The organism is Mesocryomonas lacus (assembly GCF_055730135.2).
Window position 1 is genome coordinate 55,612 of sequence record NZ_JBUZWE020000012.1, and the last position, 57,671, is coordinate 113,282.

Annotated in this window: 47 protein-coding genes (2 of these 47 only partly in view); 23 read left to right on the forward strand and 24 right to left on the reverse strand. The window is 66.7% G+C overall.

Going from position 1 to position 57,671, the window contains the following annotated elements:
* The 4 genes from ACZLZY_RS18370 to ACZLZY_RS18385 all read left to right on the forward strand — a co-directional run.
* Positions 1–510, forward strand: partial view of an ABC transporter permease gene (locus ACZLZY_RS18370; RefSeq protein ID WP_472935012.1) — the final stretch only. The gene continues 678 nt to the left of window position 1, outside the view; the window shows 510 of its 1,188 coding nt (coding positions 679–1,188); its start codon lies off the left edge, out of view; the stop codon is at positions 508–510.
* Between the two features lie 115 nt (positions 511–625).
* Positions 626–1,408 (forward strand): ABC transporter ATP-binding protein, encoded by a 783-nt coding sequence (locus tag ACZLZY_RS18375; protein ID WP_472935178.1) that lies wholly within the window; start codon positions 626–628, stop codon positions 1,406–1,408.
* Positions 1,408–3,354 (forward strand): MlaD family protein, encoded by a 1,947-nt coding sequence (locus ACZLZY_RS18380; protein ID WP_472935013.1) that lies wholly within the window; start codon positions 1,408–1,410, stop codon positions 3,352–3,354. The genes ACZLZY_RS18375 and ACZLZY_RS18380 overlap by 1 nt, the downstream gene beginning before the upstream one ends.
* 134 nt (positions 3,355–3,488) lie before the next feature.
* On the forward strand, positions 3,489–4,103 hold the full coding sequence (locus tag ACZLZY_RS18385) for an ABC-type transport auxiliary lipoprotein family protein (protein WP_472935014.1): 615 nt from the start codon (positions 3,489–3,491) through the stop codon (positions 4,101–4,103).
* Between the two features lie 612 nt (positions 4,104–4,715).
* On the opposite strand, the gene ACZLZY_RS18390 is transcribed toward ACZLZY_RS18385, so the two are convergent.
* The gene (locus ACZLZY_RS18390) at positions 4,716–12,998 is read right to left on the reverse strand and encodes an apolipoprotein A-IV repeat region-like domain-containing protein (protein WP_472935015.1); all 8,283 of its coding nucleotides are present in this window, start codon (positions 12,996–12,998) and stop codon (positions 4,716–4,718) included.
* Positions 12,999–13,528: 530 nt separating this feature from the next.
* On the opposite strand from ACZLZY_RS18390, the gene ACZLZY_RS18395 reads away from it, so the two are divergent.
* Entirely contained in the window at positions 13,529–13,900 is a 372-nt protein-coding gene (locus tag ACZLZY_RS18395; RefSeq protein WP_472935016.1) for an Hpt domain-containing protein, read from the forward strand.
* A 113-nt stretch (positions 13,901–14,013) separates the two neighbouring features.
* Positions 14,014–14,334 carry a 2Fe-2S iron-sulfur cluster-binding protein gene (locus ACZLZY_RS18400; protein ID WP_472935017.1) on the forward strand — a complete coding sequence of 107 codons (321 nt, stop codon included), beginning with the start codon at positions 14,014–14,016 and terminating at the stop codon, positions 14,332–14,334.
* 82 nt (positions 14,335–14,416) lie between these two features.
* Here the strand turns inward: ACZLZY_RS18400 and ACZLZY_RS18405 are convergent, their stop codons facing one another.
* A complete protein-coding gene (locus tag ACZLZY_RS18405) occupies positions 14,417–15,019 on the reverse strand; it encodes a DUF922 domain-containing Zn-dependent protease (protein ID WP_472935018.1) in 603 nt (200 codons plus the stop codon).
* 123 nt (positions 15,020–15,142) lie between these two features.
* Between ACZLZY_RS18405 and folP the strand changes: the two genes are divergently transcribed.
* Positions 15,143–16,003 (forward strand): dihydropteroate synthase, encoded by an 861-nt coding sequence (gene folP / locus ACZLZY_RS18410; RefSeq protein WP_472935019.1) that lies wholly within the window; start codon positions 15,143–15,145, stop codon positions 16,001–16,003.
* A gap of 26 nt (positions 16,004–16,029) precedes the next feature.
* Entirely contained in the window at positions 16,030–16,581 is a 552-nt protein-coding gene (gene folK / locus ACZLZY_RS18415) for a 2-amino-4-hydroxy-6-hydroxymethyldihydropteridine diphosphokinase (RefSeq protein ID WP_472935020.1), read from the forward strand.
* 24 nt (positions 16,582–16,605) lie between these two features.
* Here folK and ACZLZY_RS18420 read toward each other — a convergent pair whose 3' ends face one another.
* The 4 genes from ACZLZY_RS18420 to ACZLZY_RS18435 all read right to left on the reverse strand — a co-directional run bounded on the left by ACZLZY_RS18420 (position 16,606) and on the right by ACZLZY_RS18435 (position 20,397).
* Positions 16,606–17,151, reverse strand: coding sequence for a hypothetical protein (locus ACZLZY_RS18420; protein WP_472935021.1), 546 nt, complete (start codon positions 17,149–17,151; stop codon positions 16,606–16,608).
* A gap of 88 nt (positions 17,152–17,239) precedes the next feature.
* Positions 17,240–18,325, reverse strand: coding sequence for a YcjF family protein (locus tag ACZLZY_RS18425; RefSeq protein WP_472935022.1), 1,086 nt, complete (start codon positions 18,323–18,325; stop codon positions 17,240–17,242).
* A complete protein-coding gene (locus tag ACZLZY_RS18430; protein WP_472935023.1) occupies positions 18,322–19,776 on the reverse strand; it encodes a YcjX family GTP-binding protein in 1,455 nt (484 codons plus the stop codon). Before ACZLZY_RS18430 ends, ACZLZY_RS18425 begins: the two co-directional genes overlap by 4 nt.
* A 93-nt stretch (positions 19,777–19,869) precedes the next feature.
* A complete protein-coding gene (locus ACZLZY_RS18435) occupies positions 19,870–20,397 on the reverse strand; it encodes a SixA phosphatase family protein (protein WP_472935024.1) in 528 nt (175 codons plus the stop codon).
* Positions 20,398–20,724: 327 nt separating this feature from the next.
* Between ACZLZY_RS18435 and dksA the strand changes: the two genes are divergently transcribed.
* Positions 20,725–21,141, forward strand: coding sequence for an RNA polymerase-binding protein DksA (dksA, locus tag ACZLZY_RS18440; RefSeq protein ID WP_472935025.1), 417 nt, complete (start codon positions 20,725–20,727; stop codon positions 21,139–21,141).
* Positions 21,142–21,275: 134 nt separating this feature from the next.
* On the opposite strand, the gene ACZLZY_RS18445 is transcribed toward dksA, so the two are convergent.
* Positions 21,276–23,564, reverse strand: a complete 2,289-nt coding sequence (locus tag ACZLZY_RS18445; RefSeq protein WP_472935026.1) for a hypothetical protein — start codon at positions 23,562–23,564, stop codon at positions 21,276–21,278.
* A 409-nt stretch (positions 23,565–23,973) separates the two neighbouring features.
* Between ACZLZY_RS18445 and cckA the strand changes: the two genes are divergently transcribed.
* The 4 genes from cckA to ACZLZY_RS18465 all read left to right on the forward strand — a co-directional run bounded on the left by cckA (position 23,974) and on the right by ACZLZY_RS18465 (position 34,079).
* Positions 23,974–26,475: a cell cycle histidine kinase CckA gene (gene cckA, locus ACZLZY_RS18450; protein ID WP_472935027.1), complete on the forward strand. Its 2,502-nt coding sequence runs from the start codon at positions 23,974–23,976 to the stop codon at positions 26,473–26,475.
* 320 nt (positions 26,476–26,795) lie between these two features.
* Positions 26,796–27,863, forward strand: coding sequence for a recombinase RecA (recA, locus tag ACZLZY_RS18455; protein ID WP_472935028.1), 1,068 nt, complete (start codon positions 26,796–26,798; stop codon positions 27,861–27,863).
* Between the two features lie 346 nt (positions 27,864–28,209).
* Entirely contained in the window at positions 28,210–30,876 is a 2,667-nt protein-coding gene (alaS, locus tag ACZLZY_RS18460; protein WP_472935029.1) for an alanine--tRNA ligase, read from the forward strand.
* Between the two features lie 341 nt (positions 30,877–31,217).
* Positions 31,218–34,079, forward strand: a complete 2,862-nt coding sequence (locus ACZLZY_RS18465) for a hypothetical protein (protein ID WP_472935030.1) — start codon at positions 31,218–31,220, stop codon at positions 34,077–34,079.
* Between the two features lie 163 nt (positions 34,080–34,242).
* Here the strand turns inward: ACZLZY_RS18465 and ACZLZY_RS18470 are convergent, their stop codons facing one another.
* Positions 34,243–35,454, reverse strand: coding sequence for an NADP-dependent isocitrate dehydrogenase (locus tag ACZLZY_RS18470; RefSeq protein ID WP_472935031.1), 1,212 nt, complete (start codon positions 35,452–35,454; stop codon positions 34,243–34,245).
* A gap of 203 nt (positions 35,455–35,657) precedes the next feature.
* Here ACZLZY_RS18470 and ACZLZY_RS18475 point away from each other — a divergent pair, with 203 nt between their 5' ends.
* The 7 genes from ACZLZY_RS18475 (at position 35,658) to ACZLZY_RS18505 (ending at position 41,916) form a co-directional block, all read left to right on the forward strand.
* Positions 35,658–37,130 carry a carboxylesterase/lipase family protein gene (locus ACZLZY_RS18475; protein ID WP_472935032.1) on the forward strand — a complete coding sequence of 491 codons (1,473 nt, stop codon included), beginning with the start codon at positions 35,658–35,660 and terminating at the stop codon, positions 37,128–37,130.
* 108 nt (positions 37,131–37,238) lie between these two features.
* A complete protein-coding gene (locus tag ACZLZY_RS18480) occupies positions 37,239–38,045 on the forward strand; it encodes an RNA methyltransferase (RefSeq protein ID WP_472935033.1) in 807 nt (268 codons plus the stop codon).
* Positions 38,042–38,863: a glutamate racemase gene (murI, locus tag ACZLZY_RS18485; RefSeq protein ID WP_472935034.1), complete on the forward strand. Its 822-nt coding sequence runs from the start codon at positions 38,042–38,044 to the stop codon at positions 38,861–38,863. Before ACZLZY_RS18480 ends, murI begins: the two co-directional genes overlap by 4 nt.
* 122 nt (positions 38,864–38,985) lie before the next feature.
* Positions 38,986–39,144: a YqaE/Pmp3 family membrane protein gene (locus ACZLZY_RS18490; RefSeq protein ID WP_472935035.1), complete on the forward strand. Its 159-nt coding sequence runs from the start codon at positions 38,986–38,988 to the stop codon at positions 39,142–39,144.
* Between the two features lie 212 nt (positions 39,145–39,356).
* Entirely contained in the window at positions 39,357–39,974 is a 618-nt protein-coding gene (gene rpsD / locus ACZLZY_RS18495) for a 30S ribosomal protein S4 (protein WP_472935036.1), read from the forward strand.
* A gap of 138 nt (positions 39,975–40,112) precedes the next feature.
* Positions 40,113–41,000: a tRNA 2-thiocytidine(32) synthetase TtcA gene (ttcA, locus tag ACZLZY_RS18500; RefSeq protein WP_472935037.1), complete on the forward strand. Its 888-nt coding sequence runs from the start codon at positions 40,113–40,115 to the stop codon at positions 40,998–41,000.
* Positions 41,001–41,082: 82 nt separating this feature from the next.
* Positions 41,083–41,916, forward strand: a complete 834-nt coding sequence (locus ACZLZY_RS18505) for an inositol monophosphatase family protein (protein ID WP_472935038.1) — start codon at positions 41,083–41,085, stop codon at positions 41,914–41,916.
* A 1-nt stretch (position 41,917) separates the two neighbouring features.
* Here the strand turns inward: ACZLZY_RS18505 and ACZLZY_RS18510 are convergent, their stop codons facing one another.
* The 11 genes from ACZLZY_RS18510 to purC all read right to left on the reverse strand — a co-directional run bounded on the left by ACZLZY_RS18510 (position 41,918) and on the right by purC (position 49,812).
* Complete coding sequence (locus ACZLZY_RS18510) at positions 41,918–43,198, reverse strand: multidrug effflux MFS transporter (RefSeq protein WP_472935039.1); 1,281 nt, start codon at positions 43,196–43,198, stop codon at positions 41,918–41,920.
* Positions 43,199–43,402: 204 nt separating this feature from the next.
* Positions 43,403–43,750, reverse strand: a complete 348-nt coding sequence (gene grxD, locus ACZLZY_RS18515; protein ID WP_472935040.1) for a Grx4 family monothiol glutaredoxin — start codon at positions 43,748–43,750, stop codon at positions 43,403–43,405.
* A 12-nt stretch (positions 43,751–43,762) separates the two neighbouring features.
* On the reverse strand, positions 43,763–44,077 hold the full coding sequence (locus ACZLZY_RS18520) for a hypothetical protein (protein ID WP_472935041.1): 315 nt from the start codon (positions 44,075–44,077) through the stop codon (positions 43,763–43,765).
* 12 nt (positions 44,078–44,089) lie between these two features.
* Positions 44,090–44,323 (reverse strand): BolA/IbaG family iron-sulfur metabolism protein, encoded by a 234-nt coding sequence (locus ACZLZY_RS18525; protein WP_056501737.1) that lies wholly within the window; start codon positions 44,321–44,323, stop codon positions 44,090–44,092.
* Positions 44,324–44,424: 101 nt separating this feature from the next.
* A complete protein-coding gene (gene purL / locus ACZLZY_RS18530) occupies positions 44,425–46,647 on the reverse strand; it encodes a phosphoribosylformylglycinamidine synthase subunit PurL (protein WP_472935042.1) in 2,223 nt (740 codons plus the stop codon).
* A gap of 82 nt (positions 46,648–46,729) precedes the next feature.
* Positions 46,730–47,149 carry a hypothetical protein gene (locus ACZLZY_RS18535; RefSeq protein ID WP_472935043.1) on the reverse strand — a complete coding sequence of 140 codons (420 nt, stop codon included), beginning with the start codon at positions 47,147–47,149 and terminating at the stop codon, positions 46,730–46,732.
* Positions 47,142–47,564 (reverse strand): hypothetical protein, encoded by a 423-nt coding sequence (locus tag ACZLZY_RS18540; protein WP_472935044.1) that lies wholly within the window; start codon positions 47,562–47,564, stop codon positions 47,142–47,144. Before ACZLZY_RS18540 ends, ACZLZY_RS18535 begins: the two co-directional genes overlap by 8 nt.
* A complete protein-coding gene (purQ, locus tag ACZLZY_RS18545; RefSeq protein ID WP_472935045.1) occupies positions 47,561–48,241 on the reverse strand; it encodes a phosphoribosylformylglycinamidine synthase subunit PurQ in 681 nt (226 codons plus the stop codon). Before purQ ends, ACZLZY_RS18540 begins: the two co-directional genes overlap by 4 nt.
* A gap of 145 nt (positions 48,242–48,386) precedes the next feature.
* Positions 48,387–48,644 (reverse strand): hypothetical protein, encoded by a 258-nt coding sequence (locus ACZLZY_RS18550; RefSeq protein ID WP_472935046.1) that lies wholly within the window; start codon positions 48,642–48,644, stop codon positions 48,387–48,389.
* A gap of 20 nt (positions 48,645–48,664) precedes the next feature.
* The gene (purS, locus tag ACZLZY_RS18555; RefSeq protein WP_472935047.1) at positions 48,665–48,907 is read right to left on the reverse strand and encodes a phosphoribosylformylglycinamidine synthase subunit PurS; all 243 of its coding nucleotides are present in this window, start codon (positions 48,905–48,907) and stop codon (positions 48,665–48,667) included.
* Positions 48,908–49,047: 140 nt separating this feature from the next.
* Positions 49,048–49,812 (reverse strand): phosphoribosylaminoimidazolesuccinocarboxamide synthase, encoded by a 765-nt coding sequence (gene purC, locus ACZLZY_RS18560; protein ID WP_472935048.1) that lies wholly within the window; start codon positions 49,810–49,812, stop codon positions 49,048–49,050.
* Positions 49,813–50,086: 274 nt separating this feature from the next.
* On the opposite strand from purC, the gene ACZLZY_RS18565 reads away from it, so the two are divergent.
* Together ACZLZY_RS18565 and ACZLZY_RS18570 are read left to right on the forward strand one after the other, a co-directional pair.
* A complete protein-coding gene (locus ACZLZY_RS18565) occupies positions 50,087–50,404 on the forward strand; it encodes a DUF1476 domain-containing protein (RefSeq protein WP_472935049.1) in 318 nt (105 codons plus the stop codon).
* 78 nt (positions 50,405–50,482) lie between these two features.
* Complete coding sequence (locus ACZLZY_RS18570; RefSeq protein ID WP_472935050.1) at positions 50,483–51,271, forward strand: HpcH/HpaI aldolase family protein; 789 nt, start codon at positions 50,483–50,485, stop codon at positions 51,269–51,271.
* A 4-nt stretch (positions 51,272–51,275) separates the two neighbouring features.
* On the opposite strand, the gene ACZLZY_RS18575 is transcribed toward ACZLZY_RS18570, so the two are convergent.
* Positions 51,276–51,866: an RBBP9/YdeN family alpha/beta hydrolase gene (locus ACZLZY_RS18575; protein WP_472935051.1), complete on the reverse strand. Its 591-nt coding sequence runs from the start codon at positions 51,864–51,866 to the stop codon at positions 51,276–51,278.
* Between the two features lie 57 nt (positions 51,867–51,923).
* The gene (gene cls / locus ACZLZY_RS18580) at positions 51,924–53,366 is read right to left on the reverse strand and encodes a cardiolipin synthase (protein ID WP_472935052.1); all 1,443 of its coding nucleotides are present in this window, start codon (positions 53,364–53,366) and stop codon (positions 51,924–51,926) included.
* A gap of 319 nt (positions 53,367–53,685) precedes the next feature.
* Between cls and ACZLZY_RS18585 the strand changes: the two genes are divergently transcribed.
* Complete coding sequence (locus ACZLZY_RS18585) at positions 53,686–54,462, forward strand: endonuclease/exonuclease/phosphatase family protein (protein ID WP_472935053.1); 777 nt, start codon at positions 53,686–53,688, stop codon at positions 54,460–54,462.
* Between the two features lie 170 nt (positions 54,463–54,632).
* On the opposite strand, the gene purB is transcribed toward ACZLZY_RS18585, so the two are convergent.
* From purB to ACZLZY_RS18600, 3 genes are all read right to left on the reverse strand, one after another.
* The gene (purB, locus tag ACZLZY_RS18590) at positions 54,633–55,937 is read right to left on the reverse strand and encodes an adenylosuccinate lyase (protein WP_472935054.1); all 1,305 of its coding nucleotides are present in this window, start codon (positions 55,935–55,937) and stop codon (positions 54,633–54,635) included.
* Between the two features lie 159 nt (positions 55,938–56,096).
* Positions 56,097–57,113 (reverse strand): P1 family peptidase, encoded by a 1,017-nt coding sequence (locus tag ACZLZY_RS18595; RefSeq protein WP_472935055.1) that lies wholly within the window; start codon positions 57,111–57,113, stop codon positions 56,097–56,099.
* Positions 57,114–57,117: 4 nt separating this feature from the next.
* A protein-coding gene (locus tag ACZLZY_RS18600; protein WP_472935056.1) for an ABC transporter substrate-binding protein crosses the window boundary here: on the reverse strand, positions 57,118–57,671 show its 3' portion. 508 nt of this gene lie beyond the right edge of the window; only the last 554 of its 1,062 coding nucleotides appear in the window; its start codon lies off the right edge, out of view — the gene reads right to left on this strand; it ends in the stop codon at positions 57,118–57,120.

Below are 57,671 nucleotides of genomic sequence, written 5' to 3' on the forward strand. Positions count from 1 at the left end.
ATTCTGCAGCTGCGCGAGATCGGCGTGCTGCTGACCGCCATCATGATCGCCGGCCGCTCCGGCAGCGCCATCACCGCCGAAATCGGTTCGATGAAGATGCGCGAGGAAGTCGACGCCCTTCAGGTGATCGGCCTCAACCCGATCGGCGTCCTCGTCTTCCCTCGCCTGGTGGCACTGACGCTGGTATTGCCGCTGCTGGCCTTCATCGCCGACCTGATGGGCCTTGCCGGCGCTATCGTCGTCACCTGGATCTATTCCGGCATTCCGCCGGCCGCCTTCGTCCAGCGGCTGCGCGAGGCGATCGACATTGGCACCATCCTCGCCGGCCTGATCAAGGCACCGTTCATGGCGATCATCATCGGCGTTGTCGCCTCGGCCGAGGGCATGAAGGTCGGCGGCAGCGCCGAGAGCCTCGGCCTCCACGTCACCACCTCCGTCGTCAAATCCATTTTCCTCGTCATCCTCGTGGATGCTTTCTTTGCGATCTTTTATGCATCCATCGGATTCTGACCCGTCTGGCCGCGGCCCGCCCGCCGCACAAGACGATGCCGCGGTGACGGCGACCGGCAACGGTGCGCCTTCTCCCGCACCGGCCCCCGAAAAAGGGGGAAACGACGACGACATCATCATCCGCGCCCGCGACGTCACCGTGACCTTTGGCACCAAGACCGTGCTGGATGGGCTGTCGCTCGACGTGCGTCGCGGCGAGATCCTCGGCTTCGTCGGCGGTTCCGGTCAGGGCAAGTCGGTTCTGCTGCGCACGATCCTCGGCCTGAACCAGAAACAGTCGGGCACGATCGAGGTTTTCGGCATTGACTACGACAAGGCTAATGACGACGAGCGGCTGGCGGTCGAGCAGCGCTGGGGCGTTCTCTTCCAGCAAGGCGCACTGTTCTCCTCGCTCTCGGTGCTGGAGAACATCCAGGTGCCGATGCGCGAATATCTCGACCTGTCGCCGGCGCTGATGGACGAGCTGGCGCGGTTGAAGATCGATCTTGTCGGTCTTGCTCCGGATGCGGCGGAGAAATTTCCGTCCGAGCTGTCCGGCGGCATGATCAAGCGCGCCGGTCTGGCGCGCGCGCTGGCGCTCGATCCCGACATCGTCTTCCTCGACGAGCCGACCTCCGGCCTCGACCCGATCGGCGCGGCGGATTTCGATGAATTGATCATGACGCTGCGCGATACGCTGGGTCTCACCGTGTACATGGTGACCCACGATCTCGACAGCCTGTACCAGGCCTGCGACCGCATCGCCGTTCTCGGCAACAAGAAGGTGATGGTCGAGGGGCCGCTCGAGACCATGCTCGCCTTCGATGACCCTTGGGTCAAATCCTATTTCCACGGCAAGCGTGCCCGCACCATCGTGCACCAGGACAAGTCCGCCGGCGCCAGCAAGGGAACGAAGTGATGGAAACCAGAGCCAATTATGTTTTGGTCGGCATCTTCTCGGTGGTCGTGCTGGTGCTCGGCTTCGGCTTCGTCTGGTGGTCTGCCAATGTCTCGGGCGACGATACCCAGACGCCACTGCTGGTACGGATCGAGGGTTCGGTCACCGGCCTCAGCGTCGGCAGCCAGGTGCTGTTCAACGGCCTGAAGGTCGGTGACGTCCGCAATCTGCGGATCGATCCGAACAATCCGCGCGTCGTCATCGCCACCACGCGGGTCGACGGGACCACGCCGATCACCACCTCGACCCGCGCGACCATCGGCTTTGCCGGCCTGACCGGCCAGGCCTTCATCGAGCTGAAGGGCGGCGACAACACCGAGCGCAACATCATCGCCTATGCCCGCGAGCAAGGCGCCGTGCCGGTCATCAAGGCCGATCCGTCCGATGTGACCGACATCCTCGCCACCGCCAAGGACATCGCCCAGCGCGCCGACAACATCCTCTCGCAGTTCGAGGGCATGGTGAAGGACGTCGGCCCGGCCGTGCGCACGACCGCGGGCAACATCACCGCGACATCCGAGAACGTGAAGGTCTTCACCGACAGCCTCGCGAAGAATTCCAACCAGATCGACGACTTCCTGCAGAGCGTCAGCCGCCTCGCGGGAACGGCGAACACTGTCGCCGAGGCGCTTCCCGACGCCATCCGTTCGGCGCAGAACGTTATCGAGGCCGTCAATCCGGACTCGGTGCGCACCACCGTCGACAACGTCGCGGCTATGTCGACGACCTTGCGCGCGCAGGCGGACAACATCGCCGGCGTCGTCGACTCCGTGAAGACAGCCGCCACCAGTGTCGGCCGCGTCGGCGACACCATCCAGAAGAACACGCCGGGGATCGACCGCTTCCTGTCCAATCTCGGCCCGATCTCCGATACTGCCACGAGCGTCGCAACCAAGCTGGACTCGGCGCTCGGATCTGCCGACCGGATCCTGGCGGCCGTCAATCCGACGGAAGTCACCTCCACCATCGACAACATCTCGGCCGCCGCCCGCAACGTCTCCGAGGTCTCGACCCTCATCGGCGCGCAGCGTGAGGCGATCGGCGAAGTCATCACCAACGTGTCGGGTGTCACCCGCAACCTGAAAACCGTCACCGACAGCGTCGCGGCAAACGGGCCGGCGATCAACGGCTTCCTCGCCAACCTCGGCCCGATCGGCGAAAACGCCAGTGCGGCGACAATCAAGCTGAACCGCACGCTCGACGACGCCAGTGCTCTGGTCTCGGGCATCGATCGCCGACGCATTTCAGAAGTGGTCGACAACGTCGCGGCGCTGGTTTCCGGCGTCCGGGCCAAGACGCCGCAGATCCAGTCCGTGATCGATGGCCTCGATACCGCACTGCGCACCGTCGATACGACGCTGACCGGCTTCAACGGCACCCGCAGCCGCGTCGACGCGATCCTGGCCGGCGTCGATCCGGACGTCGTCAATCGGACCATGACCGACGTCTCGTCGGCCACCCGCAACGTCGCCCGGGCTGCCGACTCGATCGCCGGGGTCGCCAACGACGTCGGCGCCCGCCGCAACGACATCAACCGGGTGATCGACAACGCCGTGGCGATCTCGAGCAAGGTCAACACCGCCTCGACACGCCTCGACACGGTGCTCGCCTCGCTCGACCGGCTGCTCAATGCCGACAGCACCGAGGGCCTTGCCAAGGAAGCGAGCCAGACGCTCGCCGCCATCCGCCAGACGGCCGCCAGCATCAATGCGCGCATTGGGCCGATCGCCGACAACATCCAGAACTTCTCCGGCAATGGCCTCAACGAGGTGCGGACGCTGGTGCGGGACGTGACCCGGTCGGTCAACCGCATCGAGGGCGCGGTCACCGACTTCCAGGCCAATCCGAGCCGCATCATCTTCGGCGGCGACGAGGTGAAGCAGTTCGACGGCCGCAAGCGGCGGTAAAGGCAACCAGCGGCCGCGCGGGGAAGACCACCGCGGCCGCGCTAAGGCATTGACACCGGCCGGCGCGTTTGAAGATCGTGCTCTGGCCGCGACAGAGTGGGCGGATGCTTCCGCCGGGCGTTGAGGAAAAGACCATGCATGCATCGATCCGGACGACCCTGGTCGCTTCCCTGGCGCTCGCCCTAGCCGGCTGCGCCTCGCTCAGCGGCACCACGCCGCCCGATACCTACGAGCTTGCCGCGCCGCGGACGGAAGCCCGGACGAGTGCCCGGACCAAGGTGCAGATCCTGATCCCCGAGCCGACGGCGACCAAGACGCTCGACGGCAACCAGATCGTCATCAAGCCGACGCCCTATACGGTCGAATATCTCGGCCAGAGCCAGTGGAGCGATCGCCTGCCGGCGCTGGTGCAGGCGCGCTTCGTCCAGGCCTTCGAGAACACCGGCCGGCTCGCGGCCGTCGGCGTGCCGGGGCAGGGCCTCGCCATCGACTACCAGGTCGTCGTCGCCATCCGGAAGTTCGAGGTCGACGTCGACAAGGGCAATACCGCGGTCGTCGAGTTCTCCGTCAAGGCGCTGAACGACCGCAACGGAACTGTCCGAGCAACGCGCGTCTTCACCGCGACCGCCGCCGTTGGCGGTGTCGACACCAGCACCACCGCCGGCAAGGCCGCCTATGTCGCGGCGCTCAACGCCGCTTTCGCCAAAGCCACCACCGACGTCGTCGCCTGGACGCTGTCGCTGGTCTGAGCGTCGGCGTTCTCGAGGGAAGGTGGGCTTCAGTCCATCACCCCGCGGCTGGCGGAAGCATCAAAGGGCCGGACTCCTCGAAAGGAGTCCGGCCCTTTTGCGTTCGTGCGTGGCGTGCCGTTGGGGAGCGGGAGTGCATGTTGCCAACGGGCCCAGCAGCAGCCGTCGCGAGACGTGCCAGTCGGCCTGGTTCATGTTCCGCTGAAGAGTCGCTTTGGCCGGCTAAGTCCATAAGAGAATTGAATAAGTTTTGATTCGCTCTCCGTCGTGAGAAGCGGCCAGCGCATGGGCGTCCGGCGGCCTTGGCTTTCGAAACTAACCGTCCACGGCCTCTGGCAGAGAGCCAACCGCTCTGCTTCGGCGCACCGGTTCGGAGTAGAGGGCCAAAATGACCGGACGGCGTTGCCTCGAATGACCCAGCAAAAACTCTGAGCCTTCCCCGACATGACGCTTCCGAGGGGTATCGCGCCCTCCGAGGAGTTGATGGCTGCCCGTCTGCGATGGGCCCGTAGCCCCGCGGCACCTGCGCTGTCCCTGGCCTCCATGAGAAAAGGGGCGGTCTCTTTCGAGACCGCCCCTTTGTCTAGGTCAGGTGCTGCTGTTGCCGTCCTGTCAGCCGTCGAAGCGGCCGGAGGCATGGGCCAGCATGGTGTAGACCTTGCCGGTGTCGGAGCTGAGATAAGTTCGCGTCAGCGTGTTGTCGGTGTCCTTGCGGGAGACGTCCGTCAAGAGGTTCTCGAAGTCGGCGATGTAGCGGTCGACAGCCGAGCGGAAATCCGTGTCGCGTTGATACTTGCGGCGGATCTCGTCGAAGGTCTGCTGGCCCTTCATGGTGTAGAGCCGGCGGGTGAACACGTTGCGTTCGCCCTTGCGGTAGCGGTCCCACAGCTCGACCGAGGCGTTGTGGTCGATCGCCCGGGCGATGTCGACCGACAGCGAGTTCAGCGATTCAACCACATGCGCGGCGGACCGACCCTCGGCCTTGGCGGGTTCAGGCGCCGTCTCCGGTGCGGCGTGGGCTTCCTCGTCCTCCTCGCGGGAGGCGCGGCGCAAGAGGTCGGAGACCCAGCCGCCGCTCTTGGCTTCGCTCGCCTCTGCCTGGCGCAGCGGGGCGGCGCTCGGCGTCAGCATGGCGGGGGGACGCTCGACCTCGGCCGTGCCGCGCTGTTCGCGGGTGAACTCGGCGCCATGCGTCCCCGTCATCCGCGTCTCTAGCATGCGGTCCTCGGCAACCTGCTGCTCGGGCGCTGCCTGCTCGATCCGACGCTCCGGCTCGGCCGGACGCTGGGCGACCGCTGCCGTCTGGCCGCCGGCCGACGGGCCGGACTGGCGCAGTTCGGCGCGCGGCTGCGGCTGGGCTGCCGGACGCCGGCTGCCGACGTCGAAGGCACGGCCCGACTGCGAGACGATGTCGCTGAGATCGCGCAAGGCGCGGATCTGGTCGGACACGGCCCTGCGCATCGCCTCGGTGCTCTCGCGGGCCTGCTCGGGCAGCTCGAAGACGCCGCGCTTGATCTCCTCGCGGGTCTGGCCGAGCTCCTCACGGATCACGGTCGCGGTCTTGCGCATCTCGTCGGTCGCGCCGCTGAAGCGCTTGGTCGCATCCTCGACCACCGACAGAACCGCCGTACGGATTTCCGAAGCCGCGTTCCGCGAGCGGGTCTCGACGGCCTCGAGCTGCTTATCGGTCTCGCCGAGCGAGGCGCCGACTTCCGACGACAGGCGGGCGGAGAGCATGCGCGAGCGCTGCTCGGTGCGCTCGAACAGGCCGTCGACGACCTCCTCGAACGACCGCATGAGATCGCCGATCTCCTCCGAGCGCGAGACGAGGCCGGCGGAGAGTGTCTCCAGGCCGTCGCGGCGCTCTTCCAGCGTCGTCTGCAGGTTGGACTGGGCGGAGTCCAGCAGCTGCGCCGCTTCCTGCAGCAGGTGGCCGTGGTCGTCGAAGCGCTCGGCGATCGAGGCGACCTTGCCGTAGGTGGAGGACGACAGCTGGTCGAGGCGGGCGAGGTTGCCGTCGAGCAGCTTCGAGGAGGCCGAGAGCTGCTCCACGGCGCGGTCGGCGCCGTTGGTGAAGCGGCTGCTGGTCTCCTGCAGCGTCGAGTCGATCGCGCCGAGATTGCCGCTGGCCTCCTCGACGAGGCTGCGCAGCGCGCCGTTGGTCTGCGACAGGCGGTCAATCAGCGCGTCGATGTCCTGCGACAGCGCCTCGCGCATGTCGGTCACGAGGCCGACCGCATCATTGGTGCGGGCATCGAAGCCGGCAAGGATCTCGCCGGACGACTTGCTGAGCGTCTCGACCGTCTCCCCGGCGCGGCGGCCGAGGGCTGCGATGAGCGCCGCGTTCTCGGACCGCAGGCGGTCCGACGCGTTGCGGGCGGAGACGTCGATCATCTCGGCGACCGCCGTGCCGCTCTCGGTGAAGCGCTCGACCAGCGGGCGGGCCTCTTCCTCGATCAGGCGGGCGATTTCGGCGCTGCGCTCGGCAAGCAGCTCGTTCAGCGCCTTGGTCTTCTCGTCGAGGTCGCCCGTCAACAGGCGGGCCCGCGAGGCGAGCGACCGCTCGGAGCTGGCGATCTTGCCGATCAGTTCCTCGCTGAAGCTCGCGGCACTCTCGATGAGCTGGCCGCGGGCCTGGTCGGTCTCGACCCGGATCTGGTTGCCGACGCCGGCGAACTGCGCGGCGATCTCGGCGCTTTGGGCGATGATCGCGTCGCGCGCCATGTCGGCATCCCGCAGCAGGATGGCCGAGGCACCGGCAACGTCGTCGCGCAGGCGACCAGAAATGTCGGTGAGCTCGCGTTTCATCGATGCCGAGGCGCCGTCGAGCTCGCCACGGATGGTCGACGCGACTTGGTCGAGCTCGCCGCGCAGCGCCGTCGACGAACCGCCGATGGTTTCCGACAGCTCCCGCGAGAGATCGGCGAGTTCGTTGGCGAACCGGGCACTGCGGGCGTCGAGCGCTTCGCTCGCACGATCCGCCTCACTGCTGATCCGCTCCGACACGCCGCCGATGCGGCTGGCGAAGGCCTCGGTGTTGTCTGCGATGACGAGGCGAGCCTCGTCGCTGCGCTGGCGGATGACCTCGGCCGCGGCGACGATCTCGGCGGCGATCGCCTCGGCGTCGGCACGGAACCGATCACGCGAGTCGCCGCTGGCGTCGCGGAGCAGGTCGACCGCGCCGGTGACCTGGCCGGCCATGGCCTGGACGACGTCGCCGATGTTGTGGCGGGCTTCCTCGCCGCGCTCGCGGATGGCGACCGCTGCTGCTGCAATCTCCTCGGCGATCACCGCGGCATCGCGGCGGAACAGGTCTCGGGTCTCGTCGCCGGCATCGCGCAGACGATCGGACACGCGGTCCATCTCGGCCGCGAGGGTCGCTGCCTGCTCGGCGATGATCTGCCGGGCCGCGTCGCTGCGGGCGCCGAAAGACGACGTGGCGGTGGTGATTTCCTCGGCGATGACCTCAGCGTCGCGGCGGAACAGCGCGCGGCTTTCGTCGCCGGCATCGCGCAACCGGTCGGATGCGAGGTCGAGTTCGGTCGACAGCGTGGCGGCCTGCTCGGCGATGATCCGCCGGGCGAGTTCGCTGCGGTCGCCGATCGAGGCGGTGGCGGAGATGATTTCCTCGGCGATGACGGCCGCATCCTGGCGGAAGCGGTCGCGCGATTCGTCACCCGCGGCGCGCAGCAGGTCTGCCGCCGTCGCGAATTCGCCGACGAGGGCACCGGCCTGGTCGCTGAACTCGGCGCGGCTCTCGATCGCGTCGGCCCGGAGCCTGTCGGCGACTTCCGACAGGCCGCCGACGAACTCGGTGGCAAGAAGCGCCAGCCGCTCGCGGGAGGCCTCGGCCTCGGCCCGCATGGCCAGCGATGCGCCGCCGAGTTGCGTGGCGAAGACGGCGCCTTCGCCGATCAGCGTCTCGCGCACCGAAGTCGCCTCGTTGCGCATTTCCTTCGAGACGGCGGCAACGGAGAGCGCCAGGGCCTCGGCCTCGCCGGTGAACCGGTCGCGGGCCTCGGCGGCGAGCGTGCGCAGTGTTTCCGACGCGCTTTCGACGGTGCGGGCGATGCGGCCACCCTCGGCCGACAGATCGCCGTGCGCCGCCTCCGCCTTCTCCTTCAGGTCGTCGGCAATGCCGGCAAAGCGGGCGGACAGCCGCTCGGCTTCGTCGGCGATCTTCAGGCGCGCTTCCTCCGTGGAGGCGGCGACGATGCCGCCGAGGCCGGCGACGGCGCTGGCCAGCGACACGGTCTCGCCCTCGAGGCCGGCGCGGGCGCGCTCGGCTTCTTCGGTCATCGTGGCGGTAGCGGTGGTGATGGCGCTGCGCAGCGCGTCCGCGACAAGGGCCGCGCGGGCGTTCAGCGTGCGCTCGACATTGCCGAGGCCGCGCTCGAGCGCCGTCGAGATCGCGTCAGTGCGCTGGTCGATCGCCGACGTCAGGCCGGTCTGGCCGTTGTCGAGGGCGGTGACGAGATCGGCACGGCGCGCTTCCAGCGACCGGCTGACCTCTTCGACGCTCTGCTCGATCGAGCGGCGGACGTCGTCCGCACGGTCGCCGAGCGTCGCCGCCGCAGAGCGGGTGACCTCGTCGAGGAGCCCGGAAATGCCATCCCGCTTTTCTTCGAGGACGGCGACCAGCCGCCCATCGACATCGCTGAACGCAGCGGTGAAGCGCTGCACGCTCTCGTCGAGACGCACAGTGAGGTGCTCACTGCCGCGACCAAGTTCGGTGACGAGACGCTCCGTGCGCTGGTCGAGACCGGCGAGCAGCGTACCCTCGGAGCCGTCGACCATCTTGTGGATGGTCTCCATACGCTCGTCGAGGCGGGTGGTGAGGCTCTCGCTGCCACGCTCAAGGAGGGTAGCGAGGCGGGTCGCGCGGTCGTCGAGCCCGGAGGACAGACGGGCCGCACGCTGGTCGAGGCCGGCGAGGAGCGAGCCTTCCGAGCCGTCGACCATTTTATGGATGACGCCCATGCGGTCGTCGAGACGCTGGGTCAGGCTCTCGCTGCCGCGGTCGAGCTCGGCGGCAAGACGCAGCGCGCGCGCCTCGAGTTCGACGGAAAGGCGATCGGTGCGCTGGTCGAGGCCGGCCAGCAGAGTGCCTTCGGACGCGTCGACCAGGGAGCGGATCGACTGCATGCGTTCGTCGAGCCCGTCGACCATCTGGGCGCGGGCCGCTTCGACCATGTCGCGAAGCTCGGAAGTGCGCGTCTCGAGATCGGAGGACAGGCGTCCGGTGCGCTGGTCGAGGCCGGCCAGGAGCGTGCCTTCGGAACCGTCGACCAGGGCGTTGATCGACTGCATCCGGGCGTCGAGGCCGTCGAGCAGCTGCGCACGTGCGGCTTCGACGATGCCGCGGAGATCTGAAGCACGGATTTCAAGGTCGGAGGAGAGGCGTTCGCTCCGCTGATCGATGCCGGCCAAGAAGGCTCCTTCGGAACCGTCGACCAGAGCGTTGATCGACTGCATGCGGGCGTCGAGCCCGTCGAGCAGCTGGGCACGAGCGGCTTCGACGACACCGCGGAGGTCCGACACGCGGCTTTCGAGGTCGGAAGAGAGGCGTTCGGTGCGCTGGTCGAAGCCAGCCAAGAGTGTTCCCTCGGAACCGTCGACCAGGGCGTTGATCGACTGCATCCGCTCCTCGAGGCCGTCGAGCAGCTGCGCGCGGGCAGCTTCGACGATGTCGCGCAGATCCGATGCGCGGGTCTCGAGGTCGGCGGACAGCCGCTCGGTGCGCTGGTCGAAGCCGGCCAGCAGCGTGCCTTCGGAGCCCTCGACGAGGGTGTTGATCGACTGCATCCGCGCGTCGAGACCGCCGAGCAGCTCGGTACGGGCGGCTTCGACGATGCGGCGGAGGTCCGAGGCGCGGGTCTCAAGGTCGGAGGTGAGGCGCACGGTGCGCTGGTCGAGGCCAGCCAGCAGCGTTCCCTCGGAGCCGTCGACCAGCGAGTGGATCGACTGCATGCGCTCGTCGAGACCGTCCAGCAGCTGCGAACGGGCAGTCTCCACGATGTCGCGTAAGCCGGCGGCACGGGCGTCGAGACCCTCGTTGAGCTGGCGGGTGCGGGCTTCGAGATCGCCGGAAAGGGTCATGGTGCGGTCGTCGAGGCCGACAACGATCTGGTTGCGCGAGTCTTCGACCACGGCGCGCAGCGTCTCGACGCGGCTGACGAGATCGTCGGTGATGCCGTTGACGGCCGTCTCAAAGGCCGTGCGGATGCCGCCGACGCGCTCGTCGAGCGCCCCGACCAGCGTCTCATGCGTCTCCTGCGCCAGACTGCGCAAAGTCTCTGTGCGGTCGCCCAGCGCCGTGCTGAGGGCAGCATGGCGGGCGTCGAGCGTCTCCACGAGGCCAGTCTCGGTCTCGCGCAGCAGCTTCTCGGTGGCCGTGATGCGGTCGGCAAGATCAGTGCCGAAGCTGGCGGCCCGCGTGTCGAAGCCATCGAACAACCGGGTCGAGCGATCGTCGATCGCACCGACGAAGATGTCGGCCTTTTCGGCGAGCAGCGTTTCGATGGCCAGGCGACGCTGGTCGAGCATGTCGGCGATGCTCTTCGTGCGCTGGTCGGTGCCGGCGCCGAGCGAGGTCTCAGCCTGCTCGAGGATGGTCTGCAGCCGGTCGACATTGCCCTCGATCGAGGCGCCTATCGAACCGGCGCGCTCCTCGAGATTGCCGATGAGGCTCTGGTGGGCGAAGGCGAGGGTGGTCTCGAGGTCTTCGGTGCCGTTCTTCAGGGCCGACTCGAGCGAGCCGATGCGCTCGTCGACGGTGCGGCTGAAGCTGCCGGCATTCTCGTCCATGATCGACCGGAAACCGGCCATCCGCTCGTCGAGGAGCGTGCGGATTTCGGCGGCGCGGCCTTCGAGCGTCGATCCGGCGAGCGCCACGGCGGCGCCGGTGGAGGTGGCCAGCTCGCCCTGGGCGGTGGCGACCGCCTCGGAAATCTCGCGGCTGCGCTCGGCGAGCGTGCGGGCGAACTCGACCGAACGCTGCTGCAGGGCATTGGCGATGCGGTCGCTGGACTCGACGATGGTCGAGGTGCGGGTCTCGATGGCCGAGACCAGGGCGCCGCCGCGGTCGCTGAGGGTTGCCTCCAGCCGGTCGAGGCGCTCGTCGATGTTGCCGATGGTCTCGCTGTTCTTCTCCGACAGCATCTCGGCCGCGCGCTCGGTGCGCTCCTGCAGGCCAAGGGTCAGGAGATCAAGGAAGCGGGTGCTCTCATCCGTGAGGGTGCGCGAGCGCTGGTCGAGCGTCTCACCGAGAGCGTCCATGAAGGTCTTACCGTCGCTCTCCAGCCGCTCGGTGCGGGTGGAGAGGAGGCCGGCGACGGCATCGCCCGACACCTGCAGGCGCTGGCTGAGTGTCTCGCTCATCTCGCCGATGGTGCGCGTCATCGCCTCGGTGCGGTCCTGAAGCTCGGTGGAGCGGGCTTCGAGGAGGCCCGTGACGGTCTCGCCGGTGACCTGCAGCCGCTCGGTCGCGGCCTCGGCGCTCTGGTTGATGCGGGCAACGAAGCCCTCGCTCGACGCATCGAGCCGCTCGCTGGCGATGCGGCTCTTGTCCTCGAACAGCGAGGCGAGGTCGGCACTGCGGGCGGTGTAGATCTGCGACAGCTCGTCGCCGCGGCTTTCCAGGAGGCTTTCGAATTTGGTCGAGGCATCCTCGATCCGGCGGAGGATTTCGTGCGAGGCGGTGTCGACGTCCTCGACCAAGCGCTGGTGCGAACCGACGACGGAGGAGCGCAGCTTCTCGGCATGGCTCAGCATCGCCTCGCGCTCGGCGGCGAGATCGTTGACGAGCGAGCGGATGCGCACCTCGTTGTCGGCATAGGACCGCTCGAGCGCGGTCACCTCGGAATGCACCAAGGTCTCGAGTTCCGACGTGCGGGCGAGCGCCCGCTCGACGCCTTCGCCGAGCGCCGAGACTTCACGGCGAACCGCCTGGCCGACGCTCATGACGCGCTCGGTGGCGACGCTCTCCGGCTCGGCGAGGCGCAAGGCCACCTCGGCCATCGAGCGGCTCATCAGCCGCAGCTCGGACGAGCGGCGGACCATGACGGCGAAGGCGAAGATCAGGAGGATCGGTGCGAGCGCCAGGGCAGTGACGACCAGCAGCCCGGTCGAGCGGGTCAGCTCCGCAGCGCTGCCGGGGAGGGTGAAGAGATTGGCGCCATAAACGCCGTAGCCGAGGAAGACGGCCAGGCCAAACCAGAGCGCCGAGACGATGGCGGCGATCACCAGCGGTGTGCGCGATGGACGGCGCGACAGCATCGCCTGCGCGATCACCGAGGAACGGCGCAGCTCGTCGTTCGCCGGAACCTTGCGGTTGCTGGCGGGAGCATTGGCGGCGGTCATCGGGACCGAGCTTGCAGGGATGTCCTTCGCCGGGGTCGGTCGAGCCGGACCAGCGGTACCGGCGCCGGCGGAAGAAGGAGCCGGTGCGCTGTCGGCGGCTGGCGACGCCGGTGTTGATGCGGAGGAGGCCGAGACGGACGCGGACGGAGCCAATGGCCGCTGGCGGATGGTCCCGGCGGCGTCGCGCCCGGCGGTGCCGCCCGCGGCAGCGGCGGCGGTCGCGGTGTTGGCAGCGGCGAAGGCGGCAGCGCCAACCGCGGCACCGGTGGTCGCTTCCATCAAGGGGACGTCGACGGACTGGAAGGCGCCGGTCGCCTCCTCGATCTGCCGGTCGAATTCGGTAAACGCGAAGTCGATGTCGATCGTGTCGGCGCTCAGCGTTGCCGCTTCGACATGGCCCTCGGCCTCGCCACCGATGTCGATGGTCTCGGCCTCCGCCGTCGCGTCCGTGGGCATGAAGTCGGCCGTCAGCGCGGCTTCGAGTTCGTCCAGCGCCCCTTCGGGCAGCGTGTCGGAAGTCTTGATGTTCGCCATGTGCGGTCGCGCCTCATACTCGTTACGCCGACCCGCCTGAGGGCCGCATCCCGATACTCGAGCCGAAGCCGGTGCATCCGGCTGAAGTCTCGGGGACGATCCGCGTGCGCTCCCGAGGGAGCACGCGCGGCTTTGGTCATCTTGCATGGTAGTTACGGGCGTTTTCGAAAGAAACCGTAAAACCCGACGATCCTTACAAGTTTAAACATAAGGTTAACGACAACGCTAAAATCCGAGATTTTTCGCCTGCAGACGCTGGTGGGCAGGGGCTCGGCCGGCGGCGTCCGACGTCTCGGACCGTCCAGCCCCGGCTATGCCCTTAGCCAACCATCGTTTTTTGTCGACGGTTCCATGTTTCGTCCGCCCGCCCTGTGGAAGTGAGCCGGCAACGTTAATCCACTCTACACCATCTACGGGCAGCATTGAATGCTGGGGCGGCATTCGCCTGTGAATCCAGCGCCGCGCACGAACGGTGTGCAGCAAGCCCGAAACGCGGGCTTCGCAGGACGCCCGACGACGGAGACGAGGCCATGCGCCAACCCAACCCATCCTTCAGCGCCGGGCCTCCCAAAAGGACTGCGTGCCCATCGCGTGGACGGCCGATCGATCTCGTCCACCTGTCGCGTCAGACGCTGGGTGACAACGCGCTGGAGCAGGAGGTGCTCGGGCTGATGGGCCGCCAGATCGAGGTCTTCGCCTGCCGGATCGACCTTGCGACCGACGAGGAGCGGCGGCACATCGCCCACGCCTTGAAGGGCGCGGCGCGCAACATCGGCGCCTTCGCTTTGGCCGATGCAGCGGAGGTGTTCGAGCAAGCGCCCGCCGACGGCACCGCCCGCGCGGCGCTGGGCGACGAGATGCGCCGGACGTCCGCCTTCATCACCGGCCTCAACCCCGGCTGAGCGGCGCACCGGCCGGGACGGTCCGGCGCTAACTGGAACTGTTCCAGCCTGCGGTTGACTTCCGCGCGACCGAGCCGCTAACCCATCTGACGAAACGCAAGCGGCAGGGCTCCATGACGCACATCACCTTCGTCACCCATGGCGGCGAGCGCTACGAGGTCGAGGCGCCCAACGGCAGCTCGGCGATGGAGGCGGCGATCCGCAATTCGGTGCCAGGCATCGATGCCGAATGCGGCGGCGCCTGCGCCTGCGCGACCTGCCATGTCTACGTCGACGCGGAATGGACGGCGGTCGTCGGCGAGCCCGAATCGATGGAAGAGGACATGCTGGATTTCGCCGTCGACATGCGGCCGAACTCACGGCTCTCCTGCCAGATCCGCATCCGCGACGAACTCGACGGCCTGGTGCTGACCATTCCCGAGCGCCAGTCCTAACAAGACAGGCGGCCGCAGGCTGTTGCCTCGGTCCTGATCCACGGCAGGCGCCGTTCCCTTGGAACGCGCTTGACTGATGCTGCTATTCTGCCGACGCGGCCTCGATGTTGCGTTTCAAGAGGCGCCGAAGCCGCATGTTCATCTCGCGGCCCTCGACCACGTCGAACTGAACCTGCTCGGCCTGGTGGGCCGCGAGATAGCGCGCGCTGACGGCGTTGACGCGGGCTTCCATCGCCTCGCAGGTTTTCTCCGGCGCAAGGTTTCGCAACGCGCTTTCCATCCGGCGGACGTAGCTGCGGGCGATTTTCGCGTGGTCGTTCTCGTGCCGGGCGATATCGTCCGAGAGCGTGTTCCAGATCACCGCGACGCTCGGCGAGGCGCTCTTGGGCGATGTCCACTTCGGCAGTGTCTTGACCAGCCGCAGCGTCAGCTGGGTGCGGGCGACCTTGCACCGCGCGCCAACCGGGAGATAGGTGACCTTGCCGTCGAACTTCACCTCGGTGGCGCCGGGGTGGCGCATGTTCGTGCCGGCCATCAGCGGGCCCTTGCGGCCGAGATCGCGGTCGAGTTCTTCGAGCGTGGTGCCGGTGACCGAGAAATATTTCGTCTGTTCGCGGATGTCGGCAGCCCGAACGGTCATTGACGTGCCGAAAAGGATCGCGACAAGCGAGAGAGTGCGCAGCATCATCGTCTCCGACGCGGTCGTGGATAGCTGGCCACGCTACCGCAAGCGGGCGTTGATACAAGGACCTAGCCTAACACCATTGTGCGACCGATAGGTTGCCAACGGGTATCTGAAGGGAATGGCATGCTGCCTTTGAAGCCGCGTGGCGGGACATGGCAGGTCGGACACGGCCGCCAACTGGTGCTGGGCGACCGCGCCTGCATCATGGGTATCCTCAATGTGACTCCGGACAGCTTCTCGGACGGCGGCCGCTACGCCGGCGTCGAGGCGGCGGTGTCGGCGGCGCTGCAGATGGCCGCCGACGGCGCTGAGATCATCGACATCGGCGGCGAGTCCACCCGGCCGGGCGCGACGCCCGTGTCGCCGGAGGAGGAGCAGCGGCGCATCCTGCCGGTGATCGCCGCGCTCGCAGGCCGGACCGACTGCCTGATCTCGGTCGATACCTACCGCGCCGAGACGGCGCGGCTGGCGGTGGCGGCGGGCGCGCACATCGTCAACGACGTGTTCGGGGCGCAGAAGGACCAGGCCATCGCGGCGGTCGCGGCGGAGACCGGCGCCGGCCTCTGCCTGATGCACACCGGGCGCGAGCGCGACAAGCTGCCCGACGTCATCGAAGACCAGTTCCACTTCTTGGAGGCTTCACTGCGGATCGCCGAGGCGGCGGGCGTCGCGCGCGAGAAGATCGTGCTCGATCCGGGCTTTGGCTTCGCCAAGGATGGGCCGGAAAACATGGTGCTGATCGCCCGGATGGGGGAACTCCGGGCGCTCGGCTATCCGCTCCTCGTCGGCACGTCGCGCAAGCGCTTCGTGCGCGGCGCGATCGGGCGGGAGGATCCCGAGCCGGATTATGCCACCGCGGCGACGAGCGTTCTGCTGCGCGAGCGCGGCGCCGACATCTTCCGCGTTCATAACGTGCCGGCGAGCCGTGATGCGCTGGCGATCGCCGATGCCTTGCGGGCTGGGGTGGAGGGGCGTCAGTGGTAAAGGAGACGCGGCCAGAGGGGGCAAGGATGAGCGCGATCGAGACGAAGGCCGTGGAGGCACCAGCGGCCGGTGTGCGGGCGCTGCTCGGCCTTGGCGGGAACATCGGCGACCCCGTCGTCAACATGCGCCGGGCGCTGCAAGCCTTGGATGCCCGCGACGACGTCACGGTCGCGGCGGTGTCGCGGATCTACCGGACGCCGCCCTGGGGCGTCCTCGACCAGCCCTGGTTCGTCAATGCCTGCGCGGCGGTCGATACGGTGCTGTCGCCGCGGGCGCTGCTGGAGCTCTGCCTTGCTACCGAGCGCTCGCTGAAACGCGAGCGGCGGGAGCGCTGGGGACCGCGCACCATCGATCTCGACGTGCTCGACTATGGCGGCAAGGCCTATGAGGATTCGGAGCTGACTTTGCCGCATCCCCGGATGGGTCTGCGCGCCTTCGTGCTGGTGCCGCTGGCCGAGATCGCACCGGGGTTCACCGTTGAAGGCCGGCCGATCGCCGACGCCATCGCGGCGGTGGCGGGCGAGGGGATCGAGGTGGCGAGCGCCGACGGGGAGTGGTGGCGCGAGAACGCCAAGTAGGGCGACGGGGTGAAGGCCGGGGCCTTACTCCTCCAGCGCGGTCTGCTTGATCGGGGCTTCGCCGCGGGTGAGGCTCATGCCGATGACCGGGACGAGGTCCTCGGCGACGCGCACCGAGATCGAGATGTTCAGCTTGTCGCGGCCGTCGAGCTTGGCGATCATCGCGCCCTTCAGCTGCTTGCGGTCGAGGCCGACGACGATCTGGTCGCCGGCGACATTGCCGGAGACGATGTCGAGGCCCTTGCCGAGCGCGCCGTCGAGGAAGGCGCCCTTGTAGGTCGCGCCGTTCTTGCTGACCTCGGCGCGCATCTTCTGCGAGAAGATGCCAACGCGGCAGGTGCCGTCGAGCGCCATTCCGGGGTTCTTCGCGAGTGACTCGCCGCTGAGGCTGCAGACGAACTTGGTGCCCTTGTACTTGCCGGCGACGATCTCGCCCGGCCCGCCCCACTGGCCCACCACCTTGTCGAAGAAGACCTCGTCGCCGCCGGCGGCGACGGGAGCGGTAACGGCGATGAGGGTCGAGGCGGCAAGCGCGAGGCCGGCGAGCAGTTTGACGGGCATTTCAGGCACTCCGAACCGGCGAGGGGACTGAACCCCGACCGGTCCTTTATCGCCCGGAACGGTTAACGCTTCCTTTCAGCTGGCTACCGAGCCGGGCTCACACTCTGTTGACCGGCGCCTGCGGCTTCTTTGCATCACCGCGCAAGCTGCCGAGATCGCTCATGAAATCGCTGATCTTCGGACGCTTGGCCTGGAGGAAGGGCATGGGCCGGCAGAGGTCCATGGCGGCAAGGCCAATGCGGGCGGTGAGGAGGCCGTTGACGACGCCCTCGCCGAGCCGGGTCGAGAGCTTCGCGGCCAGCCCATGGCCGACCACCTGCCCGATCACGTCGTCGCCGATTGCTATAGTGCCGGTGACCGCGAGATGGCCAAGGACGTTGCGCGTCAGCTTGATGAGGCCGAGCGTGCCGGGCCGCGCGCCGTAGAGCTCGGCAATCAGGCGGATCAGCCGGACGCTCTCGAACAGGACGAAGCCGACATCGACGAGCGCCTTCGGGCTGACGGCGGTGACGACCGAGACGCGCTTGGCCGAGTTTAGCACCAGCGCACGCGCCAGCAGATCGAGCGGCATCAGCAGTTCGCGTTCGGCGAGGATGATCTGGTTGCGGCCGTCGATCACGTCGTCCTTCGCCGCTGCCAGCCGCGCGCGACCCTCCGCTGTGCCCGGCTTGCCCGCGAGAAGGGCGACGAGGCCCGCGACGACCCGCTTCGCCTCGTCTTCCGAGTCGCTCTCATAGGCCTTCAGCGCCGCCTTGCGCTCGCGGTCGACGGCGGACAATCGCATCAGGCCGAGCGCCTCGCGCAGCACGATGCCGAGCGCGCCGATGGCGAGGAGAGCAGCGAAGCCCAGCGCCGTCCAGCCCAGCCAGTCGGCGCGGGTGAAGAGGTCGCGCACTAGGCCATCGACGGCAAAACCGATGGCGATCGAAACCAGCGCGCCGAGAGCGCCGAGGAAGAGCTTGGCGAAGGGAAAGCGCCGGCGCGGTGCCGGCAGCGGCACGAGGCCGGCATCCAGCGCCTCGATCGCCTCGTCCGGCTCGATCGACAGGCTGGCGATGTCGGGGAGGGCGCGCGGGGCGCGGCCGGTTTCCGGCTCGCTCGAAGGTTCCGCGAAGGGCGCCCGCCGGTCGAGGCTATCGACGCGAAAGGCCGCGGGGCGGCGGGGCAGCTCGGAATCGCTCATGCCAGCTTGTCTCCGATCAGGAACTGCAGGGCGCGGTCGAGCCGGATGTGCGGCAGCGACAGCGTCAGGCCTTCGTCGCTCCGCTCCAACCGCGGCGGCTTGAAGCGCACGAAGGTCAGCGGATGGCGCGCCGCCCCGTTTTGTCCACCGGTAAAGAGGCGGGCGGGGTCGGCGGGGAGGTCGCCGGGAAACACCGCGGTCTCCGTCTGGCCATCGAAGAGCTCGCCGGCGATCGTTTCGCCTGCCATCGGCGTGCCGACGATCACCGGCAGGCGCTGGCCGCGGTCGTCGGCATAGGCCTCGTGCGTTGCCCGCACCGCCGCCATTGCCAGCACGTCGGTGCTGGCGCCGGAGAAGTCGGCACGGGTGATGGCACCGTCGACCAGCCGGCGGACGATCCGCTCAAGCCGCTGGTGGCTGGTGCGGTGGAGATGGTCGGCCTTCGTGGCGGCGACGAGAATGCGGTCGATGCGCCGGGTGAGAAACGAGCCGAGCCAGCTCGCCTTGCCCGGCCGGAAGCAGACGAGGATGTCGGCAAGCGCGGCTTCGAGGTCCTGCACCGCCTCGGGGCCGGCATTGATCGCCTGCATCACGTCGACAAGCAGGATCTGCCGGTCGAGGCGGGCGAAGTGGTCGCGAAAGAAGGGTTTGACCACGACGGTCTTGTAGGCCTCGTAGCGCCGCGCCAGGAGGGCGGCGAGCGAGCCTTTCGGGTAGGTGGCGCCTGGCTCGACCGGCAGCGGCGCGAAGGTCAGCGCGGGCGAGCCCTCGAGGTCGCCTGGCATCAGGAAGCGCCCCGGGGGCAGCGTAGAGAGTGCCGTCCTGTCGGCGCGGCAGGCCCTGAGATAGGTCGCGAACGCTGTCGCCAGCCGCACCGCGGTCAACTCGTCCGCCGGGGCGGCGATGTCGGTCGCATCGAGCAGCGCCAGGAACTCGCCGGCCATCTCCGCCCGAGACGGCAGCCGGGCACGCTCGATTGCCTCGCGCGAGAAGGTGGCGTAGTCCTTGTCGAGCAGCGGCAGGTCGAGCAGCCATTCGCCGGGGTAGTCGACGATGTCGATCGACAGCTTGCCGGCCTTGAACAGGCGCGACCAGCCAGAAGCCGATTCGAACTCGATGGTCAGCCGCAGTTCGGAAATCGCCCGGGTCGATTGCGGCCAGAGGCGCTCCTCGAGAATGGTCCGGATATGCTCCTCGTACTGGAAGCGGGGCACGGCGTCGTCCGGCTGCTCCTCGAGGAAGCTGCGCGCGATGCGCCCGGAAGCCTGCGCCTCGAACATCGGCAAGCGGCCGGCATGCAGGAGGTTATGGACCAGCGCGGTGATGAACACCGTCTTGCCGGCACGCGACAGCCCGGCGACGCCGATCCGTACCGTCGGCTGGAACAGCGAGCCGGTGCGCTCGGTCAGCGTGTCGAACGCGATCCGCGCTTCGTCAGTCAGGGAGGTCATGAACGCGGCAGGCTCCGTCCGTTGGCGGCTCGGGCGGATATAGGATGGCCCCCCGCCCGGCGACAGGTGTTGCGCACCCGCACCGGCCAGAGATCAGCCGCCGTGGTCGCGCGGCCGCAGGAGACGACGGAGGTGACCGCTGCCGGCCGTGATGGCGTCGAGCCCGGTCGCGAATTCTATGACGGCAAGGCCGGCGGTCGGAAAACCCTCGGCCAGCGCGGCAAGCGCCTCGCTCTCGCCGCTGCCGGCAAGCGAGAGCGTGAACTCCTCGATCATCGGGTTGTGGCCAACGATCAGGAGCCCCTTCGCGCTCTCGTGGCGGTGGGCCGCCGCGAGATAGGCTTCGACGCCGAGGGCGTAGATGTCGTCGGAGGTCGTGACCGTGAGATCAGGCGGGAGATGCGGGCGGAGGGCTGCAAAGGTCTCCGCTGCGCGCGCTGCGGTGGAACAGACGACGGCATCAATGGCGCACCCTGCCGCCAGCAGTCTCGGGCCGAGCGCCAGCGCATCCTCCCGCCCGCGGGCGTCGAGCGGTCGCTGGTGATCGCGCTGACCCGGCAAGGCCCAGGAGGAATGGGCATGGCGCAGAAGAGTGAGCGTGCTGCGGACTGTCTCGGTCATAGCATTTGCTAGCGCATCGCCCGATCAGCGGAAACCGATTTGTGATGCGGAGGCCACGGGAGTTCTGGTGCCCTTCTATGGTGGGGGTAAACGCATGGCGTGCGCTGCGCGCGGAGGGCGCGAAGGCCGATCGAAGAACCGCAGCTTGTACGGAAACCGGAACAAGCAAAGCCGCACGCAGCGCCCTTGCCGAGGCCGATCTTGAAAGCCGAGTAAAAACCTTGTCTTAGGACATGTAGCCACAAACCAGTTGCGTCCGAGAACGCGCTTGTTCATGTCCCCAAGCATGGCTATAAGCACCGCCGTGACGGCTTTGAAGGACGCGGTATGGGTGAAACTCTGCATATCGAGGCGAGTCTGTCGGAAGACGGCCCGTTCATGAACGATCGGCAGCGGGACTATTTCCGCAAGAAGCTGCTAGCTTGGAAGGCCGAGATCCTGCGTGAGTCCCGCGAGACGCTGGAAATGCTGATCGCCGAGAACTCGAACCTTGCCGATCTCGCCGACCGTGCCTCGTCCGAAACCGACCGCTCCATCGAGTTGCGGGCCCGCGACCGCCAGCGCAAGCTGATCTCGAAGATCGACTCGGCGCTCGAGCGGATCGAGGAGGGGACCTACGGATATTGCGAGGAGACCGGTGAGCCGATCAGCCTGAAGCGTCTCGATGCACGGCCGATCGCCACCATGTCGCTCGAAGCGCAGGAACGCCACGAACGGCGCGAGAAGGTCTATCGCGACGAGTGAAGGCCTGCCTTCAGGTCCCAGAATGAAAAAAGGGCTCCGCAGTGCGGGGCCCTTTTCATTTTCTGTCACATGTCTTCGATTTATCGGCTGTTTCGCCGCGCGATGCCGATGGTTCGGCGCCGCGCGGCAGGATGTCAGCGTGTCTTGCGGTCGGAAATCTCGAAGTCGAAATCTCCGAGAAGCCGCTCCATCTCTTCCTCGAGGGTGAGGGCCCGCGGCGCTTCGGCGGGTTTTTCAGCGGTGGGACGCACGTCCGGCGTGCGGGTTGCCGCGGCCGGCGGGTCGATCCGCACGTCTGGCGCCGGCGCGGAGGCGGCACTCGGCATGTCGTTCCAGCTGACCTGGTCGAAGTCCGAGTCGAGCTCGGCCGACAGGAAATCCTCGAGGCTGGCCGAATCGTCGGTGTCATAGCCACGGGACGGGGCCGGCACCATCGGTGCAGCCGGCTTTGCAGCGGCCGGCGCCGGCGTAGGCGGCGCGAAGCTTGGCAGCGGGCGGGCCTCGACTGGCGCTGCGGCCGGCTTCACCGAAACGGGGGCTGGCTCATAGCTTGGTTTCATCGACTGGATCGCGGTGGCAAAACTGCGGACCGACAAGGGTCTCGGCACCTCCGGTGCGAGCGCCGGCTTATCCGAGTCCTCGGCGGCCGGAGCCGTCGGCTCGGTTGCCTCCGGGTCGCTGCGCGGCGCCGAAACGGGCGTCTTCGGCCCGGCGGGCGCATCGAGCGGGGCCTTGGGGGCCGTGTCGACGCGCGGCAGAACCGGCTCAGCCGGCTTTGCGGCCTCGACTGGCTCGGCCGGAGGCGCCGGCGGGCGTCGCTCGGACGCCGCTGCGACGCGTGCCAGAATGGCTTCCTTCTGCCGTTCGGCCGCGGCGATCAGCGGCGAGCTTGTGACGCGGCTGGCGAACGAAGGTGGCGGCGAGATTTCGGGGGCCGCAGCGGGCGCAGGCGGAGCCGCCGGCGTTGTGTCAGCGCTGACTTTCGGCGCGTCCTGCTGCTGGCTCTCTTCCGGCGTGCGCTCCGGCTCGTCCGACGGCTCGCTGCTGACGGCGGGTTTCGGCGGATAGGTCGGCGTCGCCATCGAGCGCTGCATCGGTGTCGGCGGCACGTAGGCGGCGGTCGATCGGCGGGATGGTGCCTCGTTCACCGACACACGCGGCACCGGCGTCTCGTCCTGGCCAAGGGTCGGCTCGACGCGCTGCGACGGAATCGACGTCCGCGGTGCTGGCGGCACGTTCTGGCCGACCGGCTGGCGCGGCGAAGGGCGTTGTTCCGGCTCGATGCGCGGCGTCCTGACGGGAATGGCGACGCGTGCCTCTACAACGGGGGCCGGTGCGACTGCGCCGGTGGCTGTGTCATCCCCGACGTCGGCATCGGACGGCGAGGCGAAGATATCCGGTGTGCGGCTCGCGACGGGCGCCGACACTGGCGGCGTAACGGTAGGCGCCGACACCGGCGGCGTGACAGCAGGCGCGCGGTCTCTCGGCGCGCCGCCCATCGTCTCCTGCTTGGGGTCTTGCTGCCTCGCGTCCTGCTGCCTGAACTCTTGCGGCCTGACCTCTTGGGCCCGGGTGTCCTGCGACCGCGGCGCGGACGGGCGCACGGCCTGCGGCGTCACAGCGGGGGCAGCGTCTTGCGGTTCGGTGGCGAGGGTCGGGTCCGACCGGGCTGAGCTGACGGCTGCGACGGCCGGTATCGGTGCCGATGGTCCCGCCTGCGGCAGCTGGACGAGGGGCGCCGGCTGCACCGGGACGACAGGCGGAGCCGGCGGGTTCGCGGCCTCAGGCGGCAGGCGCGGCTCGGCCGGTCCGACGGCGTCATCGGCGACGGGCGCGGGGCTGCGGACGTCGATCGGTGGCTCCGCTGCGACGACCGGGGGCCGCGGGACCGCACGCGTCAGCGGACTCGCGGCGCGGCTCTCTTGCCGCGGGTCCTGTGCGGACTGCGGTCGGCCGGGCACGGCGGCGCGCGTCGCCTGCACCGGCACGACAGGCGTTTCGGCAATGCGGGGCGCAGCCGGCTGTGGGCGCGGGGCAGGCAAGGTCGCGGGCGCTGCGGCGCGCTCGACGGCTTCCGGCTCCGGCCGCAGCGACGGCTCCATCCGCTGGGGCCGGGTGGCAGCCGGGATGCGCGTGATGCTGGACTCGACCACGACGTCGTTCTGCCCGCCGATGAGGAGAAGATGCTCGATCTCGTCGCGGCGCACCAGCACGAGCTTGCGCTTCTGGTCGACCACCGCGACGTCCATCACCGCCAGCCGTGGCCCGCGGCCCTTGGAGCGCGGGCCAAGCGTGCCGCCAAGCGCCTTGCGCGCCACCCATATGACGATCAGCAGAAGAAGGATAACGATCGCCGCGGCGACGATCGTCGTCACAATCGGCGCCATGCCTTCGCCGACGAGGCCGACAACCCATTCACGCATACCAAACTCCTGGAACATTTGCGGCATGGTAGACCGGAATTGCGGCGCAAGGACAAGGGTTTTCAGCCCGTTGCGGGTGCAGTGCGGTGGTCCGGCCGGCCCCGGCGTCCAGCACCGCGCCAGTCTCGGCCGGCAAGGATGGCGCTGGGCAGGCGCGCGAATCGCCGGCCGGTGCAGCGCGTGGTGCCGGCGGCTTCCGGTGAAGGGCCGCGTCGGATAGATAGAAGCATGTGTTCGCAAGGGATTCGCCAGCGAAGGCAAGGCCGATTGCGGCACGCTGGCGACGACGGTGCGATGATGCAGCAAGGCGATGGCGGCACGCCGGCGGCGAGCTCGGTTTCGCAGGGCCGGGCGTCATGGCCGGAAGCGGCAGGAAACGGGTAGAGTGATGAACGGACCAGCGGCAGGTATGACCGAGAAGCCCCTGGTCGATCGCAGCGCCAGCGCGGGGGCTGTGCGGCGGATCCTTCTTCTGGGCGGCGCCATGCTGTTTACCGCGGCGGGCCTTGCTCTGTTCGGCCACAGCTATGGCGGCATCGCGCTGCTGGCACTGTTTGCGGTGCTGGCGATGATCGGCATCGCGACGATCTTCGCCGCGGCCCTCGGCCTCGTCGGCATCACGGCGCGCGGCAGCGAAGGCACGATCGCGCAGGATTTTCTCGATACGCTGGGCATCGGCACGCTCGTCGTCGACCGCAAGGGCGGCATCATCTACGCCAACCGCGCCTATGGAACGGCGACCGGGGCGGCCGGCCCGGACGAGCTGAAGACCTTGGAGCGTCTTCTCTCCCGCGAACGCGACGCTTCCGAGGCGATCTACCGGCTGGCCAATCTCGCACGCGAGGACAAGAGCGGCCAGGAAGAGTTCCGGCTGTCGCGCAGTCTCGACGGTAGCGGCGAGGCTGGCCCGCGCTGGTACCGCGCCTCGGTGCGGCCGATGACCGGTCCGGCGGGCGCCGCCCACGCCTGGCAGATCGCCGACATCACCGCCGAGAGGGACGAGCAGGAGACCTTCTTTCAGGACCTGCAGCACGCCATCGACTATCTCGACCATGCGCCGGCGGGCTTCTTCGCCTCAGACCGCAAGGGCCGCATCTCCTATATCAACGCGACGCTCGCCGACTGGCTCGGCATCGAGCTCGCCGCCTTCCGCCCCTACAACCGCTCGATCGAGGATTTTGTCGCCGCCGAGGGCCTCGCGCTGATGGGCTCGGAGCCCGCGGAGGCGGATGCGACGAGCGTCGTAGACCTCGACCTCATCGGCGCCGACGGCAAGCGGCTGCCGGTGCGGCTGATGCGCAAGACCGGCCGCGGCGCCGACGGGACGCTCGGCCTCACCCGCACCATCGTCCTCAACCGCAGCCTCGAGGGCGAGGGCGTCGACGCGCTGGAGGCGGCGGAGGTGCGCTTCACCCGCTTCTTCAACTCCTCGCCGATGGCGATCGCCGCGCTGAACGACACGGGTCTCGTCGTGCGCGCCAACCCGGCCTTTGCAAAAATGTTCGGCCAGGCCGCCGCCAGCGGCTCGGTCGCCATCGCTGAGGGCCTGCGCGACGAGAGCCGCGAGGCGCTGCGCCACGCGCTCGTCGCCGCCAGCCGCAACCAGGCCGGCATTCCCTCGGTCGATGCCGAGCTGACCGGCGAGAACCCGCGCTCGGTGCGGCTCTATGTCAGTGCCGACGTCAGCGATGGCACCGGCGATTCGGCCATCCTCTACGGCGTCGACATCACCGACCAGCGCGCGCTCGAGGACCAGTTTGCCAAGAGCCAGAAGATGCAGGCGATCGGAAATCTCGCCGGCGGCATCGCGCACGATTTCAACAACGTGCTGACCATCATCACCGCCTCGGTCGACTTCCTGCTCCTGAACCACCGGACCGGCGATCCGTCCTTCCAGGATCTCCTCCTCATCAAGCAGAGCGCCAACCGCGCGGCCTCGCTGGTGCGCCAGCTGCTCGCCTATTCGCGCCGCCAGACGATGCGGCCGAAGATGCTGAGCCTTACCGACGTCATCGCCGACATGCACCTTCTCCTGAAGCGCATCTCCGGCGACCTCGTGAAGCTCGAACGCCATCATGCGCGGGACCTGTGGCCGGTAATGGCCGACATCGGCCAGTTCGAGCAGGTGATCACCAACCTCGTGCAGAACGCCCGCGACGCCATGGTCGAAGGCGGCACCATCACCATCGCCACCCGCAACGTGCCGGAGGCTGAGCTCAAGGGCCTCGGCTACGGCGAGATGAACGAAGGGGACTTCGTCCTCGTCGAGGTGTCGGACACCGGATCGGGCATGCCGGACGAGGTTGCCGAGCGGATCTTCGAGCCGTTCTTCACCACCAAGGAGATCGGCAAGGGCACTGGCCTCGGCCTGTCCATGGTCTACGGCATCGTCAAGCAGTCCGGCGGCTTCATCTTCGTCGACTCGGTGCTGGGCAAGGGGACGACGTTCAGCATCTTCCTGCCGCGGCACACGCCGTCAGAGGCGGCGATGGCGAAGATCGAGGCCGGGCCGACGGTAGTCTCGCCGAAGGCCGACCTCTCCGGTACCGCGTCCATCCTTCTCGTCGAGGATGAGGACCACGTGCGCGCCGGCAATGTGCGGGCGCTGAAGATGCGGGGCTACGAGGTGCACGAGGCCTCCTCCGGCGTCGAGGCGCTGGAGGTGATGGAGGAACTCGGCGGCAAGATCGACCTCGTCGTCTCCGACGTGGTGATGCCGGAGATGGACGGGCCGACGCTCTTGCGCGAGATGCGAAAGACGCGGCCGGAGATGAAGTTCATCTTCGTGTCCGGCTATGCCGAGGACGCGTTCGCCAAGAACCTGCCGGAAGGCTCGAAGTTTGGCTTCCTCGCCAAGCCGTTCTCACTGCGCGACCTCGCGATTGCGGTGAAGGAAATGCTCGACGAATAGAGCGGCGGGCAGTCTCCGTTGCCTTCATCCGCGTTGCCACGGCTCACGAATAGAGTCCGCAGGGCGAGCTAAGGTGCTGTAATTACACCGTACGAGGATTGCTGCCTCTTCGTCGTTGCCGAGTCATGTTTGCGCATGGCGGGGGCGAAATGCAAAAGCAGAACCGACCGTCCGCTCTTTCGCGGCGACCGCCCGGTTACTGTGCCAGCCAAGAGAACAAATCGAGATTTATGCTGGACAAGTGAGAACAAAACGCGTACGTCTTTCTCCAGCAAAGCGCGATTGCGCGCATGTTCAACGCATGGAATAAGGTGGCTCCCATGGCACAGAAAGCACTACGGCTCGTCGAGGACCCATCGTTGGACAAGAACAAAGCACTCGACGCGGCGCTGTCGCAGATTGAACGCGCCTTCGGCAAGGGCTCGATCATGCGGCTCGGCGCCAATGAGAAGCTCGTCGAGATCGAGACGATCTCCACCGGCTCGCTCGGCCTCGACATGGCGCTCGGCGTCGGCGGCTTGCCGAAGGGCCGGATCGTCGAGGTCTACGGGCCGGAAAGCTCGGGCAAGACGACGCTCGCCCTCCACACCATCGCCGAGGCCCAGAAGAAGGGCGGCATCTGCGCCTTCGTGGACGCCGAGCACGCGCTCGATCCGGTCTACGCCCGCAAGCTCGGTGTCGATCTCGAGAACCTCCTGATCTCGCAGCCCGATACCGGCGAGCAGGCGCTGGAGATCGTCGACACGCTGGTGCGCTCGGGCGCCATCGACGTCCTAGTTGTCGATTCGGTGGCGGCGCTGACGCCGCGTGCCGAAATCGAGGGCGAGATGGGCGATTCGCTGCCGGGCATGCAGGCCCGCCTGATGAGCCAGGCGCTGCGCAAGCTCACCGGCTCGATCTCCCGGTCGAAGTGCATGGTGATCTTCATCAACCAGATCCGCATGAAGATCGGCGTGATGTACGGCTCGCCGGAGACGACGACCGGCGGCAACGCGCTGAAGTTCTACGCCTCGGTACGTCTCGATATCCGCCGCATCGGCGCAATCAAGGACCGCGAGGAAGTCACCGGCAACCAGACCCGCGTAAAGGTGGTCAAGAACAAGCTGGCGCCGCCCTTCAAGCAGATCGAGTTCGACATCATGTACGGCGAGGGCATTTCCAAGACCGGCGAGCTCGTCGATCTCGGCGTCAAGGCGGGCATCGTCGAGAAGTCGGGCGCTTGGTTCTCCTACAACAGCCAGCGCCTCGGCCAAGGCCGCGAGAACGCCAAGACCTTCCTGCGCGAGAATCCGGACGTCGCCGACGAGATCGAGACGTCGATCCGCCAGAATGCCGGCCTCATCGCCGAGCAGCTGCTCGACGACGGCAAGGATGACGCCGACGCCTGATCCGGGCGGGTTCTGATCGTGAAGGGTGTCCCATGCATGGCATCGGGCGCCCTTCGTCGTTTCAGGCAGGCTTTGCCGTGCCGTTCGGTGGTCCTGCCGCCGGGCCATTTGTCTCGTCGCTCGCCGATCGGGCCGACGTTTCCGGCCCAACTGCCCGATGGACAGGGATTGGAGGCGCCGCTACAAAGCGCTGCTCCGGGCGGCCGTCCGCCCGGCATCTTTCCGACGCTCGCGCGTGCCTGCCCGTCCCGGCGTGGTGCGCCGGGCACGGGTACCGTGAAACTCGCTGAAAGACCGACCGGTCAGCACCCGGCTCGTCCGATGCGCTGAGGCATTGAAGGTTTCCATGAGCGGCGTGAACGAAATCCGGTCGGCGTTCCTCGACTATTTCGCAAGGAATGGCCACGAGAAGGTCGCGTCATCGCCGCTGGTGCCGCGCAATGACCCGACCTTGATGTTCACCAATGCCGGCATGGTGCAGTTCAAGAACGTCTTTACCGGCGTCGAGCAGCGCCCCTACAGCCGCGCGACCACCTCGCAGAAATGCGTGCGCGCCGGCGGCAAGCACAACGACCTCGACAATGTCGGCTACACCGCGCGCCACCACACCTTCTTCGAGATGCTCGGCAACTTCTCCTTCGGCGACTATTTCAAGGAGAACGCGATCGAGTTCGCCTGGACGCTGCTGACCAAGGAGTTCGCGCTCGCCAAGGACAAGCTGCTCGTCACCGTCTACCACGATGACGAGGAGGCGGCCTCGCTCTGGAAGCGGATTGCCGGGCTCTCCGACGACCGCATCATCCGCATTGCGACCTCCGACAATTTCTGGTCGATGGGTGAGACCGGCCCTTGCGGTCCTTGCTCGGAAATCTTTTACGACCATGGCGACCACATCTGGGGCGGCCCGCCCGGCAGCGCGGACGAGGACGGCGACCGGTTCATCGAGATCTGGAACCTCGTCTTCATGCAGTTCGAGCAGATTTCGCCGAGCGAGCGGGTGGCGCTGCCGCGTCCGTCGATCGACACCGGCATGGGGCTCGAGCGCGTCGCCGCCGTGCTGCAGGGCGTCCACGACAATTACGACATCGACCTCTTCAAGGCGCTGATCCGCGCGTCCGAGGAGCTGACGGGCGTCCCGGCGACGGGCGACAACCGCGCCAGCCACCGGGTGATCGCCGATCACCTGCGCTCGTCCGCCTTCCTCATCGCCGACGGCGTGCTGCCGTCGAACGAGGGCCGCGGCTACGTGCTGCGCCGGATCATGCGCCGCGCCATGCGCCACGCGAAGATGCTCGGTGCGCGCGATCCCATCCTCTACAAGCTGCTGCCGGTGCTCGTCGCCGAGATGGGCCGCGCCTATCCCGAGCTCGTCCGTGCCGAGGCGCTGACCGCCGAGACCTTCCAGCTGGAGGAGAAGCGCTTCCTGCAGACGCTCGACCGCGGTCTGTCGCTGCTGACCGAGGCGACCGAGGGCCTTGAAAGTGGTGGCCGGCTATCGGGCGAGACCGCGTTCAAGCTCTACGACACCTACGGCTTCCCGCTGGACCTGACGCAGGACGCGCTGCGCCAGCGCGGCATCGACGTCGACGTCGACGCGTTCAAGACCGCGATGGACCGCCAGAAGGCCGAAGCTCGCGCCAGCTGGGCCGGTTCGGGCGAGACCGCGTCGGAGACGGTCTGGTTCGGCGTCCGCGACCGCGTCGGTCCGACCGAGTTTCTTGGCTACGATACCGAGCAGGCGGAAGGTGTCGCTCAGGCGATCGTCGCTGACGGTGCGGAAGTTGCATCGGCGGCGGCGGGCACGGATGTGTCGATCGTCGTCAACCAGACGCCGTTCTACGCCGAGTCCGGCGGCCAGCTGGGCGATACCGGCGTCATGCGCGGCGAGGGCGTCAGCATCGAGATCACCAACACGCAGAAGCTGGCGGGCGGCCTCTTCGTGCACCGCGGGCGCGTCGCGACGGGGACGCTGAAAACCGGGGCGGCGCTTGAGCTCGTGGTGGACCACGCCCGCCGCACCAAGATCCGCGCGAACCACTCGGCGACGCATCTCCTGCACGAAGGCCTGCGCGAGGTCCTCGGCACGCATGTGGCGCAGAAGGGCTCGATGGTTTCGGCCGAGCGCTTGCGCTTCGACTTCTCGCATCCCAAGCCCCTGGCGCCGACGGAAGTCGCCGAGGTCGAGCGTCTGGCGAACCAGATCGTGCTGCAGAACGCCGCGGTTTCGACCCGGCTGATGGCGGTGGATGACGCCGTCGCCGAGGGCGCCATGGCGCTGTTCGGCGAGAAGTACGGCGACGAGGTGCGGGTGGTGTCGATGGGCATTGCCGAGGAGGGCGAGAAGGCCGGCAAGCCGTACTCGCTGGAGCTTTGCGGCGGCACCCATGTCACCGCGACCGGTGATATCGGGCTCGTCCACGTGGTGGCGGAAACTGCCGTCGGCGCTGGCGTTCGCCGCATCGAGGCGCTGACCGGCGCTGCCGCGCGCTCTTATCTCCTGGAGCAGGATGCCCGGGTGAAGCGCATGGCTGCGGCGCTGCGGGCGGCGCCTGCCGACGTCGCGGACCGGCTGGATGCACTGGTCGACGAACGCAAGCGGCTGGAGCGTGAGCTCGCCGAGAACAAGAAGCGTCTGGCGCTGGCCGGTGACGGCAGCGCCGGCGTCGCCGGTGGCTCGGCGGCAAAGGATGTTGGCGGCGTCAGCTTCCTCGGCCGGGTGCTCGATGGGGTCTCGGCCAAGGACCTGAAGGGCCTCGTCGACGAGGCGAAGGCCGGGCTCGGTTCCGGCGTCGTTGTGTTCGTCGCGGTCGCCGATGGCAAGGCTAGTGTCGTCGTGGGCGTCACCGCAGATCTTACCGGACGCATTGACGCGGTCGCCCTCGTGCGCCTCGCCGCCGAGGCGATCGGCGGCAAGGGTGGCGGCGGCCGGCCCGACATGGCCCAGGCGGGCGGCCCGGACGCCGACAAGGCTGAGGCGGCGGTCGCTGCTGTCGAGGCCGGACTGGCCGCTTAAAGCGCTCATGGCCCCTCTGGACGCAAGCTGGACCGTCTAATTTTCCGGAGTTGAAGCATCCCGCGACGGGCACATCCGCCCGTCGCGGGATTTTTTGGCTGTCTGCAAGGAGGATGTGAGAACACCATCCCCGGACCACGGTTCGCCACGGTTGGCCGGATGTCTCCTGACAGCCGCTACCGTACCGATCACGGAAACGTCATGCGATCGTAATGCGCGCTAACTAATCTCCCAGTCGGCATCGGTGCTCTTTCGCTGCAATCAAGCGTTGAGAAAGCTCGTTGCTGTTCGCCACGGGGCGCTACGCCGTCCTGATCCGGGGTCAAGTGGAAGATAGCGTCATGCGAGTAGAAGGTTCACGCCTGCCAGTGACCGACAGCGGCATAGAGGCCCTCTTTGAGCGGTCCGTTCTGAGCTCGAAGTCCAACGCGCCGGAGGCGCCGCCCGCCTACCGCATGGCGACCAATAACGAGGTCTGGCCGCCGGTGCGCGACATCCGGATCGTCGACGTGCCACAGGATGCCAAGGACAAGGAGGGGGCGACAGGCGAGTCGCTGGCCTTCAAGACCAGCGAGGGCGGCGAGATCACGGTCGTCCGGCGCGAGGACAATCCTGGCCTCTTCGACTACATCGAAAGCGTCTCCAAGATGCCGGAAGGCACCCGGACCTATCTCGGCGTCGAGGACGAGGCCGTGAAGATCCTGAGCGGCGACGACACGATCAAGCTGGGCGACATCAAGAGTCTTGCCGAGCTGAAAAGCGATGGCCAGCCGACGGTCATCACCGCCTTGATGAAGGACGGCACGACGGTCGACATCACCCGCGAACTGACCCCGGACATGTTCGACAAAGCTGCAGCCCGCTACGATTCGCAGGCGAAGGGCTATGAGCTCGTGACCGACGAGAAGGCGATCTCGAAGGAGGATCTCGGCAAGTCGGTCATTGGGCCTCCGGACGAGACCACCGGGTTGATCGAACTCCAGCTCGCCAATGGCGACAAGCGGCAGATTTCCGCCGACACAACGCCGGAGCTGTTTGCCAGCGCCAGCACCAAATACGACGAGTTCACCGAGGGCAGCCGATCAACCGCCGTGGACGATGCCCGCAAGGAGGGGGCGTTGCCTTCGGCCTCGGAGCTCAACATCGGCGGTTTGAAGACCAGCGAGAAGGACGACAAGGGCAACCCGCTGTCGGTCAACGACCTCGCCTGGAAGAACACCATCGCCAAGTGGAAGGAGGGAATCGACAAGGGCGACATCAAGCCCGACGACGATCGCGCCAAGCTCTACCGCACCTTGCAGGCACAGGCGATCGCCGAAGACGGCACCAACATGGCCGTGCTGGACATCAGCAGCGGCTGGAACGTCCAGCAGGCGCTCGGCAAGGATTACGAGAACATCCTCGATAAGGACAAGCTTGAGGCCGCCGTGCCGGACCTCCTGGCCTCGAAGGCGGTCTCGGAAGACCTCGTCGCCGCGCGCAAAGAAGTGCTCGGTAAGGTCGACGGCGGCGATGCGGCCTTCAAGAAGCTGGAGGAGATGGCCTTCAGCGCCGAATACATGACCTATTTGAAGGCGTTGAAGGATGACGGCAAGGACCAGGTGGCCGAGGATGACATCGCCGCGACCTACGAGGCGCTCGTCTCGATCGACCCTGCCAAGGCCGACCAGTTCGCCCAGAACGCCCAGATGGACTCCCTGACGATGGAGCTCAACGATCTCGTCGGTGACACCAGCAAGATCAATGACGAGAACCTGACGCTGGCGACGCAGGACATCGGCAAGACGATCCTGACGCTGATGAAGAAGGCCGGCCTCGACATCGGCCGCCGTCTCGCCGAGTGCGAGAAGTTCATCCAGGAGATGATCGGCGACAAGAAGACCGCCAAGGAATTCGGCAAGGCGATGCAGGAGCTCGGCGCCATCTTCTCCGACAAGGGGGAAGTGACGCAGAAGGATCTCGACAAGCTCCTGGGCAGCGGCAAGTACACCTCGCTGGCCGAGATGCCTGACGGTAGCGCGCTGAAGACGTTCCAGACGCTGACCAAGGAAGGCATCATCGGCTCGCTGGGCGGCACGATTTCCTTGGTCTCGGGCATTTACCAGATCGCCAGCAAGGGCGGGAAGATCGGCGACACCACCGAGGAGCGGCTCTCGGTCGCGAAGGACTTCGTCGGCTTCATCGGTGCCGGCAAGCACTTCGCCGATCTGGCGAACGACATCATCGGCAAAGAAAACAAATCAATTATCGAGTTCAACAAGAAGATCGACGCCGACAACCCGACCATGTCGGAGGAGGATCGCAACAAGCTGAAGAAGGATGCCAAGAAGCCGCTGCTCGGCCTCGGCAGCACGCTCGACGATCTCGTGCGCAAGCCGTCCGGCACGACGGGGGGAGGCATGACCTTCACCGACGATATCGGCAGGGAGTTCAACGCGCATCTGGAAGAGGTGATTTCCGGTTCCAAGAAGGAGGAGTTCTACCAGAAGCGCTTCGAGGAAGTCGGCCTTAATCAGGCCGACAGCGATGCCGTGAAGAAGGGCATGGAGAAGGGCTTCATCGCCCGGCCCGGCGTCGATGCGCCAACGTGGCAGAAGGGCGTTTCCGGCGCGCTGCTGATCCTCAGTGCCGGCGCCGACACGTTCACCGGCGTTGCCGACGCGGTCATCGGTGGCCTGACCATCAAAAAGGGCGTCGACAGCAACGACAACAACGCGATCGCCAAGGGCGCCCTGCAGCTGGCGTCCGGAACGTTCGGCACGGCCGGGGGGCTGGCCTCTTTCGCCGGCCTGTCGAAGGGTCTCGGCTTCCTGAAGGCCGTCGCCGGGCCGGCCTTCGTAATTTCGGCAATCCTGACGGTGGCCACGCTGATCCCGGACATCATCAACGACATCAAGAATACCGACAAGATCACCGGCTACCAGAAGGACATGCTCGACCTGTTCACCCAGCTCGACAAGGACGGCATGCTGAAAGGGGACGGGCTGAAGGCCTACGAGTTCCTCAACGAATACATGGAGCAGTACGGCCAGCGCGACGCGCCCGAGGGCGAGGGAATCCTCGCCTACCGCAAGGAAGAATACGAGTTCTGGCTGCGGGAGGGTCATCTTCCGGAAGAGGGCTTCGACGACGTCAAGCACGATGACTACAAGGGCGACGGCGCCAACCTGGATACGCAGATGGAGTCCAGCAACTACGGTTGAACGCGCGACCGACTGGCCAGAGAAGCGGCCGGACCTTCGCTGGATCGGCTGCCTCGGTCGATTGGCCAGTCCTCCCCAGCGTGTCCATCTTCACAAAGCCTAAAAAGACAAAGCCCGGCATCGCTGCCGGGCTTTGTTCATTCTGGTGAGGCGAGACGAAGCCTCAGGCCATGGCTGTCTTGAGGTTCGCGTCGATCTTGTCGAGGAAGCCGGTGGTCGACAGCCACGGCTGGTCGGGGCCGATCAGGAGCGCGAGATCCTTGGTCATGAAGCCGCTTTCGACGGTGTCGACGCAGACCTTCTCCAGCGTCTCGGAGAAGCGCTTCAGCTCGGCGTTGTCGTCGAGCTTGGCGCGGTGCTTCAAGCCTTGGGTCCAAGCAAAGATCGAGGCGATCGGGTTGGTCGAGGTTTCCTCGCCGCGCTGGTGCTGGCGGTAGTGGCGGGTCACGGTACCGTGCGCCGCCTCGGCCTCGACGGTCATGCCGTCCGGGGTGAGCAGCACCGAGGTCATGAGGCCGAGCGAGCCGAAGCCCTGGGCCACGGTGTCGGATTGCACGTCGCCGTCGTAGTTCTTACAGGCCCAGACGTAGCCGCCCGACCATTTGAGGTTGGACGCCACCATGTCGTCGATCAGCCGGTGCTCGTAGGTGATCTTGGCTTCCTTGAACTTCGCCTCGAACTCGGCCTTGTAGACCTCCTCGAAGATGTCCTTGAAGCGGCCGTCATAGACCTTGAGGATGGTGTTCTTGGTCGAGAGATAGACCGGGTAGCCGCGCTGCAGGCCATAGGTCAGAGACGCCCGCGCGAAGTCGCGGATGGAATCATCGAGATTGTACATCGCCATGGCGACGCCGGCGCTCGGCGCGTCGAACACCTCGTGCTCGATCGTCTGGCCGTCCTCGCCGACGAACTTGATCGACAGCTTGCCCTTGCCGGGGAACTTGAAGTCGGTTGCCTTGTACTGGTCGCCGAAGGCGTGGCGGCCGACGATGACCGGCTTCGTCCAGCCGGGCACGAGGCGGGGCACGTTCTTGGCGATGATCGGCTCGCGGAAGATGACGCCACCGAGGATGTTGCGAATGGTGCCGTTCGGCGACTTCCACATCTTCTTCAGCGAGAATTCCTTCACCCGCTCCTCGTCGGGGGTGATGGTGGCGCACTTCACGCCGACGCCATGCTTCTGGATGGCGTGGGCGGCGTCGATGGTCACTTGGTCGGAGGTCGCGTCGCGGTTCTCGATGCCGAGATCGTAATATTCGAGGTCAATGTCGAGATAGGGGTGGATCAGCTTGTCCTTGATGAACTGCCAGATGATCCGGGTCATCTCGTCGCCGTCGAGTTCCACGACCGGGTTGGCTACCTTGATCTTCGCCATCGAATATTTCCTTGGGTTTCAGGATCGGGCCACATGGCCGTCTCGGGTCCGAGGGGTGGGAGTCCCCTCGCGGGCGTGGCCGGCCTATACCATCGCCATCCGCCGAGGCAAAGCGCCCGCTGCTTGGCAAGGGGCGATCGCGCAACGTCGGGGACGCTGCCGCATTCCAGCCAGAGAGAAACCTATCCGGGGAAGCCAGCGCCATGCTTGAAACCGTCCAGGCGCCTTGCGGTGCCATCCGGGGCCGCCGCACCGGCGGCGTGCTTGCGTGCCTTGGCATTCCCTATGCTGAGGCGCCGACCGGGGACAAGCGGTTTGCCTCCCCACAGCGGAAGGCGCGGTTTGAAGGTCGGCTCGACGCACTCGCTTATGGACCTGCGGCGCCGCAGAAGCGGATGCTGCCGGAGGCGCTGGCCAGGATCGCCGGGACCCTCAGCCGGTTCGACGAGGACTGCCTGAACCTCAACGTCTGGACGCCCGGCACTTCCGGGCAGCGGCCGGTGATGGTCTTCCTGCACGGCGGCGGCTTCGTCATCGGGGCCGGAGCGCAATATCCGGGCGACGAGCTGGCGCGGCGCGGCGACGTGGTGGTGGTCACGCTGAACTACCGGCTTGGCCTCATCGGTTTCAACGCTTTCGGCGAGCTGTTTGCGGGCGATCAGCGGTTCACCGCCAATGCCGGTCTGCAGGACCAGGTTCTGGCGCTGGAATGGGTGCGCGACAACATCGCGGCTTTCGGCGGCGATCCGGACCAGGTGACCATCGCCGGCGAATCGGCGGGCGCGGTATCGGCGGCCTTCCATCTCGTGCACCGGCCGTCCTGGCCGCTCTACCACCGCGCCATCCTGCAGTCCGGCGGGCTCAACCTCTTCTATCCCCGCGAGGCGGCGGTGAGGGTGGCAGACGACGTTCTTGATGCGCTCGGCGTCCGAGGCGATCCGGACCGTCTGTTGTCGTTGCCGCCCGATGCCTTCGGCACGGTGGCGGCGAAGCTGCGCGGGCGCCATTCCGGCATCCTGTCGCGGCCCTATGTAGACGGCACGCTGGTGCCGGCTCTGCCGCTGTCCGAGCTCTACGGGGCAATGCAACCGGTGCCGCTGCTGATCGGCACCAACCGCGACGAGTTCTCCTTCTTCACCGACCTGCCGATCTTCCCGGTACGGGCGGACCATGCGGCGCTGGCCGCCGCAGTGGCGGTGGATGCCGGGCGGGAGCGTGCCGATATCGTCAAGGCGCTCTATCCCGACACGCGGGACGGGCGCATCGCCTTCGGCACCGACATCATGTTCCGCATTCCCTCGGTGCACCTTGCAGAGGCTCAGGCGGCTCGGGCGCCGACCTTCGCCTACCGGCTGGACTGGCGGGCGAAGGGCCTTTTGTCGAAGCTCGGCGCAACCCATTCGGTCGACTTGCCGCTGCTGTTCGTGGATTTCCTGAAGCCGTTTCGCTGGATCTATCTCGGCATGCTCCCGGATCACCGCCGCTACGCGCTGGCGGAACGGATGCGCGACCGCTGGCTGGCTTTCGTCCGGGATGGCGCGCCGGGCGCCGAATGGCCGGCCTATACGGTGGAGCGCCGGGAGACGAAGATCTTCGACACGGCCGACCGGGTGGAAGCCGATCCCGAGGGCGTTCGGCGGGAGGCCTTCGAGGCGGTCGACGGCTTCACGCTCTGAATCACCGCGCTGCCATGGTGAATCCGCCGATGTCTCCAAGCATCTGTTCGCGCTCCCCTTGGCCGGCGGTGCATGGCGGGGTATCAGCGGGCGACACAGGAGAGACACGTGGCAGGAACAAACCGCAGGGAACGGCTGATGGCTGCCGGCGAGGAACTGGCAGCATCGCCGGCGATCGTGCTGGTCGAGCCGCAGCTCGGCGAGAACATCGGCATGGTGGCGCGGGCGATGGCGAATTTCGGCCTTCGCGACCTGCGTCTCGTCGCGCCGCGCGACGGCTGGCCGAACGAGCGCGCGAGCGCGGCGGCCTCCGGCGCGGTGCACGTGATCGAAGCCGCGCGGGTGTACGAGACCGTCGAGGCGGCCGTGGCCGATCTGACTTATCTCTTCGCCACCACGGCCCGTCCGCGCGACAGCTTCAAACCGGTGCGCGGACCGGATTCGGCAGGCCAGGAACTGCGCGCCCGCATCTCTTCCGGCCAGCGGGCAGGGATCCTGTTCGGGCGGGAGCGTTTCGGGCTGAACAACGAGGAAGTCGGCATGGCCGACGAGATCGTCACCTTCCCGGTCGACCCGGCCTTCGCCTCGCTGAACATCGCCCAGGCGGTTCTGCTGATGAGCTATGAATGGATGCGCTCGGGCCAGACAGCGCCGGGACAGACGCAGGTCGAGGGGCCGCGCTTCACCGCCCCCGAAGTCGCGCCGGCGGAGAAGGAGGATCTCTTCCGCTTCCTCGGCCATCTCGAGGCGACGCTCGATCAGGCCAACTACTTCCATCCCGAAGAGAAGCGGGCGGCGATGTCGCAGAAGGTCCGCACCATTCTCACCCGCGCGAGTTTCAGCGAGCAGGAAGTGCGGACGCTGCGGGGCATGCTGCGCCATATCGAGCGCCGCATGGCCAAGGGGGCGCGATGAGCAACCAGTTCGCCGAGGTGCTGGAGCGGGTGAAGGCGCTGAAGCAGCGGCCGGTGCTGGTGTTCGACAGCGGCATTGGCGGACTGACCGTGCTGCGCGAACTGCGCACGGTGATGCCCGATCGCTCCTTCGTCTACGTCGCAGACGATGCGGGCTTCCCCTATGGCGACTGGGAAGAGGAGGCGCTGATCCAGCGGATCTCCGATCTCTTCGCCGTGCTGATCGAGGCGCATGATCCCGAGCTCGCGGTGATCGCCTGCAACACGGCCTCGACGCTGGTCCTGCCGGCGCTCCGCGCGCGCTTCCAGATTCCGTTCGTCGGCACGGTGCCGGCGATCAAGCCGGCGGCCGAGCGTACACGGTCGGGCCTCGTCAGCGTGCTGGCGACACCCGGCACCGTCAAGCGCGACTATACCCGCGGGCTGATCTCGCAGTTCGCCCAGCAATGCCATGTCCGGCTGGTCGGCTCGAAGAACCTCGCCGCCATGGCGGAAGCGCATCTGCGGGGCGCCAGCCTGGAGGCCGACGCGGTAAGGGGCGAGATCGAGGCTTGCTTCTTCGAGAGCGAGGGAAAGCGGACGGATATCGTGGTGCTCGCCTGCACGCACTACCCGTTTCTCGCCAACGTCTTTCGCAAGCTGGCGCCGTGGCCGGTGGACTGGCTGGATCCCGCCGAGGCGATCGCCCGCCAGGCGTTGAAGCTGCTCCCGGCGTCGGTGTCGGCGCTGCCCGACGGGTTCGACCGGGCGATCTTCACCGCCGGCCCTCCGGACTACCTGACCACGCGGCTGATTCACGGTTTTGGACTGGCGCTTTAGCGAAACAGGCGACTTTTGGCGGTCTTGCCGCCGGGATGGTGGCGTTTGCGACGGCGCAGGGTCCGGAACGTGTGCGCTGCGCAAACGTTCGGGCTGCATCGAGAAACCGGGACACACTCTCCATGGATATCATTCGCATCATCATCGCGATCTTCCTGCCGCCGGTCGCGGTGTTCACCCAGGTCGGTCTCGGCAAGCATTTCTGGATCAACTGTCTGCTAACGCTCTGCGGCTGGCTGCCGGGCGTGATCCACGCGCTCTACGTCATCGGCAAATACTGAATCGCCGCTTCGGCTTGACTTATTTCCTTCATCTGACTAACCAGAGCTCAACCGGTCGCACCTTTGGTGCGATCGGTTTTTAACGTGTCCCGTGAACCGCCTCGCTTCGCTGCGAGGGCAGTTCTGTCAGTCCGCCGCCGGCGGGCAGAGGAGGGCGCGTTTCCTCGCCCGGTCGGATGGTCCGCCCGGGTTTTTCGTTTGAAGGAAATGCGATGACAAAGCGCGCCGAATCCAAGTACAAAATCGATCGCCGCATGGGCGAGAACATCTGGGGACGCCCGAAGTCCCCGGTCAACCGTCGCCAGTACGGCCCGGGCCAGCACGGCCAGCGCCGCAAGGGCAAGGTCTCCGACTTCGGCGTGCAGCTGCGCGCCAAGCAGAAGCTCAAGGGCTATTACGGCGACGTCTCCGAGAAGCAGTTCCGCAAGACCTACGAGGAGGCCGCGCGCCGCAAGGGCGACACCTCGGAGAACCTGATCGGCCTGCTCGAAAGCCGCCTCGACGCCGTCGTCTACCGTTCGAAGTTCGTGGCGACCGTGTTCGCGGCCCGTCAGTTCGTCAACCACGGCCACATCAACGTCAACGGCGTGCGCACCAACATCGGCTCGTACCTCTGCAAGGCCGGCGACGTGATCGAGATCCGTCCGAAGTCGAAGCAGCTGGCGATCGTCCTCGAGGCGACGCAGCTCGCCGAGCGCGACGTTCCCGACTACATCGAGGCCGATCACCAGAAGATGGTCGCGACCTACCAGCGCGTTCCGGGCCTTGCCGACGTTCCCTATGCCGTGCAGATGGAACCGAACCTCGTCGTCGAATTCTACTCGCGTTAAGATTTTCGCCTCGGCGATTTCTGGAAAAGGCCGTCCCCCGGGGCGGCCTTTTTCGTTGGCGGGACGGCGGTCGAACCGCCCTGATTTTGTCTTTCACCCCGCCGTCCTGTAAGCCTCGGCCCACCAGAGGAGCCCGCTATGCTCGACGACCTTCCGCCCGAGACCATTGCCGCGCCGGAGGAGGTGACCGGTGACGGCGCCCATCCGTTGATGCGCGCAGCCCCCGATTCGGTTGGCTTCAAGAAGCTGCGCAAGCGGCTGCTGCGCGAAGTCAGGGAGACGATCGAGACCGCCGGCATGGTGCGGCCGGGCGCCCGCTGGCTGGTCGGCATTTCCGGCGGCAAGGATTCCTATGCGCTGTTGGCGCTGCTCTCTGACCTCAAATGGCGGGGGCTGCTGCCGGTCGACCTGCTCGCCTGCAACCTCGACCAGGGCCAGCCGAACTTCCCGAAGCACGTGCTGCCGGACTTCCTCACCGCGCACGGCATTCCGCACCGGATCGAGTACCGCGATACCTATTCGGTGGTGAAGGAGAAGGTGCCGGCGGGCGCGACCTATTGCGCGCTCTGCTCGCGTCTTCGGCGCGGCCATCTCTACCGCATCGCGCGGGAGGAGGGCTGCGAAGCGCTGGTGCTCGGACATCACCGCGAGGACTGCCTCGAGACCTTCTTCCTCAACCTCTTTCACGGCGGGCGGATGTCGGCGATGCCGGCAAAACTCCTGAACGACGAGGGCGACATCACCGTGCTGCGCCCGCTGATCCGTTCGGCCGAGGACGACATCGGCAAGTTCACCGCGGCGCTCGGCTTCCCGATCATCCCATGCGACCTCTGCGGCAGCCAGGACGGGCTGCAGCGCAACGCCACCAAGGCAATGCTGGCCGAAATGGAGCAGCGCTTCCCCGGCCGCAAGGACACGATCCTGCGGGCGCTGTCGAATGTCGCGCCGAGCCATCTGCTCGACCCCAAGCTCTTCGACTTCGCCGGTCTCGGCGATACCCGCCCGATGGCCGGCGCATCGGACTGACATCCGCAGCGGGTAGGATCTTCCCAGCGCGGGAGGCGATTCGCTTCCGCCCGAAACACGCTCCAGCAGCAGGATTGACGCCTTGAGCCCCATCGACATCGACCAGCTCGCCACCGTGCTCCGCAACGCAGCGAGTGCCGAGATCATGCCACGCTTCCGCCGGCTCGGCAGCGGTGACATCCGGCAGAAGACCTCGGCCATCGACCTCGTGACCGAGGCGGACGAGGCCGCCGAGCGCTTCATTGCGGCCGAATGCAAGCGGCTGTGGCCGCAGGCGAACTTCGTCGGCGAGGAAGGTGTCGCGGCGGACGAGGGTAAGCTGGCGAGCGTCGGGACCGCCGACCTCTCGATCGTCGTCGATCCCATCGACGGCACTGCCAATTTCGCCTCGGGCGCCCCGCTGTTCGCCGTCATGGCGGCGGTGGTTTCGAAGGGTGAGACTGTCGCGGGGATCATCTACGATCCGCTCGGCGACGATTTTGTCATGGCGGAGAAGGGGGCTGGGACCTTTCTCAAGCGCGCCGATGGCGAGGCGATCCGCCAGACCATTGCGGCGGCGGTTCCGGTGGCGGACATGGTCGGGATGGCGTCGGGTTCGTCGCTGCCGCTAGCGGAGCGCCGGGAACTGCTCACCCGGCTGGCCGAGGTAAAGGTCGTCGGCAATTTCCGCTGCGCCGGGCATGAGTACCGGCTGGTCGGGACGGGACACCTGCACTTTGCGCTCTACCACAAGCTGATGCCGTGGGATCACCTCGCGGGAGCGCTGATCACCGAGGAGGCCGGCGGCCATGTCCGCCGGCTGGATGGCTCGCCTTATCGCCCGGAGCACGTCGACGGCGGCCTGCTCTGCGCCACCGATCCCGACAGCTGGCTGGCGTTGCGCGACACGGTCTATCCCGAGCTCGCGCAGCGCTGAGCTATTCCGCCGGCGTCTGTCCGGCGGCTTCGCCGACCTGGCTGTGCGCCTCGCGCGGGCGATCGAAAAGGCGCCCGCGCTCGGCGTAGAGGACGCAGGCGATCGAGCCGAGCGACAGGATGGTGAAGCCGGCATAGAGCGGCATCAGCGTTCCGTTGTAGCAATAGCCGATCAAGGCCCCGAGCAGGCCGCCGCCCAGCGTCTGCATGAAGCCGAGCACCGAGGATGCGGTCCCCGCGACATGACCCAGCGGGTCGAGCGCGAGGGCATTGAAGTTGCTGCCGATGAAGCCGAACATGCAGAATGTCAGCGTCATCATCGGCAGGAAGAGCCCGAAAGGCATGGCCCCGCCAAGCGCGGTGGACAGAGCCAGCTGGGCAATGCTGAGGACGGTGAAGATCACCAGGGCCCCATGCGACAGGCGGCGCATGCCAAAACGCTCGACAAGCCGGGAATTGGTGAAGGACGCCAAGGCCATGAAGATGGCGACCATTGAAAAGTAGAGCGTGAACGATGGGCCGAGGTGGTAGATGCCGGTATAGACCTGCTCAGCCTGGTTGATGAAGCCGAAGAGCACGCCGAAGATCAGCGCCGTCGCCAACGTGTAGCCGAAGGACCGGCGGTTGGTGAGGACGATGCGGAAGGCCCCGGCGGTGCGCTGAAGGGTCAGCGGCAGGCGGTCCTCTGGATGCAGTGTCTCGGGCAGCCGGAAGGCCGTCCAGACGAGCACGATGGTGCCGAACACACCGGTGACGAGAAAGATCTCCTGCCAACTGCCGAAGTTCATGATGAGCTGGCCAATGTTCGGCGCGACGACCGGCACGGCCATGAACACCATCATCACCAGCGACATGACGCTCGCCATGCGCGCGCCGCCGAAACAGTCGCGGACGATCGAGACCGCGATGACCCGCGTCGCCGCGGCACCGACACCCTGGAGCGCCCGCAAGGCGAGGAGTGCGCCGAAGCTTGGCGAGAAGATCGCGGTGAACGAGGCGAGGATGTAGACGGCGAGGCCGAAGAACAGCACCGGGCGGCGTCCGAACCGATCGGACAGGGTGCCGTAGACGATCTGCGCGGTGCCGAAGCCAATGACGTAGGCGGTGATCACGAACTGGCGCTGGTTGCCGGTCGCGACATCGAGCGCGCTGCCGATCTGCTGCAGCGCGGGGATGAAGATGTCGATCGCGGCGGCATTCAGCGCCATCATCGCGGCGACCATGGTGACGAGCTCCCAATAGGGCAGCCCCAGCGCAGCACTGCGGCTCGGCGCGTTCGACATGACAGATCCTTTCCGGCGGATGAAATTTAGATACCGCCGCTATGGATATTTGCAAGCTGATCTTAGTAACGGAGGGTGTCTGGCTGACCGCGGGTCACACGCGTCGACCCAACGAGCGCCGATGCTCCTCGATGAACATGCCCAAAATGGCGAAAGCCCGCTCGGTGAGCGGGCTTTCCAGTCGAACGAAAATGGAGCCTGAGATCAAGCCGTTGCGGGGGACGGCACCGTGGTCGAGACGCCCTTCTCGGCGAAGAAATCCTTCAACTCGCCGGCCTGGAACATCTCGCGCAGGATGTCCGAGCCGCCGACAAACTCGCCCTTGACGTAGACCTGCGGGATGGTCGGCCACTGGCCGTAATCTTTGATGCCCTGGCGCAGTTCAGCCGAGTCCAGGACGTTCACGCCCTTATAGGTGACGCCCATGTAGTCGAGGATCTGGACGACCTGTCCGGAGAAGCCGCACTGCGGGAAGGCGGGCGTGCCTTTCATGAAGACGACGATGTCGTTGGTCTTCACCTCGTTGTCGATCCAGTCGTTGATGCCGGTCATGTCAGGTCCTTTTTAATGGGATGACGGATCGTTGCGCGAAGCCTGTTCCAGCGCCGTAAGACGATCGTCGATGTCGCCGATCCTGCTCGATGCGAACAAGCCGTCGGTCATTCGGTTCAGAATATTGTTTTCCATGATCGCCATGTCGAACTTGATCTCGCCGACATCGCGTTCGATCCGTTCAAGCCGCGTCTGCTGCCGCGACAGGATATCAACGATCCGGACAAAACGTGTGTCCAATTCGACGAGCCGCCTGTCGACGCGACGAAGCAGTTCCAGCGTGTGGCTTGCAACATTGTCGGGACGGGACTCGTTGGGGCCGCTCATACCCTCAGCATATTACTTCGGCGCGCTGGTTTGAAGGGCGAGAGCGTGGAGGATTCCGCCCATGTTGCCTTGCAACGCCTGGTAGACCATCTGGTGCTGCTGGACGCGCGACTTGCCGCGAAAGCTTTCGGCCACGACTTCCGCCGCGTAGTGATCGCCGTCACCCGCGAGGTCGCGGATGGTGACCTCGGCATCGGGGATACCGTCCTTGATCATCTTTTCGATGTCATGGGCGTTCATCGCCATCAGGCGCTTCTCCTGTGCTGTGGCCGCCGGGCAGCCCTTGTCGGGGGAAGATAGGCGCTTCCCCCGGTGTGATCAATCGAACGAGCGGCGCCTCTTTGCCCCTACTCGGCGGCTTCCGCCAGCGGCAGGCTGCCGGACATGTAGTCGGGGAACCACGTTTCGTGTGCGATGGTCAGGTCGGCGACGGGAACCTGAAGCCGGGCCTCGATCGTCAGCGCGTCGCCGCCGACAGTGCCAAGCCGCTGCAAGGTGACACCTGCCGTTGCCGCATCTTCCGCCAGGGTCACCGCCGCAGCGTCGGGGAGCGCGACCACGTAGCGCGCCTGGTCCTCACCAAACAGCAGCGCATGTCCTGCACCGGCACCGAGGTCGATGGTCGCGCCGAGGTTGGCCGCGATGCACATTTCCGCCAGCGTCACCGCGAGACCGCCATCCGACACGTCGTGGCAAGCGACGACGCGGCCGCTGCGGATGAGGCCGCGAACGAAGTCGCCATTGCGCTTCTCCTCGGCAAGGTCGACCGGCGGCGGGGCGCCGTCCTCGCGGCCCTCGATCTCGCGGAGGTAGATCGAGGCGCCGAGATGCGCGCCGGGAACGCCGACGAGGAAGAGCGTGTCGCCTTCGACCATGCCGCCGACGCGGGCGGTTCTCGAGCGGTCGTCGATCAGGCCGACGCCGCCGATGGTGGGGGTCGGCAGGATGCCCTGACCTTGCGTCTCGTTGTAGAGCGAGACGTTGCCGGAGACGATCGGGAAGCCCAGCGCCTCGCAGGCCGCGCCGATGCCCTGGATGGCCCGCACCAGCTGGCCCATGATCTCGGGCTTTTCCGGATTGCCGAAGTTCAGGTTGTCGGTGGCTGCTAGCGGTTCGGCGCCGACGGCTGTGAGGTTGCGCCAGCATTCGGCCACCGCCTGCATGCCACCCTGGAACGGATCCGCCTCGCAATAGCGCGGCGTCACGTCGCTGGTGAAGGCGAGCGCCTTGGTGGCGTGGCCGTCGACGCGCACGACGCCAGCGTCGCCGCCGGGGCGCTGCAGGGAGTTGCCCTGGATCAGCGTGTCGTACTGCTCGAACACCCAGCGCCGCGAGGCGATGTCCGGCGAGCCCATCAGCTTCAATAGGATGGCGTCGTAGCGTTCGTGCTCGGCGAGGTCGGCGGCGTGCACCGTCTTCGGCGGAACCGGCTCGATCCACGGGCGATCATATTCCGGCGCCTCGTCGCCGAGCTCGCGGATCGGCAGGTTCGCGACCTCCTGTCCCTGGAACATGACGCGGAAGCGCAGGTCGTCGGTGGTGATGCCGACGACGGCGAAGTCGAGGCCCCATTTAACGAAGATCGCCTCGGCGACCGCCTGCTTGGACGGCTCCAGCACCATGAGCATGCGCTCCTGGCTCTCCGACAGCATCATCTCGTAGGGCGTCATGTGCGTCTCGCGCACCGGGACCTTGTCGAGGTCGAGCTCGATGCCAAGACCGCCCTTGGCGCCCATTTCCACAGCCGAGCAGGTGAGGCCGGCGGCGCCCATGTCCTGGATGGCGATGACCGCGCCGGTCTTCATCAGCTCGAGGCAGGCCTCCAGCAGGCACTTCTCGGTGAAGGGATCGCCGACCTGCACGGTCGGGCGCTTCTCCTCGATGTCCGCGTCGAACTCGGCCGAGGCCATGGTGGCGCCGCCGACGCCGTCGCGGCCGGTCTTGGCGCCGAGGTAGACGACGGGAAGGCCCACGCCCTTGGCTTCCGACAGGAAGATCGCGTCGGTCTTCGCAAGACCCGCCGCGAAGGCGTTGACGAGGCAGTTGCCGTTGTAGCGAGGATGGAAGTTCACCTCGCCGCCGACGGTCGGAACGCCGAAGGCATTGCCGTAGCCGCCGATGCCGGCGACGACGCCGGCGACAAGATGGCGGGTCTTCGGATGGTCGGGCGCGCCGAAGCGCAGCGCGTTCATCGCAGCGATCGGCCGGGCGCCCATGGTAAAGACGTCGCGCAGGATGCCGCCGATACCCGTCGCCGCGCCCTGATAGGGCTCGATGTAGGAGGGGTGGTTGTGACTCTCCATCTTGAAGACAACGCAATCGCCGTCACCGATGTCAACGACGCCAGCGTTTTCACCGGGACCCTGGATGACCCGGACGCCCTTGGTCGGCAGAGTCTTCAGCCAGCGCTTGGAGGACTTGTAGGAGCAGTGCTCGTTCCACATTGCCGAGAAAATGCCGAGCTCGGTAATCAGCGGCACGCGGCCGATGAGATCGAGGATGCGCTGGTACTCGTCCGGCTTCAGCCCGTGCGCGGCGACGATCTCGGGCGTGATGGTGATCTCGGTCATGGCAGTCTCCGTGCGCCGGGGCGTCAGGGGTGTTGGGCGGGAAGACCCGCCCGTTTCAGCTTGGGTGTCGCCAGCCGGCGCGTCAGACCCGCGTCCAATCGGCAACGCCGCGGCAGACGGCGGTATCCGCCGCCGACCGCAGGATCGAAGCATCGTCCTCGGCCTGCGAGATCGCGGCGGCAAAGACACGGCGCTGGAAGACGAGCAGCGCGTACTGCCTGTTGGCGCGAAGGCAGAGGGCGTAACCCTCGCGCGGATCAGCCGAGACGAAGCGCGTGCTGCGCTCGCCGTCACGGCGCTTGAAGACGATCCGGGCGGTATCCCTAGCATAGGCCGCCTCGGTCGGCGTCGGCCGCAGATCCTCTGACGCTTCGGCGACCTCGAGCGGCTCGATCGAGAAGGTCCTGACGTCGGCGGTGGCGTATACGCAGCCGGATAGCGCTGCGGAGAGGGCCAGCGCCGCGGCGAGCGCCGGACGGCGGCGCAGGGCGCCACTACGCATCGCAGGCGCGCCCGCCCGCATTCCAGCGGCGAATGTCGGCGTCGACACGGCCGGCAATGCCGGTGCCCATCAGCGGGCCATAGGTCGAGAGCGCCCGCGAGCCGGGTTGCGCCTCGACGACGAGCAGCGGCTTGGCTTCGGGGCGGCCCTTGGGCACCAGGAGGAAGCGCGGCTTGCCGGAGAAGGAGGAGAGCTCGGGCGCCAGGCTGTAGCGCGCAAAGGCCGGATCGTTCGACTTGAACCAGCAGCGGTTGGCCGCAAGCGTCACGCGCTCCATGCGGTCGAGACCCGACTCGGCCTTCGCCGCCGGCTGAGTGGTTCTCACCGGCGGGGCCGGGGTGCTGCAGGCGGACAGGGCGACGATGCCGGTGGCAAAGCCCATGACGAGGAGATTTCGGAACAGCTTCACGCTCATGCGGCAAGGCCCCGCACGAGGCCGAGGGCGCTCTCGAAGATGCCGCGGCCATCGGTGCCGCCGTGCTCGGGCTCGATCAGGTTTTCGGGATGCGGCATCAGGCCGAGCACGTTGCCGGCTTCGTTGACGATACCGGCGATGTCGCGCGTCGCGCCGTTCGGGTTCGTGCCCTCGGCATAGCGGAAGACGACGCGGTCCTCGCCATGCAGCCGGTCGAGGGTTTCGTCATCGGCGAAATAGTTGCCGTCGTGGTGGGCGACGGGGCAGCGGATGATCTGGCCGGGGGTGTAGGCGGTGGTGAAGCGGGTCGCGGCGTTGACGACCTCCAGCTTCACCTCGCGGCAGACGAAGCGCAGCGTCGTGTTGCGCATCAGCGCGCCCGGAAGGAGGCCTGCTTCGCAGAGGATCTGGAAGCCGTTGCAGACGCCGAGCACCGAGACGCCATGGGCCGCCTTGTCAGCGACGGCGCGCATCACCGGCGATCGCGCGGCGATGGCGCCGCAGCGCAGATAGTCGCCGAAGGAGAAGCCGCCGGGCACGACGATCAGGTCGACGTCAGGAACCTCGGTGTCGGTCTGCCAGACGGTCAGCGGCGGCGTGCCGGTGATCGTCGTCAGCGCGGCGATCATGTCGCGGTCGCGGTTTAGGCCGGGGAGAAGGACGACGGCAGTTTTCATGGGCGACGGCAACCATTGGAGAGCATGGCCGGGCCGGCATGGTCCGGAAGGAGAGTTTGGACGGGCCGTACGAGCCCGGAAATGGAAACAGCGGCATCACCCTCGTCGAGGACGGTGCCGCTGGGCAGAAGGCCGAGCGCGGTGCTCACGGGTGCGGGTCGTATGACCTCGAGGGCTCGGCCAGTTCGCGCAGGTCGAGGCGGCGATCGATCCGGTCCAGCCGCGTCTCGTAGCGTGCCAGAACGCCGTAAATGTTATGAACGTCGCTGTTGACGGAGGCTATATGGCCGCGGATCGAATTGATCTCAGATTTCAGGCCAACGACGTCGAGCCTCAGCCCGCCAATGTCCTCATGCATGCGCTTCATCAGCTCGAACATCAGTTCATTCGTGACATCGGCCATGGCACCCTCTGGCACAACCTTTACGCGATCTCCACAGTATAATTCTCGATGACGGTATTGGCCAGAAGCTTGGCACACATGTCCTTTAGCTGAGCCTCTGCGGCGGCGCGGTCGTCGCCGTCGAGCACGACGTCGAAGACCTTGCCCTGGCGGACGGCACCAACGCCGCCGAAGCCGAGGCTGCCGAGAGCGCCCTCGATGGCCTTGCCTTGCGGGTCGAGGACGCCGTTCTTGAGGGTAACGACGATACGCGCCTTGATCACTGTGCCTGCCTGTTCATTGAGGATTCGATCAGTGTATCAGCCTGTCCGCGACGGGCTTGCCTACTGGATCAGCCTGTCGCGGGAATAGACGAGTTTAAGTGCCGATGCCGGCTGCGGCGCGGCCTTGCCGCGCCGCCGTCTTACTTTACCAGCACCGGCCCGGAGGGGCGGGGCGGCTCGTTCTCGTTCATGATGCCGAGACGACGGGCGACTTCCTGATAGGCCTCGACCAGGCCGCCCATGTCGCGGCGGAACCGGTCCTTGTCCATCTTCTCGTTCGTCTGCACGTCCCAGAGGCGGCAGCTGTCCGGCGAGATCTCGTCGGCGACGATGATGCGCATCATGTCGCCCTCATAGAGGCGACCGGTCTCGATCTTGAAGTCGACGAGTTGGATGCCGACGCCGAGGAAGAGGCCGGAGAGGAAGTCGTTGACGCGGATGGCGAGCGCCATGATGTCGTCGATTTCCTGCGGGCTTGCCCAGCCGAAAGCGGTGATGTGCTCTTCCGAGACCATCGGATCGTCGAGCGCGTCGGCCTTGTAGTAGAACTCGATGATCGAGCGCGGCAGCACGGTGCCCTCCTCGATGCCGAGGCGCTTGGCGAGCGAGCCCGCCGCGATGTTGCGCACCACGACCTCGAGCGGAATGATCTCGACTTCCTTGATCAGCTGCTCGCGCATGTTGAGCCGCTTAATGAAGTGCGTCGGAATGCCCATCTTGTTCAGATGGGTGAAAATGTACTCGGAGATCCGGTTGTTGAGTACACCCTTGCCGTCGACAATCTCGTGCTTCTTGGCATTGAAGGCGGTCGCATCGTCCTTAAAGAACTGCACGAGCGTGCCTGGCTCCGGGCCTTCGTAAAGGATCTTGCCCTTGCCTTCGTAGATACGGCGGCGACGTGTCATAGGGGTGCTCTATCGTGCATGAGGGTGCGTCCTCGGGAAGCGACGCGAAGCGTGACGTTCGAGCGCGTGAATAGACCAAAGTGGGGGTCCAGACAATGGCGGCCCGTGTCAAGGGGATTATCCACTCGACAATTGGTGAACCAGATGTCCGAAACAAGATGCGGCACGGCCCGATTCAAGGCCGTTCCGGCTTCAAATATCCTCGGCAACCGCCTATGTCAGAGATGGCCATCGTCCAAGCGGGCGTTGCAATTGCTTGTGGAGGAAGAAGTCGATGTCGATTACAGGCCGCGAAACGGACTTCGAGGGGCGCTACGCCCATGATCAAGAGCTGCGGTTTCGAATCGAAGCGCGGCGCAATCGTCTGTTGGGCCTCTGGGCGGCCGAGAAGCTCGGCAAATCGGAAGACGAAGCCAAGCTGTATGCGCAGGAAGTCGTAAAGTCCGACTTCGAGAAGCCGGGTGACGACGACGTCTACGAGAAGATCCGCCGGGATTTCGATGCGGCCGGGATCGACCAGTCGGACCACCGGATACGTCGCACCATGGCGGAACTGCTGATCGAGGCGGAGAAGCAGGTTCGCGCGGAGTAGTCTGCTCCACCGACCGGCCAGTTTCATGAGCTGGTAGGTACTGTCCCGCGTTCCTTCACCGCGAAAGCATCCGATAGCATGGCTCTTCCCGCACTTCGCAAGGCTTTGGACGGGGACGGCTTCGTCCTCTCTTCCTGGTCGTCGCTGACCGATCCCATGGTGCATGAAGCTTTGCTGCGGGCGCCTTTCGATGCGATCTGCCTCGACATGCAGCATGGGCTGCATGACGTGGCGAGCATGGCGGCGGCGATCGGGCGGGCGGGCATGATCGGCAAGCCATCGCTGGTGCGCCTGCCGATCGAGGACCGAGCCAACGCGGCGCGGGCGCTCGATTTCGGTGCCTCCGCCGTCATCATGCCGATGATCGAGAGCGTCTCGGACGCGCAAGGCTTTGTCGACGCCGTGAAATACGCGCCGCTCGGCAGCAGGTCTTTCGGGCCGACGCGGGCGGTGGAACTCCATGGTTACGCGAAGGCCGCGGGCTACGGCGACCGGACGGCCTATACGTCCGAAGCCAACCGCGAGACGCTCGCCTTCGCGATGATCGAAACGGCGGCGGCGATGGACAATCTCGAAGCCATCCTGGCGCTTGAAGGATTGGACGGCGTGTTTGTCGGTCCGTCCGACCTTTCGATTGCCCTATCGGAAACCGGCACCTGGGATCCGAACGGACCGGTCGCCGATGCCGCTATTCAGAAGGTCGCCGTGGCCGCCAAAGCTGCCGGCAAGTTTGCTGGCATTTATTGCGCCAGCGCCGAGGACGCCCGTCGCTACCGCGGCTATGGCTACTGCCTCGCCACGATTTCCAACGACATCAATCTGCTTAAGGCCGCGGCTGAGGCGCTGGTCGCTGCGGTCAGAGCCTGAGCCCTCAATCCTCGCCGGGGATCGCCGGCATGGGTGTGGGCTCGAGCGGCAGCTTCGAGATGAACTTGCCGAAGGTCAGCAAGCCTTCCGGCCAAGGCCCGTGGCCGCTGTCCTGATTGAGGTGGCCGGACTCTCCGGCATCGACAAACATCGAACCCCAGGCATCCGCAATATCCTCCGCCGCCGCGACGGACGAAAAGGGATCGTTGCGGCTTGCCACCAGGATCGAGGGGAACGGCAGCGGATCGCGGGGGTAGGGGCCGAAGGTCATCAGATGCTTCGGACGCAGACCGGGATTGGTAACCTCGGGCGGTGCCACGAAGAAGGCGCCTGCGACACGGTGCTGGAATTTCGGAATGGCAAGAACCGCGGCCGCAACGCCGAGCGAATGGGCGACCAGCACCACGGGCCGGGTGCTTTCGTTGACCGCCGCTGCGACGGCCTCGACCCATTCTTCGCGCACCGGTTTCGTCCATTCGCGCTGGTGAATGCGGCGCGCCGTCGACAGGCGGCCTTCCCAGCGGGTCTGCCAATGTTCCGCCGACGAGCCGCGGTAGCCGGGGATGACGAGGATTTCAGCTTCTGAAACACGCATGGGCCGGACATGCGAGCGTCGGCGGCGGAAGTCAAGCTGAGGCCCGCCGCCGGCGGTCTAGAGAAGGGGGCTGATCAGCCTTGTTGCATTCTCGAAGAGCTGGGTGAAGAAGCCGCGCTCGTTCCATTCCGCCTCGATCAGCCGGCGGCTCTTGGCGCGATAGTCATTCTCGATCTTGCGCAACTGCCGCACGACCCCGGCATCATAGGCGATCAGCGTCACCTCCGAATTCAGCTCGAAGGAGCGACGGTCCATGTTGGCCGAGCCGATGATCGCGATGTCGTCGTCGATCGACAGGTGCTTGGCATGCAGGAACCTCTCCCGGTAGAGCATGACCTCGACGCCCGACTGCAGCAGCTCGTCGTAGTAGGAGCGCTGGGCGTGATCGATGAGGAAGCTGTTGGTGGTTGCGGTTACGAACAGGGTCACGGCGACGCCCTTCTCCACCGCGGTGCGCAGCGCAAGCGACAGCGGCTCGTTCGGGATGAAGTAGGGCGTCGTCAGCACCACCTTCTCGCGGGCGCCGTGGATGAGATCGGTGAACAGCGAATCGACCCGGCTCAGCGGGTGGTCGGGGCCGCTCGGCATCACCTGAGCGGTCACGCCGCCCTCGGTGCGCTCCGGCGTCGGCATCAGCTCGGGCGTCGATATGTCCTCGTCGGTCTCGAGGAACCAGTCGCCGATGAAGATCGCCTGCAGTTCCAGGACCACCGGGCCTTTCACCCGCGCCATCACCTCGCGGTAGAAGGTGTTCGGCTCGTATTCGATCTGGTGCATGTTCTGCGAGCCGACCCAGCCGATCTTGCCGTCGACGACGACGATCTTGCGGTGGTTGCGAAGATCTGCACGGGTCGCGCGGTTCCAGAAGCGCAGCGGCAGGATCAGCCGGATCTCGACGCCTGTTCCTTCCAGCCGACGGGCGATGGCATTGCGGTCGGTCGAGGAGCCGACGGCGTCGATCAGCAGCCGGCATTTGACGCCGCGCTTGGCCGCGCGCTCCAGCGCGCTCAGAACCTTGTTGCCGGCCTCGTCGTCCTGAAGGATGTAGAACATGGCATGCGCATGGTTCTGTGCCGCATCGATGTCGCCGGTGATGCGGTCGACGACGCGGTTATAGTTCGGATCGAGGTCGATGCTGTTGCCAGAGACGCAAGGCATCTGACCGATGTTGCGCACAAGGTTCGCGGCCGTTCGGCTGCGCGGCTCCAGCGCCATCGCCGCGTCGCTGGCGCTGCCGGGAATGTCGCCCACGGCCTTCAGTACGACGGAGGGAACGCTCTTGATGCGCTCGCGCCGCCATTTCGGATGACGGGCATTGCCGATGAAGAAATAGACCAGGAGGGCGGCGAAGGGCTGAAAGAAGAACAGCAGCAGCCATCCCTGGGCCGCCGCCGGCGATCGCCGGAAGGGGATCACCACCAAAGCGCCGACGATGATCGACCAATTCAGAAGGGTGATGACGATCGACCAGATCGACCACGCGGAAAAATCGAAGTTCATCGCAGCGTCACGTCTTCCAATCCCCCGCGGTCCGGCGCGGGTTCGATATCCCCCGGCGTGCATGGCACGAAACCGGCTGTCTTGTCCGCTGAGAATGGTGAGATCTGCGGCTTTGGCGCGGCAACGCCGCCAAGGTGCTGAACTTCCGGCCCGCCCGCCGCATTTATCCCGAAAATTCGGGTCATGCCCACAGCGTCGCCGGCTGTTATGCTGGCGCGTCGCGGCGTGGCGACAGCAGGAGAATTGCCTTGAAGCCAGAAGCCAAACGGCACCGTTCCTGCGGCGCCGCTCGCTGCCCGACTGCCGGACGACCCACCTGATGCTGCGGATTGTCTATGCCAATCTCGGCTATTCCCGGGAAATCGATGGCTCGCTCGGCCACCATCTCTCGCGCCTCCACCACCACATCTACACACCGCGCGCTGCCCAGATGCGGAGCCTTCAGTTCGTGCGCGACACGATGCGACGGCTGCAGCCGGATCTCAGCTGCTTCGTCGAGATCGACCAAGGCTCGATCACCAACGGGTATTTCGACCAGTTTCCGGTGCTCTGCGAGGATGGGCACGCTTTCGCGACGATCGACAACAAATACAGCGATACGGCGAAGATCCGCTCGCCGATTTCGCGCGGCAAGTCGAACGCTTTCCTCGCCAGCCGCGAAGTGACGTTCGCCAAGCGCTACCTCGCGGCCGGCAAGAAGCGCCTGGTCTACGACATCGACATCGCGGGACTGCGGGTGCTGGTCGTGCACTGCTCGCTGATCAGGCGCGTTCGAACGATGCAGTTTAAGCAGATCGCCGAGTGGATCGCCGAACGTGACGGGCCGACCATGCTGATCGGCGACTTCAACATGTTCTCGGGCGATGCAGAACTGGCGCCACTGATGAAAGCCGAGAATCTTGTTCACGCCAACAAGCTGTCCGGCCCGACCTTCCGCTTCGGGCCTTATCAGGCGAGCCTCGACACTTGCCTTGTCTCGACCAGCCTTGCCGACCGCTGCTCGATCGAGATCATCGACCAGCCGTTCTCCGACCACCAGATGTTCAAGATCGACATCGCGCTGGACGAGTCCGTGGCGTTGAAGGCGGCGGGGTAGACGCACCTCGGGCGTGTCCGCATCCGGGCGCTATCGCTGCAATTCGCCGAAAAAGCAGGAAGAGGTGAAGCGCCGCGCGGCCGGGATTGAGCCCACCAAGCCTCCCCGACCTTTGGTCGGGAAGGATGGATCGTGCCGCCGATAGAAAGCCTCCGGCAGCGGGCGCCTGTTCAGGCGCCGAAGACGCGCCGGAAGATCGTGTCGACATGCTTGGTGTGGTAGCCGAGGTCGAATTTTTCGCGCAGCTCGGCTTCCGGCAAGGCGGCCGTCACTTCCGGGTCAGCCAAGAGCTCCTCGAGGAAGTCCTTGTTCTGCTCCCAGACCTTCATCGCATTGCGCTGGACCAGCCGGTAGGAGTCTTCACGGCTGACGCCGGCCTGGGTGAGGGCGAGCAGCACACGCTGGGAGTGAACGAGACCCTTGAACTGGTTGAGGTTCTTCAGCATCCGCTCGGGATAGACCAGGAGCTTGTCGATCACCGAGGTCAGCCGCACCAGTGCGAAGTCGAGGGTGATGGTCGCGTCAGGGCCGATATAGCGCTCGACCGAGGAGTGCGAGATGTCGCGCTCGTGCCAGAGGGCGACGTTCTCCATCGCCGGCATGGCGAAGGAGCGCACCATGCGGGCGAGACCGGTAAGGTTCTCGGTCAGCACCGGGTTGCGCTTGTGCGGCATGGCCGACGAGCCCTTCTGGCCCGGCGCGAAATACTCCTCGGCCTCCAGCACCTCGGTGCGCTGCAGATGGCGGATCTCGATCGACAGGCGCTCGATCGACGAGGCGATGACGCCGAGGGTGGCGAAGTACATGGCGTGGCGGTCGCGCGGGATGACCTGCGTCGAGACCGGCTCCGGCGTCAGGCCAAGCGCCTTGGCGACATGCTCCTCGACGGCCGGGTCGATGTTGGCGAAGGTGCCGACGGCGCCGGAGATGGCACAGGTTGCGATCTCGGCCCGGGCGGCGACGAGCCGGGCGCGGCAGCGCTCGAACTCGGCATAGGCCAGCGCCAGCTTGATGCCGAAGGTCACGGGCTCGGCATGAATACCGTGCGAACGGCCGATGGTCACCGTGTCCTTGTGTTCCAGCGCCCGGCGCTTCAGCGCGGCGAGGAGGCCGTCGAGATCGGCCAGCATCAGGTCGGAGGCGCGAACGAGTTGCACGTTGAAGCAGGTGTCGAGCACGTCAGACGAGGTCATGCCTTGGTGGACAAAGCGCGCATCCGGCCCGACGATCTCCGACAGGTGCGTCAGGAAGGCGATGACGTCGTGCTTGGTCTCGCGCTCGATCTCGTCGATGCGGTCGACGTCGAAGTTGGCGGCATTGCCCTTCTCCCAGATCGTCTCAGCGGCGCTCTTCGGGATGACGCCAAGTTCGGCCAGCGCGTCGCAGGCATGCGCCTCGATCTCGAACCAGATCCGGTACTTCGTCTCCTGCGACCAGATGGCGACCATGTCGGGGCGGGAGTAACGGGGAATCATGGAGCGTCCTTGCGGTGCGGGATGGCGAGAGCTGCGACATAACAGAGGCCGCCGGGTGTCTCAATGTGTGACGCCCGGCGGCCGGGGCCGGCCGGTTTTGAATACAGGCCGATGCGCGCGGCAGAAGCTTCGAGGGACGGCTGGTCGATCAACGAGCGATCACGAAGACGGCGGCGCCGAATGAACGGCCTGCCAGGCCTGTTTCCGGTCGCCGGTGGAGGGACTGGCGGCGTGCACACCGCGGGCGATGGCGCGGGCCATGACTGCGGCGGCAGTCGCACCGAGCTCGACGAGGTCGCCACCGGATGGCGCTTTTCCGATGCCGCCGGTGGCGAGAGCGAAGACGAGATCGCCGTCGAAGGGCGTATGCGCCGGCCAGAGGGCACGGGCGAAGCCGTCATGGGCGGAGATCGCCAGCCGCTTGGCGCCAGCCTTGTCGAGCACCGCATCGGTGGCGATGACCGCGATGGTGGTGTTGCCGCCGGCAGTGGCGCCGAACTTGGTGAGGGGCTCCATCGCGTTTTCTGGCCACGGGGACGGCAAGCCGCGGCCGCCGAACTCGGTGCCGAGCTCAAAGGGCGCGGCCCAGAAGTGCGGGGTTTCCCCGATCGTCGGCGATCCCAGCGCATTGACGGCGACGAGCGCCGAGACGGTGATGCCGCTCGCCAGCACCGCAGAGGCCGAGCCGAGGCCGCCTTTCAGGCGGGCGGTGGTGGCGCCGGTGCCCGCTCCCTCGGTGCCGATGGAAAAGTCGCGGGCCGCCGTCTCGCAGGCGGCAAAGCCGAGCTCGCGGTAAGGCGGGTAGCGGTCCCAGCCGGCATCGCCGAGGTCGAACAGGATCGCCGCCGGTACGATCGGCACGCGATGCGGACCGACGGCAAAACCCCGGCCCTTACCACGAAGATAGGCCTGGACCCCGGAGGCGGCATCGAGGCCGAAAGCCGAACCACCGGAGAGGACGAGCGCATCGACCGTCGACACGGTGTTCTCCGGCGCCAGAAGGTCGGTCTCGCGGGTACCGGGGGCGCCGCCCTGAACGTGAACAGCGGCGACGGTCGAGTTATCGCAGAGGATGACGGTGACGCCGCTGGCGAGGCGGTCGTCCCGTGCATTCCCGACGCTGAGGCCCGCGACGTCGCTGAGGAGATTGCGGGGCCCGGCCTGCCAGAACGCCATCCGCTCAGCCGCCCGCGTCCGGCACGAAGTCGCTGCCGTCGAAGCGAAAGGTGCGAAACAGCGAAAGGTCGGAATCGCCCTTGGCATCGAAGCGGATCGGGCCGAGCGAGGTCGCGAAGACGTTGGCATCCAGCACCGCCGGCAAGGGCCGGGCCTTCTGCCGGGCGAAGCGGACCGCGGCGAGCGCGATCTCGCCCGCAGCGACGGTCGGCCCGAAATAGCCTTGCCTGGCTTCCGGCGCGATCTCGGACGTCGGGATCTCCTCGAACCGGTCGAGCGGGGCGAGCGCGAGGACGCCGGCGGCCAGCGGCACGTCCGGATTGCCTTCGTCCAGCAGCGCCTCGCCACCGATGATCTCCAGCGTGAGGCCGATCGAGCCGGCATCGCGGGCGATAATCGCCACGTCCGGCCGGTCGCCGGCGATGAAGAGATGGGTGACGCCCGTGCCGAGGATGCGGCGCGCGAGGCCAAACTGCTTCTCCTCGGCCGGCCGGTAGTTGTCGATCGTCGCGGGCCGCATGCCGGCAGCTTCGAGGCGCGTGCGCACGGCGTCGGCAA

Bases quoted from the DNA above. Each gene is read 5' to 3' on its own strand.
- ACZLZY_RS18575 (WP_472935051.1), bottom strand. From the start codon at position 51,866: ATGCGTGTTTCAGAAGCTGAAATCCTCGTCATCCCCGGCTACCGCGGC.
- ACZLZY_RS18430 (WP_472935023.1), bottom strand. From the start codon at position 19,776: ATGACCTCCCTGACTGACGAAGCGCGGATCGCGTTCGACACGCTGACC.
- grxD (WP_472935040.1), bottom strand. From the start codon at position 43,750: ATGACCGGCATCAACGACTGGATCGACAACGAGGTGAAGACCAACGAC.
- ACZLZY_RS18585 (WP_472935053.1), top strand. From the start codon at position 53,686: ATGCTGCGGATTGTCTATGCCAATCTCGGCTATTCCCGGGAAATCGAT.
- cls (WP_472935052.1), bottom strand. From the start codon at position 53,366: ATGAACTTCGATTTTTCCGCGTGGTCGATCTGGTCGATCGTCATCACC.
- ACZLZY_RS18595 (WP_472935055.1), bottom strand. From the start codon at position 57,113: ATGGCGTTCTGGCAGGCCGGGCCCCGCAATCTCCTCAGCGACGTCGCG.
- ACZLZY_RS18470 (WP_472935031.1), bottom strand. From the start codon at position 35,454: ATGGCGAAGATCAAGGTAGCCAACCCGGTCGTGGAACTCGACGGCGAC.
- ACZLZY_RS18395 (WP_472935016.1), top strand. From the start codon at position 13,529: ATGCGCCAACCCAACCCATCCTTCAGCGCCGGGCCTCCCAAAAGGACT.
- recA (WP_472935028.1), top strand. From the start codon at position 26,796: ATGGCACAGAAAGCACTACGGCTCGTCGAGGACCCATCGTTGGACAAG.
- dksA (WP_472935025.1), top strand. From the start codon at position 20,725: ATGGGTGAAACTCTGCATATCGAGGCGAGTCTGTCGGAAGACGGCCCG.
- ACZLZY_RS18525 (WP_056501737.1), bottom strand. From the start codon at position 44,323: ATGGCGATGAACGCCCATGACATCGAAAAGATGATCAAGGACGGTATC.
- ttcA (WP_472935037.1), top strand. From the start codon at position 40,113: ATGCTCGACGACCTTCCGCCCGAGACCATTGCCGCGCCGGAGGAGGTG.
- ACZLZY_RS18535 (WP_472935043.1), bottom strand. From the start codon at position 47,149: ATGCGTAGTGGCGCCCTGCGCCGCCGTCCGGCGCTCGCCGCGGCGCTG.
- ACZLZY_RS18475 (WP_472935032.1), top strand. From the start codon at position 35,658: ATGCTTGAAACCGTCCAGGCGCCTTGCGGTGCCATCCGGGGCCGCCGC.
- ACZLZY_RS18565 (WP_472935049.1), top strand. From the start codon at position 50,087: ATGTCGATTACAGGCCGCGAAACGGACTTCGAGGGGCGCTACGCCCAT.
- ACZLZY_RS18400 (WP_472935017.1), top strand. From the start codon at position 14,014: ATGACGCACATCACCTTCGTCACCCATGGCGGCGAGCGCTACGAGGTC.
- alaS (WP_472935029.1), top strand. From the start codon at position 28,210: ATGAGCGGCGTGAACGAAATCCGGTCGGCGTTCCTCGACTATTTCGCA.
- ACZLZY_RS18520 (WP_472935041.1), bottom strand. From the start codon at position 44,077: ATGAGCGGCCCCAACGAGTCCCGTCCCGACAATGTTGCAAGCCACACG.
- ACZLZY_RS18510 (WP_472935039.1), bottom strand. From the start codon at position 43,198: ATGTCGAACGCGCCGAGCCGCAGTGCTGCGCTGGGGCTGCCCTATTGG.
- ACZLZY_RS18390 (WP_472935015.1), bottom strand. From the start codon at position 12,998: ATGGCGAACATCAAGACTTCCGACACGCTGCCCGAAGGGGCGCTGGAC.
- ACZLZY_RS18425 (WP_472935022.1), bottom strand. From the start codon at position 18,325: ATGAGCGATTCCGAGCTGCCCCGCCGCCCCGCGGCCTTTCGCGTCGAT.
- murI (WP_472935034.1), top strand. From the start codon at position 38,042: ATGAGCAACCAGTTCGCCGAGGTGCTGGAGCGGGTGAAGGCGCTGAAG.
- ACZLZY_RS18380 (WP_472935013.1), top strand. From the start codon at position 1,408: ATGGAAACCAGAGCCAATTATGTTTTGGTCGGCATCTTCTCGGTGGTC.
- ACZLZY_RS18540 (WP_472935044.1), bottom strand. From the start codon at position 47,564: ATGAGCGTGAAGCTGTTCCGAAATCTCCTCGTCATGGGCTTTGCCACC.
- purL (WP_472935042.1), bottom strand. From the start codon at position 46,647: ATGACCGAGATCACCATCACGCCCGAGATCGTCGCCGCGCACGGGCTG.
- ACZLZY_RS18405 (WP_472935018.1), bottom strand. From the start codon at position 15,019: ATGCTGCGCACTCTCTCGCTTGTCGCGATCCTTTTCGGCACGTCAATG.
- folP (WP_472935019.1), top strand. From the start codon at position 15,143: ATGCTGCCTTTGAAGCCGCGTGGCGGGACATGGCAGGTCGGACACGGC.
- purC (WP_472935048.1), bottom strand. From the start codon at position 49,812: ATGACACGTCGCCGCCGTATCTACGAAGGCAAGGGCAAGATCCTTTAC.
- rpsD (WP_472935036.1), top strand. From the start codon at position 39,357: ATGACAAAGCGCGCCGAATCCAAGTACAAAATCGATCGCCGCATGGGC.
- ACZLZY_RS18550 (WP_472935046.1), bottom strand. From the start codon at position 48,644: ATGGCCGATGTCACGAATGAACTGATGTTCGAGCTGATGAAGCGCATG.
- ACZLZY_RS18445 (WP_472935026.1), bottom strand. From the start codon at position 23,564: ATGCGTGAATGGGTTGTCGGCCTCGTCGGCGAAGGCATGGCGCCGATT.
- ACZLZY_RS18490 (WP_472935035.1), top strand. From the start codon at position 38,986: ATGGATATCATTCGCATCATCATCGCGATCTTCCTGCCGCCGGTCGCG.
- purQ (WP_472935045.1), bottom strand. From the start codon at position 48,241: ATGAAAACTGCCGTCGTCCTTCTCCCCGGCCTAAACCGCGACCGCGAC.
- purB (WP_472935054.1), bottom strand. From the start codon at position 55,937: ATGATTCCCCGTTACTCCCGCCCCGACATGGTCGCCATCTGGTCGCAG.
- ACZLZY_RS18435 (WP_472935024.1), bottom strand. From the start codon at position 20,397: ATGACCGAGACAGTCCGCAGCACGCTCACTCTTCTGCGCCATGCCCAT.
- ACZLZY_RS18570 (WP_472935050.1), top strand. From the start codon at position 50,483: ATGGCTCTTCCCGCACTTCGCAAGGCTTTGGACGGGGACGGCTTCGTC.
- cckA (WP_472935027.1), top strand. From the start codon at position 23,974: ATGACCGAGAAGCCCCTGGTCGATCGCAGCGCCAGCGCGGGGGCTGTG.
- ACZLZY_RS18385 (WP_472935014.1), top strand. From the start codon at position 3,489: ATGCATGCATCGATCCGGACGACCCTGGTCGCTTCCCTGGCGCTCGCC.
- folK (WP_472935020.1), top strand. From the start codon at position 16,030: ATGAGCGCGATCGAGACGAAGGCCGTGGAGGCACCAGCGGCCGGTGTG.
- ACZLZY_RS18465 (WP_472935030.1), top strand. From the start codon at position 31,218: ATGCGAGTAGAAGGTTCACGCCTGCCAGTGACCGACAGCGGCATAGAG.